This window comes from Alteromonas sp. 1_MG-2023, assembly GCF_030547075.1.
Classification (GTDB): domain Bacteria; phylum Pseudomonadota; class Gammaproteobacteria; order Enterobacterales; family Alteromonadaceae; genus Alteromonas.
Genome location: NZ_JAUOQH010000012.1, coordinates 57,672 through 115,342 on the forward strand (window position 1 = coordinate 57,672; position 57,671 = coordinate 115,342).

Sequence of the window (57,671 nt, forward strand, 5' to 3'; positions counted from 1 at the left end):
CCGGGCGTGGTAAAGCATTGGCGGGAACACGCAATACGACTATATCGGTTGCTGAAGTGAGCGTAGCGGTTCAACAAGCACTCATTCTTGAAGAAAAACAGAAAGACAGTGCAGATCTGCTTGATATCGTTCCCGAACCTACCCTAGTACATGAACTTTTAAGTCAAACAAACCCTAACTTTATACAACACAGCGCGTATGAGGCGTTATCAACATCTCTGAACGTTGAGCATTTACTTAATACTGCTTTTCTTTCACTGTCTACGGGAGAGACCCGCAAAGTACTCTTGTTACTTGCATGGGTGAGCAATGCCGACGTTATTCTAATCGATGAGCCTTTTGAAGGCCTAGATAAAGAAGCACGGGCACGTTTCAACACCTTCTTAAGCCAACAAACTCAGTCTACCTTAGTGATTACCGCAAACACCGTGCGTGACGTGCCGAAAGTGGCCTGTAAATTAGTCTTGGTTGATGCACTACAGATTGTGTCGTCTAGCGACGCTAGCATGGCACCTGAAGCGCTAGTTACTCGTTTATCGTCGTGGTTTAGCTTAAGTACGGCTGCGCCCACGTTGCCACCTAGCACTGAAACGTCTAAGATCTTTCCCAAAGACGAGCCGCTTATTGCCCTTCGAGATGGGTGTGTTAAGTACGATGACAATACGGTATTCAAAGAATTAGATTTTATGGTTTACCCTGGCCAGCATTGGCAAATATCGGGGCCCAATGGCTCGGGCAAAACCTGCCTACTTACTATGATTACTGGCGATAACCCTCACTGCTATACCAATGATTTGACCTTGTTTGGAATAAAGCGAGGCACTGGGGAAAGTATATGGGATATCAAGCAACACATTGGCATTATGTCGAACGCACTGCACATGCAGTATCGGGTAAATTGCAGCGCTCACCATGTGGTGACCTCGGGTTTTTACGATAGCATCGGCCTTTATACCACGCCTACTAATGCTGAAAATGCGATTGCCGATGCATGGCTTGATGTTATTGGCTTTTCCGATAACAAACACACACCTTTTAATAACTTTTCTTTTGGTGAACAGCGCTTGTTACTTATAGTGCGCGCCATGGTGAAGCACCCTGCGGTATTAATACTTGATGAACCCTGCAATGGGTTAGATGATATTAATCGCACCAATGTGCTGGCACTGATAAAGCTTTTAGCTGGCTCTACTCATACTACCCTGCTTTATGTTACTCACATAGCAGATGAGGCAATTGAGGGCATTGATAACTTGCTTGATATGCGAGATTACCAAGGCTAATTTGCTTTTGTTGATATGGCTTTTGTTAAAATAGATTCCGTGAATTCGGCTTCCAAGTATAAGAACTCCTTGAGACGGCTTCCGTAAAGCGGCTTACGTGTAAACAGCTTGCCCGTTTATAATAAAACCCAGCTTTCAGCTGGGTTTATTCTTTATTTCTTTTGACGTGCTGCTAGTTTTTCTAACTGTTCGTCACTGGCAGGTAGTTGGTGGTTTGCTTTCCACTCAGAATACGGCATTTTGTACACCACTTCCCGAGCAGCATCATAATCGATGTCTTCACCCTGCTCTGCTGCAGCCGATGAATACCATTTAGCAAGACAGTTACGACAAAAATCAGCCAAAATCATCAGGTCGATATTTTGTGCATCTTTGTTCGCGTCTAAATGATCAACCAAACGACGAAACACAGCGGCTTCAATTTCAGTTTGCGTTTGCTTTTCCATGATGCTCCTTTCTTTAGAAACAAAAAAGGGAGCTAGGCTCCCTTTCTAATTTTTTATATCTGTCTTAAATCTGCGTATTGCTGCGAAACTTAAGTTAAAACCTAAGCTACAGCAAGGTAGCAAATAAAACCTTACTCTGCGTCGTCAGACTTAGGAGCAGGCTTTTCAAGTAACTCTTTAATACTTAGACGTACGCGGTTTTGACGGTCAATTTCCATCACTTTCACGTCAATCATCGCACCTTCAGTAAGGTAGTCAGTTACTTTGTTAACACGCTCGTGAGCGATTTGAGAAATATGTACTAGGCCTTCTTTGCCAGGTAATACTTCAACAAACGCACCGAAATCTACAATACGGGTAATCTTACCGTGGTAAGTTTTGCCCACTTCGATTTCAGCAGTAACTTGCTCAATCTTGCTGATAGCAATATCGGCTTTAGCACGCTCAGTTGCGAAGATTTTGATAGTACCATCGTCTTCGATTTCGATGTTGGTATCAGATTCTTCAGTAATTGAACGAATCATTGCGCCGCCTTTACCGATAACGTCGCGGATCTTATCCTGATCAACTTTAACAGTGTAAATGCGTGGAGCGAATTCGCTAAGCTCTTCGCGGTGACCGCCAATTGCTTCGTCCATTACGTTAAGAATATGCAAACGTGCTTCTTTTGCCTGTTTAAGGGCAATTTGCATGATTTCTTTAGTGATACCTTCAATTTTGATATCCATCTGCAATGCAGTGATACCGCCAGTAGTACCAGCAACTTTAAAGTCCATGTCGCCAAGGTGATCTTCGTCACCAAGGATGTCTGAAAGTACAACGAAGTTTTCGTCGCTTTTCACTAGACCCATTGCAATACCAGCAACTGAAGCTTTAATTGGTACACCTGCATCCATAAGCGCAAGTGAAGTACCACATACAGAAGCCATTGAAGATGAACCGTTTGATTCTGTAATTTCAGAAACAATACGTACTACGTACGGGAATTCTTCTTCGCTTGGCATTACAGCTTGAATACCACGCTTCGCCAAACGACCGTGACCAATTTCACGACGCTTTGGAGAACCAATCATACCGGTTTCACCAACACAGTATGGAGGGAAGTTATAATGAAGCATGAAGCGGCTGTCACGACGGCCTTGAAGCTCGTCAATCATCTGCGCGTCACGTTCTGTACCTAAAGTAGCAGCAACGATTGCTTGAGTTTCACCACGTGTGAAAACAGCAGAACCGTGAGTACGTGGTAAAATGCCCGTTGCAACGTCTAGTGCACGAATCATCTTAGGATCACGACCGTCGATGCGAGGCTCGCCAGCAAGGATGCGTGAACGAACTACGTCAGACTCAAGATCGTGAAGAAGGTTTGATACTTCTTTCTTATCTTGGGTTTCGTCTTCAGCAAGAATGGCATCACGTGCTTTTTGTGTAGCAGCAGTTACTGCATCTTTACGTACTAATTTGTCAGAAATTTGGTAAGCAGCAACCATTTCAGCTTCAGCTAATGCTTTCACTTTATCTTTAAGGGTTGTGTTTTCTGCTTCTGGTTTCCAGTCCCACTTGTCGATACTAACGTTCGATGCGAACTCGTTAACCGCAGTCACTACAGTTTGTAATTGTTCGTGACCGAACATAACTGCACCAAGCATAACGTCTTCAGAAAGCACGTCAGCTTCTGATTCAACCATCAATACCGCGCCTTCAGTACCAGCAACAACTAGATCTAGTTCGCTTTCTGCTTGCTCTTCAACACGGGTATTTAGAATATATTCACCGTTGGTATAACCAACGCGTGCAGCACCAATTGGGCCATTAAATGGAATACCAGAAATGGCTAATGCAGCTGAAGTACCAATTAATGAGATGATATCGGTAGGAATATCTGGGTTAGCAGACATTACAGTGATAACAACCTGTACTTCGTTTTTAAAGCCATCTGGGAATAACGGACGGATAGGACGGTCAATCAAACGTGCAGTAAGGGTTTCGCCTTCTGAAGGACGACCTTCACGTTTAAAGAAACCACCAGGGATTTTACCCGCAGCGTATGTTTTTTCTTGATAGTTTACTGTTAATGGGAAGAAGTCTTGATCTGCTTTCGCTTCTTTCTTACCAACAACAGTAACTAATACAGCGGTGTCATCCATACTTGCCATGACGGCTGCTGTGGCCTGACGAGCGATAACGCCCGTTTCTAGTGTTACAGTATGCTGACCATACTGAAATGATTTAGTAATAGGAGTCACTATTTGTCCTTTAATTTCAATCTTATTTATCGCTTATAATCGCGGTGCATAGTATAGCGATGAACTTACGCTAATACCATTAACAAATTTTCAAATCGTAGAATTCGTTGCGGTTTGCGGCTATTTCGCACACATCACGTATCCACTGTGATTAACCCACTACTCAATGTAGTTCACATTAACGATTTAAGCGCATAAATACTCACCGCAATATAAATATCATCACAACAAGATAAAATTTGTATGAATACGCTCAAATTGTATGTATTTTCATCATAATGACATAAAACCTCGTATGCTATAACTAAACCTACACGGTGCGCTAAGGGGAATGTAATGCTAGTACTTAGACTAAATAAAGCTGGCATGCCACAGGAATGGATCCATGTTGAGCAAGCTGCAAAACTCTATTGTCAGGAAAAGGTATTATTCGAATTAGGCAGTGGTGCTATTACGCTTAAAGGTGGCTGGGATCATGATGGCCACCAAAGTCAGTTAACCTTATCAAGTATTATTGCTTGCGATGGCAAAGTAACGGATTTAAGCGGCAAGATAGCGTTAACCAATCGGTATCTGTTTAGGCGTGATAATTATTTGTGCCTCTACTGCGGCCAACGCTTCTCACCAAGCCTGTTAACCCGTGACCATATTATTCCACGCTCACGGGGTGGCAAAGATAGCTGGACTAACGTGGCGACATCTTGTCAGCGCTGCAACCATGCAAAAGCAGCTAAAACCCCAGAAGAAGCCGGAATGCCTTTGCTTGCTGTCCCCTTCAGGCCAAACGTTTATGAAAGATTCTATTTGGTTAACCGTCGGATATTGGCCGATCAAATGGAATTTTTAAAAGGCCACTTTACCGATAAGCGAGATTGGCACTTAAACGGTTTCCCCTAGCGATTGAGAGCTTGACGAAGTATTCGGCGGACAGGCACTGTTTTCCAATGCCTCAAACCATAGGCTTAGCCAATCTGAACACATTTTATGTTCAAGTTCGTGTGCTTCTGCCGTGGGGCAAAACAAACTGACTTTTACGACGACTTTAGCGAGTTCATTAGTTTTAATTTCAACCTCAGGGTCTATTTGAATAAAGTCTTGTTCTAAGTGACGTTCAATAAGACCTTTGTATCGCTCTGCTACATCACGAAAATATTCACAGTGAGCATGGGCACTGGCCCTAAAAGCCGGTAATAAGCTATAAGCATTAACCGTAGGCTCATTGACAATATTAAATGAATGCAGTTTATAACGACGTAAGAAGTTCAAGTTACGTACCGTTTGCGTGACTAACTGACTGTTGGGTACGTAAACGTGCTTACCAGTATAGTTAAAGGTTTCAGAGTCAACCTCTAACAAGGCAGTTTTTGCCCAATCCATTTCCACCACTTCACCAATAACATTATTCATTTGGATCCAATCCCCTACCCTGAACGGCCGTGCGCCTAGGTAGTAAATGAAGCCCATAAAACATTGAATAAATTCGCGGGTAGCTAACACAATGGCTACCATGAAAGCGGCAATTGAAATAGCAAGGTTTTGAATTTCAGACGACCACACCATCATCAGGAGCACTATGATAAACGCATTACCTAACTGCTCTAATATATTGATTTGGTTACGTCTATCTTCCCCTTTGCGGGAACTGCGGCGCTTAATTAATCGAAGGACTCCTTTTTTGAAGAAGTGCAGTAACACCACTAAAAAAAGCGAAGCTAATAGTTTGTACTCCAAAACAAATTCAACAAAGTTGTGCCACATTTGTATTGGATCAATCACTATTTCCATTTAGGAGCTCCGCTTAAGCATTGGGTAGAACATAAAAAAAGCGCTGAAAATTCAGCGCCTTTATTATGAAGCATGCTATCGATGGGCACAATGCCGACCAGTGGGAATATTCACACTTAGCCTGCTGGCAATGCGCCCTATTTGAGCACTAATTACTCACGAATTTGGCCAACACCGTTTACCAAGTATTTTTCAGAAGTAAGCGACTCTAATCCCATTGGGCCATACGCATGAAGCTTAGTGGTCGCGATGCCAATTTCTGCCCCTAAACCAAGTTGGCTACCATCTGAGAATCGTGAAGATGCATTTACCATCACGACACTAGCATCTACTGCGCGCTGGAACTTCTTCGCGCTATCTTCGTTTTCTGTACAGATAACTTCGGTATGGTTACTACCAAAATCGGCGATATGAGAAATAGCACCGGCAAAGTCATCTACTACTCGAATAGCAATTTCTAAACCTAAATACTCTTCGCCGTAGGCATCTTCGCTAATAACATCAGCGCCGTTAAAGTACTGAGCACCCTTCTCATTCACATGCACTGTCACTTTCTGTTGCTCGAACGCTTCAGCAACGCGAGGTAAGAAGTCGCCAGCGATTGCCTGATGCACTACCAAGCCTTCTAACGCATTACATACGCCAGTACGTTGGGTTTTACCATTAAGCAGGATAGCCAATGCTTTATCCAGATCAGCGTCTTTATCTACATATAAATGACACACACCTTTAAAATGCTGAATAACGGGCACTTTAGAGTGTTCAGTTACGTAGTTAATTAGCCCTTCACCGCCACGTGGAATAATAACGTCAATATAGTCACGTTGTTCCATAAGCTCTTGCATAAGGGCACGGTCTGGGTTTGGCACTACCGTAACGAGTGCTCTTGGCAAATTGTGCTTTTCAAGCACGTCTTGCATCAGTCCGGCGATGGCTAAACTGGTGTCTAGGGCTTCTTTACCGCCACGCAAAATAACACCGTTACCTGATTTGAAACATAGTGCGCCGGCATCAGCTGTTACGTTAGGGCGTGCTTCATAAATCATGCACACTACGCCTAATGGAATCCGCATCTTTTTAATTTCAATGCCATTCGGACGAGTGCCAATTACACGTTCACGGCCAACAGGATCGTCAAGGCTAATAATAACCTCAATGCCTTCAGCCATAGACTCTATGCGGGCATCGTCTAAAACTAGACGGTCAATCATGGCGTCATCTAAGTTATTTTCCTTAGCGCGCGCCACTTCTTTTTCGTTAACCGCTTTAATGGTGTCTTTATTACCACGAATTGCCGCAGCCATGTCTTTTAGCACAGCGTTTTTTTCTGCTTCATCCAATATGGCAAGTGTCTGGGCTGCTTGTTTCGCTTGTTTTGCTAATTCTGTAATAATACTCATTCTTCCTCCAAATTTGCTACATGCTGATCAGAAATGATAGGGCCAGTCTTGTCTTCAAATTCACTGGCGAAGTCATCGTTTTCCTGATTCGCGATAAAATTCAGTAAACAGCTACTATAGTTAGATTTTGCTTTAACGAGCTTAGTTCCGTCGGCCTTTCTTACCAAAATGGTATCGCCTACTGAGAACTCTCCCTTCACATCAACTATTTCGCTGCTAGTCAGTTGTTCACTGTCGTTCTCTAATGAAGAGTCAAAATCTCCATCAACTATCACTTCACCTTGCGCGTTCGAGGTATGGCGCATCCAGTGTACGTTTTCTAACATTGGTTTGTCGTAAGGACTAAAGTGAGTGCCAGGATTTTTACCGGCAAGCAACATATTAAATGACAGCTCGGTAAAGCCGTTAATAATATATGTATCTATACCATGCGAAACTGCTTTTTCCGCCGCTTCAATTTTTGTGCGCATACCACCGGTGCCTACACCGCCTTCTGCTGCGCCGCCAGCCATGGCATAGATGCTGGCGTCTATGGTATCTACTTTTTTCAGCAACTCAGCATCATCGTGATCATGAGGGTTTTTATTATATAAACCATCAATATCTGAGCAAATGATAAGTGCGTCGGCATCAGCTGCTGCTGCCACCATAGCGGATAAATTATCGTTATCACCTACTTTTAGTTTGTCAGTGGTAACCGTATCGTTTTCGTTAACGATAGGCAGCACATTATGCTCAAGCAAACTAAAAATAGTTTCACGTATACTAACGTAACGCTCTCTGTCGCGCAGGTCAGCATGGGTTAACAACATTTGCGCTGATGGGAAGTCGAATAACCTGTCCCACGTAGCAATCATTTCTGTTTGCCCTGCCGCTGCCATTGCCTTTTTCACTGCAATGTTTGATTTTTCATGGTCAGGGAATAGGTGTGCCCCTGCTGCAACAGAACCTGAAGACACCAACACTACCTGTGTACCATTCGCCCGACAACGCACAATGAACTGGGCAATACTAAGCAAGTAGTGGCTGCTGCACCCCTGCTTATTCGGCGAGATTAGTGCACTGCCTACTTTAATGACCACGCGTTTCCAATTGGGATGACTCATAATATTTCATTCACCTTAAGATTGTTGATCTGCTAATTGTTGGTTAGTTGCTCTGAATAAACGTAACGTTTCATCAGATGGCGCAACACCTGCGCGCGATACCAACCAAAGGGTCGCGGTACTTACCGCAAAACCAGGAATAATTTCATAAATAACACTGCTTAACGTTTTACCGTCAGCCAAAACGGGCGCATATATCCAAAACAAAACGGTTACAGCACCACTAATAATGCCGGCCAATGCCGCATTATGTGTTAAATCTTTTTTGTACAAGCTAAACAGCACTAATGGGCCAAATGCGGCACCAAAGCCTGCCCACGCGTTGCTTACCAAGGACAAGATAGAATTTGACGAGTCCATAGATAATAACAGTGCCACCACAGCAACACCCGCTACGCCAAACCTTCCGATGGTAACCGTCTCTTTTTCGCTAATATCTTTTTTCGCCACAACGCGGTAAATATCTTCGGTTAACGAACTCGCCGACACTAATAATTGAGACGAGATAGTGCTCATGATGGCCGCTAAAATTGCCGCCATTAGAAAGCCACTAATAAGAGGATGAAATAGCAACTGAGAAAAGACGATAAAAATAGTCTCAGCGTCATCTACCCTCAAATTGAATTGATTTGAATACGCTATTCCAACAAAACCGGTTGCTAATGCACCAAGTATAGTTACTAGCATCCAAGACATGCCAATATTTCGCGCTGTACTCACTGATTTAACATCGCGAATAGCCATAAATCGCACTATGATGTGAGGTTGTCCGAAGTAACCAAGCCCCCACCCTAAGCTCGAAAGTAAGCCTACTAGTGTCAAAGCGCTCCACGATTCGCTAAAGTTCGGTACTGATTCATACGCGGCCGCCGTCATTTGGTTTACACTTTCAAATTCACTGAAAGCTACAATGGGCACCAGCACTAGGGCAATAAACATGATGCAGCCCTGTACGAAGTCCGTCAGGCTAACTGCCAAAAAACCACCCAAGAGGGTATATGACACTACTACACCCAGTGTAATAAAGAGGCCTAATTGATAATCAACCGAAAACGCGCTTTCGAAAAGCTTTCCGCCAGCCACTAAGCCAGCCGAGGTATATAAAGTGAAAAATAGTACGATGATGACTGCTGAAACAATACGTACGTTCGCTTTTGGGCTATTAAAGCGCTTAGCGAAGAATTCAGGTACCGTGAGTGAATCATTTGCTACTTCGGTATAAACACGAAGTTTTGGGGCAACCAGTATGTAGTTGGCTAATGCTCCTGCTACCAGGCCTATCGCGATATAAACCGCTTCAAACCCAGTTAAGAACATTGCACCAGGCAATCCCATTAACATCCAACCCGACATATCAGACGCACCAGCTGAAAGTGCTGTTACTTGAGGGCTAACCTTTCTACCACCTAAAATATAACCCGAAATATCACTGGTTGATTGACGATAAGCAAAGAGGCCTATCCCTAACATTGCTAAAAAATATATCGCCAGTGATATATAACTTTCAATTGGCATAATGTGAGATTGCTCTCCTATGTTAGTTAAAATTACATTGTTCTGTGTAGGTAGCTTGTGACGCGTGTTTATACCAACCAATTACTAAACTCTAGTTTTCCATCTAAAGTTCGCACCTATGTTTAACCGCTAAAACCTACACCTGTTCTTACATCTAATTTTGCATTTAGCTTTCTTCAGTTAATAAAAAGCCCTGACTAAGGTGCTTAACCAAATTCAGAGGCAAGTAAATCCAAAAGCTATTCAAACAGAGTAATTAAATAGAACAATAATGATTTGAGTTCTAATTATATATGTATCAGCGTTGTTATTTCAAGCTTAAATAGTAGCCAATTTACTAAGAGCTCAATTCGCAACTCAAATCCCCCCCTGCTAGTTCCACAGACATTAGCGACAAAGGAGAAACACACAAACCATTGTTTTAAATGAAATTAAACACAGAACGCAAGTTTCATTAAATGCACTTACTCGTACGCTTATTAGTGTAATTATCACACTATTAATATCAATAGAAGCATTTATTATTAAAAGTTAATCTAGATATCACTCAGATGAAATAATCGCCAACAAAAGCTTTTCAGTGCTCAAATCTCGCTCAGTTGGATCGCACAATTCATTTTGTTCTTGCTGTAGCTGCATAAGCAACTTCTCGAACTGCGTTTTGTCGTCAAACACAGAATACAGTTTCGGGTGAATGTAATATTGCCTGCAAACTGTTGGGGTATTTCCAAGCATTTTGGATACATGAGCGCTTAGAGAATTAGGCCACTTTCTATTCCGGCCTTCCCGTAGATATCTATCAACATCAGGGAAACTCTGTAGTGCAAATCGACTTGCAGCCCAAGTTCGAAAATCTTTACAGCTGAAATCTTCTCCCAAGTGTTCATGAATAAAGGCATTAACGTCTTCACTATGAATATCGCACCATGATCCATTGTCTAATTGGTACCTAAACAAACTGTATCCTTGCAGTTCAGTACATTCACAAACCAAAGATGCTAACAGAGGGTCGTCTATAGTGATCGTTCGATGTTTACTGTGTTTACCTGAATATGCTAACAATACTTTTTCTATAGACGCTTCTTGCACATGCTTGCGGCGCAGTGTGGTTAGCCCATAAGTGTTATTCTCTTTACTATATTGAGAATTCCCAATCCGCACGCCGGTGTAATCTAAAAGTAAACATACCAGCGCTGAAGCGCGTTCAAGTGTCCATTTCTCACCGTTCACTAATGTTCTACAATAACCTCGAAATTCAGGCATTTTTTCGCCAAATAGGGCCAAACGCCTAAATTTATCTGCCTGCTGCTGTTTATGCCATTCCGGATGATAAAGATATTGTTTTCGCCCTTTAGCATCTAAGCCTATAGCTTGAATATTTGCCTTGGGCTCTTTACTAATAACTACATTTTTCCAGTTTGGAGGAATAGCCAGTGCTTTGATACGGTTTAAGACCCGTTCTCCCTCTACCTTTCGACCATTTTTATACCGGTAATACGCACCCTTGCCACAACGAATTCGAGAAATGCTCAGGTGTTGATGAGGATTTTTATGCAGCTGTTGCCTATCTGGCTGTGGCTGCAACTGTGACTCTCTATCTTTAACGACTTGCCCTATAGTCACGCTGACTCCCTATTCAAATCATGTAATATCGTTAACTAACATCAAGGCTGTTAAAAGATGAACCGCGCTGGTGTCCATACTTAGTTAATTTCAAATCAATGGTGCAATGACGTAATGAAGCAATGCAAGTAATGTGCTTACTATGTAAGAAAGGATAGGCTCACACACTAAGGAGGTAGAAAAGCTCGTCTAGGGAAGAATTACTATTTAATTACATAAGGTTACCTAACTATTTAGTGATATTTCACTATTCAATAGAGCTTACATTCATAATTAGATATATATAGCTGAGCATTGCTGTTTACGACACTGAGACAATTTTTCATACCGTGAGTAAATATGAAGCATAGGCGTTTTACTATTTATCTTGATAGACCCAATAAAAACTAAGTAAATTACAGATTGCTGGCCCAAAAAACAAAAATAAGCCTTATTTATCAATAAATTAATCATTCCCAACCCCATAAAAGAGACATAGACTAAAGGCTAAGAGTACGACGGAACGCATTTTGAATGGTTATAAGTATATTTTTGTAAATTCGTTCCAACGTTATGAATTTACCCGCCTTCGGTTTTAACACGCTGAAGCGTTACCACTTTTGGTATAAGTCAAACGGGTTAATCGGAGAAGTTATGCAATCTGCTAATCACGAAAATCTTCGCGCATCTCTAGCGCCAACCGACCAAATACAGGTAGCTGCAATATTTGAAGATAAATTGTCGGCAAAGCAAACTATTCAACAGTTAGCAAATTCAACCAATGTGAGTACCGACCAAGTTTCATTTATTGACGCCAGTGACACACAAATTAGCCAAAAGCTTGAGCAAGAGAGTAAGCATATTGGAAAGAATCTTTGGCACTCTCATTTAATGCTAGGTGGTATCGGCTTATTAGTAGGTATACTTGCTGCATTTTTACTTGTCTCTTTTGGCCCTGAGCTTACACAGCAGAATCCGCTCTTCACCTACATTGCGCTTATAAGCCCAGGTATTTTCACTGGATTGTTTGTTGCAGGATTAGTGGGGTTACGCCCTGATCGCTCAGAGATTGTTCAGGCTGTTAGGCATGCGATTAGAAGAAATCATGTCGCCGTTGTTATCAATCTTAAAAAGAGCCAATCGGCTTCCGACATATCTTCATTTTTACACTCTAGAAGCAAAACAGTAGTAGAAGCAGTTCGCTAGCGGTTGATTGAATCCAAGTATATACAAATAAACTAGACATCATTAAAGGCCCCTTTACCTAAGATAGGTAAAGGGGCCTTATTGTTATATTAATGCGATAGTGCAGGCTAAAGTTAGCCTTCCCATTATTATCGTTGCTCTTAATTAGGCTGCTCGTTATTGTCACTGTCGGCTATTAGCCCCGCTACTACAAAACATAGCGGAAATACAAACGCCCACACTATGGCTAAAATGATAAAGGTAATAGTGGATGAATAGCCAAATGTTACCGCACCAAAAGCCTCTCCGCCGAAATAACTTACTGGAGCAAAAATAGCCCCCCCTATTGCTGCCAACCAAGGCCGGTTAGCAAAAGCGCTTAAGCTATGCTGGATTGAACCGCCAAGGGCAGCCCACAAAAACATGAGCCAAATAGGGATGACCAAATGCGTTGCGCTCCCCCTTAGCCATGCGCCAGTTTCAAAGCCAAATACACCGGTAATCATTAACAAAGAGTCTACTAGCGTACCAAGCAATAACACTGAAACCATTATTTTAAAATCAGATTTTCTTATAGGAGAGAAAACAATCCAAGCGCCAAGTAAGCACATTACAACACACAGTGTAATAAAGGTGCTTTGGTATAAAACCACTAACCACCATATTCCTTGAAACCAAAAAAAGTTAAGAAGTTTACTTAAGAAACTGTTAGGCATTAATTCGCTCTTTTTTGTTATTGAGGGATGTCATCGGCGTTATTACGCTGGCGTCAAACAGCAAGTTTACATATTAAATTAATTTTACCTACATAGTTGCCAATTAGTAATAAACAAAAATGGCAGATGCTCTGTATAAATAAGTGAATCTTTGAACAAAGGAAATGTAAACAGTATGAAGATGGTTAAATATTATGTACTCGGCGCAATTTTAGCATTAGTGCTTACGTGGTTTAGCCCAACAATATGGCTCTCGGTTATTTTTGCATGGATCAGCTTTTCGCTTATTGCAGTCAGCAGTGCTTATTTGCTGAATTACCCTGCATTGTTTAGAAAGCGCGAAGATGGCTCTATCCCCATTTACATTCGTTGGATATTTGTTCCCTTCTTACTGGGCAGTTGGCTTTATAATGAATATGCAAGACGCACTGATAAGGTACCTCCCCTTCAAAAAATTGATGACCAATTATATCTTGGCTGCCGTATGTCTTCACAGCATGTTGATTTGTTAAACGAGAATAGTATTAACGCTATTTTAGATGTAACGGCTGAATTCGATGGTTTAGATTGGACCGCGTATCAAGCAGATTTCAGCTATCTCAATATACCTGTGCTAGATCATACCAGCCCAACTAAAGAGCAACTCACTCTGGCGATAAACTGGATCGATCAGCAACTTGCCGACGGTAAAAATATCATCGTACATTGTGCGCTAGGCAGAGGACGTTCGGTGTTAGTACTAGCGGCTTACCTGCTTGCCCGAGACCCTTCCCTTTCAATACTAGATACTATGGACAAGATTCAGTCGGTGCGAACTACCGCAAGGCTTAACAAACATCAATTGGCTGCGCTGGAAAAGATAAAAAATGGTGGAAGTCTGTTATTAACGAAAAACCTTACACTTATTGCAAACCCTGTTGCGGGAGGCGGTAAATGGAAAGTTGAAAAGACAGACATTCTCTCTAGGCTAAATGAAAAATTTAAGGTCACCGTAAAAGAAACCACGAAAGACACTAACGCAGAGGCATTGGCAGAAGAAGCACTAAAAGATGGCGCGCAGATTATCGTCGCCTGTGGTGGCGATGGCACCATTACTGAGGTTGCTAATGCGCTTACCGATAAAAACGTTACCTTAGGGGTTATTCCACTTGGTACTGCTAATGCGCTTTGCCAGGTGCTTCATGGTTATGCCAGCAAAATTGTGCCCATTAGTACAGCTTGCGATATTATTATTGACGGCAAAACTGCAGATATAGATACCGCTGAGTGTAACGGCCGAATGATGCTGTTGGTTGCTGCAGTGGGCTTCGAAGAACATATGATTTCGGCTGCCGGACGAGGTGAAAAAGACACCGGAGGGCAATTTGCGTATTTAAAAGGCCTTTGGGAAGCCATTGGTAAAAATGACAACCTACACTTCACCGTCACCTGTGATGATGAAGAAGCTCAACAGCTTGAAACACCTAGCTTAGTTATTGCTAACGCGGCGCCAATCACAACGGCCCTTGCCCAAGGCGGAAATCTTCCCGATGTAACGGATGGAAAACTAGATATTACCTGGTTGATGCCTCAAGCATCTCCAGATCGTCAATTGTTCTCATTAGCTGAGCTTGTTTTCGGACCTGAAGATTACAAAACCACGTCAGAAAGCATCAGGCACAAACAAACAAAGGCGATTACACTCAGTTTTGACAAAGAAGTTTCTTATGCTGTGGATGGAGAAATTTTCAGTGCAAGTGAAATCCGTGTAACTACTCAACCCGCTAGCCTTAGAGTGCTCACCGGAATCAACCAGGAACAAAGAAACAAAAGCACTGAAACTGGCGGCACAGCCAAGTTAGCCTAATCTTGCTTTAGCTTCTTCTAGGTAAAGATTACCTCTGCCCCTATGTAAGAAATGCATTATTTAAGCGGCGACTTATATGTTTTATCAGTAAGAAACCGCTAATAACTGAATTTACAATGACTTACTGAACTGAATATAGTGGAACGCTTCTCGCATTATCTATAGTGCTTTTATGCCACATATTCAGTACAACTAGTTGAGGGATTACCGATGAAAATATTTGAAGCACTACGCCAAGATCATGAGAAACAACGATTGTTACTTAAAATTCTAGCTGAGACCAGTGGAGACACTGCTGCTCGCCGTGAATACTACCAAGAACTCAAAGATCAGCTTGAAAGTCATGCAGTGGCTGAAGAGCGTCATTTTTATTCTCCCCTGCTTAAGAAAGATGAAGCGGTAGATTTGACCCGTCATGGTATTGCCGAGCATCACGAAATTGATGAGTTGATTGAGAAGCTCGATGACACAAAAATGGACTCACCTGGATGGCTTCGTCACTTGAAATCACTGCAAGAAAAAGTAGAGCACCATTTGGCCGATGAAGAGCAAGAGTTCTTTCAGGTAGCGGGTCGATTGCTCAATGATTCACAAAAGAACAAATTGGCTGAATCTTATCAAGACGAAATGGCCAAAGAACTGACGGCGCCGCACTAGGAACCTTTAGTTGCATGATAGCTAATCGGCATTACGATTAGCTACCTGCTACTCAGAATTCCAGACATAAAAAAGGCCAGTCGTTAAATGACTGGCCTTTTTTTGGTAGTTTTTTTGCTAAATACTGTGCTAATTATTCTACTAATAATTAGCTATTCAAACTAACGTTTGGCAATAATGTACACCGCATGGATTACACCAGGAAAATAGCCAAACAACGTTAGAAGGATGTTTATCCAAAACTGAGCGCCGATACCAACTTGCAAAAACACACCTAGAGGAGGTAGTAATATTGAAAGTATAATGCGAATAATATCCATAATAATATCCTTGTTTTTGAAGTAATTTCACAGTTTACCCACTCTCACTGCAATATCTTATGCTTTCGAGCGAGCTTTGTTTATATAATGCATATTTACTGCCAACAATAAGGAAATTATGCTTTCACGTCTATTCGCCTAAAGGCGAATTTTCTAACCACTCTTCTAATGCATCTTTTGCTAACGGTCTGCTAATAAAATAGCCTTGAGCAATATCGCAGCCCCATTCTTTTAAAATATTAAGCGACATCTCATCTTCTACCCCTTCAGCAACCACTTTAAGATCAAACGCTGTGGCTAACCCTAATACGGTATGCACAATCTGCTTGTCGTTTTCGTCAGTCGCTAACGACAAAATGAAGCTTTTATCAATTTTAATAGTGTCTACTGGTAGGTTCTTCAAATACGCTAATGATGAGTAACCCGTACCAAAATCATCTATAGCAAAGTGAAATCCCCTACTCGTCAATGAATTTAAGTTTTCAATGGCAAGGGTGGCATCGGCAACTAAATCACTTTCCGTTATTTCTAACTCCAGTGCACTTGGTGACAACGCCGCGTTAGTTAGCATAGAAACTAACTTATCGAGCAATGGCTTATTTTGAATATCTTGGGTCGATAAATTCATCGCTACAGTGAAGCTATATCCTTTCTGCCTAAAATAGGACAAATCAGAAATGGTTTGCTGCATTACCCAAGTCGTCACCTGTTCGATTAATGCCGCTTGCTCAGCAATGGTAATAAATTCATCAGGTGGTACAAAGCCAAGCTTCTCATTGTTCCATCGTATCAAGGCTTCCATACTGCACACTTTCATCGTGGTAAGATCAATTTTTGGTTGATACACCATAGAAAGCTCGCTTTGATTGCTTACTAACGCACGTTTAAGCTCTGTAGTAATGGTTAAACGCCTAACGTACTTAGCTTCTAACTCAGGGCGGTAATGCACGCACCAAGTATTTGAATGAATAGCTTCGTCGGTAACGATATTCACTTTACGAAACAGTTCTTCAGAGTTGGTGGCGTCTTGCGGGCAAGAAATCACTGCCAGTGCCACTTTCACCGGAATTGAAATGAGGTTGCTCTCAACGGGCTGCTCTAATATAAATTTAAGAGTTTCTATCTGATCATCGTCTAAAGGCGTATCAGTAATGTAGAGAATTTCGCCGCCAGCTAAACGCGCTGATGTTCCCGGCCAGCGCAATAAGCGCGTAGCAAGTGCCTTTAGGGTATTGTCACCATTAGAATAGCCATAAAGATCGTTCGTGGTTCTAAAACCAATAATGGTAATAGCAACCACTTGTAAATTGACGTTGCCAGACATCTTTTCAGAAAAGAAGCCTTCAACATAATTGCGGTTAAACAACCCCGTAAGTACGTCATGCTGAGCTTGATAGCGAATATGCTTTTCGCGATGCTGAATACTTTCCTGCATGCTATCAACAGCTGTTGCTAATTCGCTAATTTCACGCAACCGGGAAGGTTGATTCAACGTAGCACCATATTGTCCCCCAGCAACACGATTAACCGCCTTTACCAAGTTGGAAACAGATTGGCTTACGTTTCGCGCTAACAGCATTGAAAACCCTAAGGCGATTAGTACTGCAAAAACGGTTAGTACTAGAATACTTAATTGAATATCAGTAAAGGCATTAAAGGCATCTGATACATCTACCGCAATGGTAATACGAACGGGAAGTTCTGACATAGATGCCAGGCTAACTTCGCGGCTAATATAAGTATCGGTTTGTTTAAAAGTAACATCCACCCAAGATGGCGTAGGGTCGCTTGATAATACCGATGCAACTTGCTCATTCGAAAGCGTTGACGTTAAAAGGCTATTATCCGTTAATTTGGTAATAATGATTTCTGCATCAACTAAGTTTTTGAGTTCTTGCAGTAGCGCCTCATCAAACTCAACCCCAATTACCATGTAGTAACGTAAGGTAGGAATTTCTACTTTATAGAGGTTAAGTTGTATTAATGCGTCATCGATAAGAAAAAAGCCACTTTCAAAACCTCTTGCCACTAGTGCAGTGCTTGCATCTAAAGTGTCACCAGGTTCAAACAAGGGGCTGTGAGACGCCACAATAGTGTGGTCTAAGTTCACTAGTGCAATAACATCAGAATTGATACGCGAAGCGTAGCTGTCTAATGCGGTTTGAATAGAAGGTAAGTCGGAGGTACCTACCGCTTGACGAAAATCGTAAGAGCGTAACAGTACATTTGATACACTTTTGATAATGGCTTGGCGATCTTCAATCAGCCTATGCAATACTTTTTCAGTTACAGCTATATCTTGGCTAATGTTTTGTTTTACTAGGTTATTAGCCGACTTCCACACCCCTGCAACGATGAGAAGTGAAGCGATGAATATGCCGCCAAGAAGCGTTCTAAAAAGACTTTGTCGGAGTGATATTTGCAACCTACCGCTCCCAGCGTACCGTTTTATGCATAGTATCTACATGTACCTTTAATAATGAAATATTAGCATAGCCCAATTATGGGAATACTAATAGTTGTTCACCTGTCGTAACAATTTAATTTTACGAAATATTACAAACATAAAAAAACCGGCTATAAGCCGGTTTTAATAATTGGTGCGGAAAGCGGGACTTGAACCCGCACGAGCTATGCTCACCACCCCCTCAAGATGGCGTGTCTACCAATTCCACCACTTCCGCAAAAATCTTAGTTAGGTACGTCTGAATCGTCAGCCTTAGGCACATCATCTTCAGAAGCTTCAGCTTGAGGAGCCTCAGCGTTAGAAGCATCACCCATTGGAATATCATTCGTGGTTGCTGCGTCTTCTGCAGGCGTATCCATTACAGGAACGTCCATATCAGCAGGCGCTTGAACTGGTGTTTCAACCGCAGCAGGAACTTCAAGGTTATCCCACTCGTCATCAGCACTTTCGCGGTTTGCTGTCATCGCACCTAATGTAAGGCTGATAAAAAAGAACAAACCTGCAAGGATAGCAGTAGTTCTAGTCATGAAGTTACCAGAACCACCTGAACCGAAAACGGTGTTTGAGCCGCCGCTACCAAAAGATGCGCCCATATCCGCACCTTTACCCTGTTGAATAAGAACAAAACCAATCAACATCAATGCAACAATTAAATATGCTACTAGTAGCACTTGATAAACCATAATTACCTCGTCAGTTTGCCGCTTGGCAAATTGAAATAAAATCTTCTGTTTTTAAGCTGGCACCACCAATTAGGCCACCATCTACGTCTTGTTGCGCAAACAATGTTTTAGCATTATCTGCCTTAACACTGCCGCCATATAAAATTCGTAAACCCTGTGCAAGCGTTGCATCTATATTTGCGAAGTAACCACGAATGAATTCATGTACATCTTGCGCTTGTTCAGGTGAAGCTGTCTTACCAGTTCCTATAGCCCATACAGGCTCATAAGCAACAACTGATTTAGAAAGCTCTTCAACGGTTAGGCCGTCTACTAATGCATCAAGTTGCTCACCAATGAAAGACTCAACTTGACCACTTTCTCTAATATCTAGCGACTCACCTACACAAATAATTGGCGTTAAACCACTAGCGATTGATTTTTTCGCTTTTTGTGCCACTACGCTATTGCTTTCACCGTGATCATCTCTTCTTTCTGAATGCCCTACTATGGCGTATTTACAACCAAGTTCAGCAAGCATGTCAGCAGATAAATCACCGGTGTGAGCGCCATTATCAAGATGACTAACATCTTGACCGCCTAGTGCGAAAGCTTCAGCACAAAATGCTGAAAGATATAAAGCAGGCGGACAAATAACAACATCAACATTCCCGATGACATCAATAGTTAATGCATCGTTGAACGTAGTGACCAGAGAACGATTACCGTTCATTTTCCAATTGCCCGCTACCAGCGGCTTTCTTTTATTGTTATTCACAATGCAGACCTTAGCCCTGTCTTAAAGCGGGCGTGATATTAACGATTTCAGTAAAAATATACAAGTATAAAACGCAAAATTAGCAGTTCTACCAACTAATTGGCGACTTTACGAACAGTTTCAGCAATATGCTCTGCCCACTTGGAAGAATGCCCTTCATTATCAGACTCTACCATAACCCGAATAAGGGGCTCTGTGCCGCTTTTACGTAGTAAAACACGGCCTTTCTTGCCCAATGCGGCTTCCGCTTCTTGTTTAGCATTCTGCACATCAGCATGAGCCAGATAATCTTGACTAGCATCTTGATAACGTACATTTACAAGGCATTGTGGGTACATATCAAAGCCATTGCTCAAGTCGTGTAAATCTAAATCTGACCGTAACATAGCAGCAATAACTTGCAAGCCAGCAATAATACCATCACCCGTTGAAGACGTAGCTAAATTCAGAATATGCCCAGAGTTTTCACCGCCAATCGCCCAGCCTTTTTGCTGAAGCATTTCCATTACATAGCGATCCCCTACTTTGCTTCTAGCAAAAGGAACACCAAGCTTACTAAAGGCAATTTCTAAACCAAGGTTACTCATCAATGTGCCAACTACACCGCCCTGCATACGGCCATTTTTAAGTGCATCGCGGGCAATCATATACACGATTTGGTCGCCATCTATTACGTTACCTAAATGATCAACCATCATGATACGGTCGCCGTCACCATCTAAGGCAAAGCCAAGGTGCGCGTTCGTTTCTTTTACTTTCTCAACGATGGCGTCCATCGATGTAGCACCAACGCCTTCATTGATATTTAAACCATTTGGCGCGGTACCAATTTCAACTACCGTAGCACCAAGCTCACGCAATACATTCGGCGCAATATGGTAAGTAGCACCGTGTGCACAATCTACTACTATCTTTAAACCGGTAAGAGATAAATCAGAAGGGAAGCTACCTTTACAAAATTCAATATAGCGGCCAGCAGCATCGTTGATTCTGGTTGCTTTTCCTAGCTTGTCAGAAGCAACACACGTCATTGGCTTATCAAGCATGTCTTCTATAGCCAGTTCAATATCATCGTCTAACTTATAACCGTCTGCTGAGAAAAATTTAATCCCATTGTCGTAATAAGGATTATGAGAAGCACTAATGACAATACCGGCTTCTGAACGAAATGTTTTCGTTAGGTAAGCAATAGCAGGTGTAGGCATAGGACCAAGCAAGCCACTATCAATACCTGCAGCCGATAAGCCTGCTTCTAAAGAAGACTCTAGCATGTAGCCAGATATACGGGTGTCTTTGCCAATAAGCACTTTATTCGTGCCGTGTCCGGCAAGCACTTTCCCTGCTGCCCAACCAAGCTTAATGACAAATTCGGGATTAATATTACTTTCGCCCACTTTACCGCGTATGCCATCAGTGCCGAAATATTTACGCTGCCCCATGAAGGTTCCTTATTCTATTGTTGTTAGCATATTAACAATGTTAACTGCGTCCGCCGTTTCCTGTACATCGTGAACGCGGATGATATGCGCACCTTGCTGTGCTGCAATTGTAGCGAGGGTAATACTTCCCGCCAAGCGTTCATCCACATTTCTATTTAACAAATTACCAATCATTGATTTACGAGACATACCCACTAGCACCGGATAGCCCAGCGCCATTATGCTTGGGAGGTGTTTAACCAGTGCATAGTTATGTTCTAGGGTTTTGCCAAAACCGTAACCGGGATCGAACAAAATTCGCTCTTTTTTAATGCCAGCCTCAATACACTGAGATGCCCTTGCCAATAAAAACTGTTTAACGTCAGCCACAACATCTTTGTAATGGGGCTGTTGTTGCATATCTTTAGGCTGCCCTTGCATGTGCATTAAACACACAGGCACATTCGCATTAGCCGCTGCCATTAGCGCACCGGGTTCTTGCAAGGCTCTTACATCATTAATTAGCCCTGCCCCAGCGTTAACTGCTTGCGTCATTACTTCAGCTTTACTGGTATCTACTGAAATAATGCAATCGGTATTAGCACGCAATGCTTCAATTACCGGAATAACACGGTCTAGCTCTTCATCAAGGGAAACTGTTGCTGCGCCTGGTCGAGTCGACTCACCGCCCACATCAATTAACGTGGCACCTTGAGATAGCATCATTTCAGCATGTTTTACCGCGTTCTCGAGAAGCGCATGTTTACCGCCGTCAGAAAAAGAGTCGGGGGTGACATTTAAGATGCCCATAACCTGGGGGCGGGATAAGTCTAATTTATGGGAGGAGAACTGCATTTACTTACTCTTAAAATCAATCAGCCAGCACGGCCTGGTATCGGTCATTTGAAATTATTACTGCACAAATAAAAAACGCCAGAAATACTGGCGTTTTATAAACTTTTTGAGCAACGTTTAGCTTGGTAAGTCACCTGGTTTACCAACAGACGGCTTATCAACACCATCGTTAGTAATTTCGCCTTCGCGAGTAGGCTTACCGCCACTAGGCTTGTCACCATCAGAAGGACGACGATCATCCCAATCTGAAGGAGGACGAACGTCGCGACGTTCCATCAAATCATCAACTTGCTTCGCGTCGATAGTCTCGTACTTCATTAACGCATCTTTCATGGCTTCCAGAATATCCGCGTTATCTTTTAGGATCTTTTCAGCTCGTGCGTAGTTGCGATTGATGATGTCTTTAACTTCTTCATCAATTGCTAAAGCAGTTTGGTTTGACATTCTGATTGAACCAGATGAAGAACGACCTAAGAACACCTCGCCTTCTTCTTCTGCGTATAGCAATGGTCCCATCTTGCTCGACAAGCCCCATTGCGTCACCATTTTTCTGGCAATATCAGATGCGCGCTCAATATCGTTTGAAGCGCCCGTAGTTACGCCTGCTTCGCCAAGGGTCATCTCTTCAGCAATACGACCACCATACAAACTAGAAATCATACTTTCTAAATGCTGTTTACTGTGGCTGTACTTATCTTGTTCTGGAAGATACATAGTTACACCAAGCGCACGGCCACGAGGAATAATAGAAACCTTGTAAACAGGATCGTGTTCAGGAACCAAGCGACCAACAATTGCATGCCCTGCTTCATGGTAAGCCGTGTTGGTCTTTTCTTCCTCAGTCATCACCATAGACTTACGCTCAGAGCCCATCATGATTTTATCTTTCGCTTTCTCGAACTCTTCCATCGCTACTAGACGTTTATTACCACGTGCAGCGAATAAAGCAGCTTCGTTAACTAAGTTAGCTAAGTCGGCACCGGAGAAACCTGGTGTACCACGGGCAATAACACTTGCTTCAACGTTATCGGCCACAGGCACTTTGCGCATATGCACTTTAAGAATCTGTTCACGACCACGGATGTCAGGTAAACCAACAACCACTTGACGGTCAAAACGACCTGGGCGTAACAATGCAGGGTCTAATACGTCTGGACGGTTAGTCGCGGCAATAACAATAATGCCTTCGTGACCTTCAAACCCATCCATTTCAACGAGCATCTGGTTAAGTGTTTGTTCACGTTCATCATGACCACCACCTAACCCTGCGCCACGTTGGCGACCTACCGCATCAATTTCATCAATGAAAATGATACAAGGCGCTGCTTTTTTCGCTTGTTCAAACATGTCACGAACACGCGATGCACCAACACCCACAAACATTTCTACGAAATCTGAACCTGAAATGGTAAAGAAAGGTACTTTTGCTTCACCAGCAATGGCTTTAGCAAGCAACGTTTTACCCGTTCCAGGAGGACCTACCATCAGTACGCCTTTAGGAATTTTACCGCCTAATTTTTGGAACTTAGATGGGTCTCGTAAGAAGTCTACCAATTCAGACACATCTTCTTTTGCTTCGTCACAACCTGCAACATCAGCAAATGTGGTTTTAATCTGGTCTTCACCTAATAGGCGAGCTTTGCTTTTGCCGAAAGACATTGCGCCGCGACCACCGCCACCTTGCATTTGACGCATGAAGAATATCCATACACCAATAAGCAGAAGCATTGGGAACCAAGAAATGAAAATAGATGTGAGAAATGATTGTTCTTCTGGCGGCTCACCGTAAACGCGCACATCGTTTTTAACTAAGTCAGAAACTAACTTGTCGTCAAAATACGGTACGTACGTTTGGAATGTTTCGCCTGAACGTCGGGTACCACGAATTTCGCCGCTATTATTAATGCGAACTTCACGGATGTTACCCTGCTCAGCTTCTCTTAAAAAAGTTGTGTAATCGGTCTGTGTTTTTGACGATTCACCAGGTGAAAAGCTCTGAAAAACAGACATCAACACAACGGCGATAACCAACCATAAGATTAAATTTTTTGCCATATCGCTCAATGCTACTAACCTCTAAAAATCCGAAAGAATATACTTGTGAAAGATAAAACCACGAGAGCTTCACTTACACACATAAACTTTCGCAACGAAAATCGCTTACTCAAAGCGTACTACACTTTATACCCAAGAGCCACCAAATACACCTCACGAGACCGTGATCGTGATGAATCGGGCTTACGTGTTTTTATGGTTGTGAACGAGTCACGTAATGCGCGTAGAAAGGTATCAAAGCCTTCCCCTTGGAAAACCTTAATCATAAAACCTCCACCTGGTTTCAATACTTGATGACACATATCCAGTGCCAATTCACACAAGTACATCGACCCGGCTTGATCTACTGCTGCATTTCCAGACAGGTTCGGTGCCATATCAGACAACACTATATCTACGGTGTTCCCGCCAATTCTGTTCAATAACGCATTTAAAACAGCTTCATCTCTGAAGTCACCCTGCAAAAAATCAACGCCAACGATAGAATCCATCGGTAAAATATCGCATGCGATAACCTGCCCGTTGTCTCCTACCAGTTCAGAAGCGAGTTGTGACCAGCCTCCTGGCGCAGCCCCAAGGTCCACTACCGTGTTACCCGGACTGATAAGTTTGTCTTTTTGCTGAATTTCTTCCAATTTGAAGAAGGCGCGCGATCGCTTACCCTGCTTCTGCGCTTTTTGCACATAATGGTCGTTAAAATGTTCTGTTAACCAGCGTTTACTGCTGGCAGAGTGCTTCTTTTTTGTCATTCCAATACATTGTCATTAGGATTGTAGAGAAGATGGCGTTAGAATACGTTAATTCAAGCTTAAATTTATAGATTAATTGTAAGAAAATTGACTACATGAAACTTTCAAATAAACAGAAACAATTTTTAAAAGGCCTAGCGCACCCGCTAAAGCCTATCGTACAGCTAGGTTCAAACGGCCTTACTGAAGGTGTTGTTGCGGAAATCGACAACGCATTAAATTTCCATGAACTGATTAAAGTTAAAGTTCCAACTGATGATCGTGAAGAAAAATCACTCATCATGGATGCGATTGTTCGCGAAACTAAATCAGAAAAGCTACAAGTAATTGGACATACGCTAATTCTTTACCGTCCAAGTGAAGAGCGTAAAATTCAGTTGCCAAAATAAGTCATACCGTGGCGCCGGTGTTTGCCGGCACCATAGTTTTCGTACCGCATTACCGTTAATATTATGTTAATAGACATGATAATGTCGTTGTGGACATAAATTAACAAAAGATAATACGGAACCTACGCGGAAACCCTATGACAGAAACAAAGCCTATCCCCGACTCGCTTCATACTCCCTATTTACAACAAAAGCCTCTTGAAAACCGCACCGCCTTAGTCACGGGTGGATGCTCTGGTCTTGGTCATGCTACTGCCATTGCGCTTCGTGCAGCTGGTGCCAATGTATGTTTACTCGATCTTAATGAAGCAATGGGTAAACAACGTGTTGAAGAACTCGGTGCAGAACATACACTTTTTGTAAAAGTCGATGTAAGAAGTGAAGACGATATCAACAATGCTATTAATACCTGTGTTACTCGCTTTTCTGCTATTGATATCTGCGTTAACTGCGCTGGCATTGCACCTGCTAAGCGTTTGCTGGACCGCGACGGCAACCCAGCCCCCTTAGGTGACTTTCAAAATACTATCGATATTAATTTAGTGGGAAGTTTTAATGTGGCGCGCCTTGTGGCAGCAGCCATGGCGAAACAAGCCCCATTGAATGAGGAAGGCGAGCGTGGCGTTATTATTAATACCGCCTCTGTGGCTGGCTATGAAGGGCAAATAGGACAAACCGCTTATGCAGCCAGTAAAGGTGGCATTATTGCGCTTACGCTGCCTATGGCAAGAGACCTTGCTCCGCTAGGCATTCGGGTAAACACAATCGCCCCTGGGGTGATGGGAACTCCCATGCTGCTTTCCATGCCAGAAAAAGTACAAGACGCCCTTTCTGCTAACGTTCAGTTTCCAAAACGCTTAGGCTTACCGGAAGAGTTCGGTAAATTGGTGCTGCATATTGCCGAAAATAATTATTTAAATGGCGAGACCATTCGTTTAGATGGCGGTTTGAGAATGCCGCCAAAATAATTGGCTATATTGGCTGCAACAAAAGAGAGCATCACAATGATGCTCTCTCTTACGAAAAGCCCTTTTTACGAATAGCTCTTATTCGCCGTCGCCACCGTTAACCATAAGTGCAATGTTGTATAAACGATTCACTGCATGATAGTTAATGGTGTTTTTGGGGTAACGACCTCTGCTACTTAATGTACCGGCGTCTTGCCCCATTAATATGGCTAATGCATCATCGACGGTTTCTACCGTATGAATGTGGAACAAACCTTTCTTCACCGCATCAATGACCGTAGCATCTAATACTAAGTTAATCGCATTCGATTTAGGAATAACCACACCTTGGGTTCCGGTTAGACCGCGGTGCTGACATAAATCGAAGAAGCCTTCAATTTTTTCATTTACGCCACCCACTGCTTGCACTTCACCGTATTGGTTTATAGACCCAGTAATGGCGAGGGTTTGTACACATGGTATTTCGGTTAACGCAGAGATTAACGCCACTAATTCGCCTAATGACGCACTGTCACCATCGATGTGCCCGTAGGATTGCTCCAAGGCAATATTGGCCGATAAAGTTAGCGGGAAATGTTGTGCGTATTTATAACCCAAATACCCTGTTAACAGCATCACGCCTTTGGAGTGAATGGGTTGCCCTAGCTCTACTTCACGTTCAATATCAACTACGCCGCTAGCGCCAGCAAATACCGTAGAGGTAATGCGCGCGGGTGTACCAAAGGCGGTATCGCCAATATCAAGTACGGTAAGCCCGTTCACTTTACCAATGGCTTTGCCGTCGGTAGCAATAAGCACATGCCCTTCTTTGATATCATTAAGTAAGGTTTGGCTTACTCGCCCTGTCCTGCGTTTTTTGGCACTAAGCGCGGTACGTAAATGATCAAGCTCTAAGGTTTCATCGCCTGACTTTACGCAAAAATAATGGGCTTCGTTCACCAACTCAATCACTTCAGCAAAATGTGCCGAGAGCTTTTCTTGGTGTTCAGCCATGCGCAATGAATATTCTACTAACCGGCACATGGCATTAGCGGTAATACCGGTTAAATTAAGCGCCAGTATGTGTTTTCGCACCTTGCCCACAAAATCGAACAAAGCTTGTCGGGTTACCTGAATTTCTAAATCAAAATCGACCAGTACACGAAATAGCTCATCGAATTCATCATCGTAATCTTGCAAGGTGTAATACAAGTCTCGCGAACCCAGAAGCACTATCTTCACGTTCAAATCGATAGGTTGTGGGTTTAATGTAATGGCGTTCACCATGCCTACGTCTTGCTGGGGTAAATCCATTTTCAAGCGACCTGATTTGGCCGCCAGCTTTAGGGTATCCCATACATAGGGTTGTTCTATTAACTGATCTACATCTAGCAACAAATAACCGCCATTGGCACGATGCAATGCACCGGGGCGAATCATTCTGTAATTGGTATAAACACTGCCATGAATATTGGTGTATTCAATTTTTCCGAACAGGTTTTGATAAGTTGGATTTGGCTCATAGATAACAGGCGCCGAGTCATCTAGACGATTCGCGACCAGCACATTCGGCAAAAATTGCTCTTCTAAGAACAAGCGTTTATCAAACTCATCACTTTTATCGTCTTTTTGCTCTTCCGCCAAAATAAGCAAAATAGCATTCACTAACGCCGTTTTTAGCTGCTTTAAGTATTTTAAAATGCCTAAATCTGAAGCGTATTTGTGCTCTAGCACTTTTAATAGCGGCTTAATGCCCTGCTCGGCAGTTTGCTTATCTAGCTCACGCAAGCGTTCTGAATTTTCACGCTTCCACGAAGGCAAACTCAATAAACTTTCGCTTAGCCTATTTTCTAGCTCGTCTATTAAGTTATAAAAGAATTGGCGCTTTTCATCGCTAGCGGTAGCAAATTCAGCGTCGCTAATAGGTTTACCATCAACAATAGGTGAAAACGTAATGGTGCCGCCATCTTCGCTCATTGCCACTTCATTGGCTTTTGCGAAGCGTTCTACCGCATCAATGGCGCTATCGTATTTTTGGTCGAATTCGCGGGAAATACTGGTTCTGCGGCGCTGGTAACCTGGGTTATCAAAGGCTACCGGAAAGGTATCTAGCACATCGTCAATTAGGCTTGTAATATCTTTTTGAAACGCTTTGCCGCCGCCTGGCGGAAAACGAAGTGCTACTGGCTCACGCTCTTCATCAAAATTATTGATATAACACCAATCATCGGGCGCGGGCAGCACAGCCACTTGTCGTTCAATGTAATCCTTTACCAGCGTAAAGCGCCCTGTTGCGGGTTCACCCATCACATACAGGTTGTAACCTTTTGCATTAATACCAAGACCGAAGGTTAGCGCCTCACGTGCACGCTCCTGCCCTATGAAGGTGGCATGTAATGCTTCATCATCTTTTAAAGCAGCGTTCACCGCTTTTCGATTGATGGTTGGGGTTAAATCTACTGGATTTAGGGCCATATTGGTGCTTTCGCTTGGCATAGTGTTCTATTTATTGTGCTTTAGGGTAAGTGAAACTCTATTTAAGTAGCGTGTCAAACCCTTATGCTGTAAAGCACTGAATCGAGCTGCCAACCGGTGAATTAACGAACAACTGCAGATAACTATTGTTGAAATAAGGCATCAGTAGAGCGAAACCTTTGCCAATACGAACACTTTTTCAACAAGTAGTGGTAAAAAAGTCGTGCTAACCTAGCACTAGCTATTGAGGCTAAGTGTAGCGCTGGGTTATTCTATGCGGCTACATGCAAGTTAAACCTGTAATATTGTGATTCAGTCTAACGGCGACACACCCTACGATTTTTCTAGGTAGCAGGTTTCATGAACGTTTTAACTTTAATAATGCGGAAGCCTAAGTTTCATGGCCGAAAATCAGTACAACCCGAAAGATATAGAACAACGTGTTCAGCAATACTGGGAAGAAAATAATTCATTTCAAGCAAATGAAGATGTAGAAAAAGAAAAGTTCTACTGTCTCTCTATGTTCCCTTACCCAAGTGGTCGCTTGCATATGGGTCACGTGCGTAACTACACCATTGGTGATGTTATTAGCCGTTATCAGCGCATGCAGGGTAAAAACGTTCTCCAACCTATGGGTTGGGATGCTTTCGGTCTTCCAGCAGAAAACGCCGCGATTAATAATAATACTGCGCCTGCGAATTGGACCTACTCCAATATTGATTACATGAAAACACAGCTTCGCTCTTTGGGTTTCGGTTACGACTGGGATCGCGAAGTAACAACCTGCAAGCCAGATTACTATCGCTGGGAACAATGGTTCTTCACTCGTCTTTATGAAAAAGGCTTGGTTTATAAGAAGAACTCAACAGTGAACTGGGATCCGGTAGACCAAACCGTATTGGCTAACGAACAAGTTATTGATGGTCGCGGTTGGCGCTCAGGTGCATTAGTGGAACAAAAAGAAATTCCACAGTGGTTCATCAAAATTACCGACTATGCCGAAGAGTTATTAACCGACTTAGAACAGCTTGAAGAATGGCCTGATCAAGTACGTGCCATGCAGGCAAACTGGATTGGTCGCTCTGAAGGGGTAGACATTACCTTTAACTTAGGTAAAAACGGTAGCGATATAAACGAATTGACCGTTTATACCACGCGTCCAGATACATTCTATGGTGTTACTTATGTGGCAGTAGCTGCACAGCACCCATTAGCTGAATTTGCAGCGAAGACAAACGCTGAACTTGCTACCTTTATTGACGAGTGCAAAAACACCAAAGTAGCCGAAGCAGAATTGGCGACTATGGAGAAAAAAGGCTGCGATACGGGCATTCAAGCAGTACATCCTTTAACGGGTGAATTACTTCCTGTTTGGGTGGCTAACTTCGTATTGATGGATTACGGTTCAGGCGCAGTAATGGCAGTACCTGGTCACGATCAGCGCGATTGGGAATTTGCGACTAAATATGGCTTAACTATTAAGCAAGTTATCGCGCCTAATGCAGATGCAAAAGAAGAATGTGATTTAACAGCCTCTGCATATACCGAAAAAGGCACGTTAATCAATTCTGAAAAATTCGATGGTCTAGCGTTTGACGATGCGTTTAATGACATCGCCACCGCACTTGAAGAAAAAGGCTTTGGTAAGCGCAAAGTAAACTACCGTTTGCGCGATTGGGGTGTAAGCCGTCAGCGTTACTGGGGTTCTCCTATTCCAATGCTTAATTTGGAAAATGGCGAATCGGTTCCTGTACCAGAAAGCGAATTGCCCGTTGTACTTCCTGAAGATGTAGAAATGAACGGTGTTACGTCGCCGATTAAAGCAGATCCTGAGTGGGCAAAAACCACTTACAACGGTGAACCAGCCCTTCGTGAAACTGATACCTTCGATACCTTTATGGAATCGTCGTGGTACTACGCTCGCTATGCAAGCGCCACAAATCACGATGCCATGCTAGATCCAACTTCATCAAACTACTGGCTACCTGTTGATCAGTATATCGGTGGTATTGAGCATGCCATCTTGCATTTATTGTACTCTCGCTTCTTCCACAAACTATTGCGTGATGAAGGCTTAGTAAATTCTGATGAGCCGTTTAAGCGTTTGTTATGCCAAGGCATGGTACTAGCAGATTCTTACTACCGTGAAGACAGTGCGGGCAAAAAGACTTGGTACTCACCTACTGAAGTGTCTACCGAGAAAGACGAAAAAGGCCGTATTGTAAAAGCATGGCTAACCGCCGATGGTGAAGCCGTTATTCATGGCGGCATGACTAAAATGTCGAAGTCGAAGAACAACGGTATAGACCCACAAGAAGTTATCGACCTATACGGTGCAGATACCGTGCGTCTGTTTACTATGTTCGCTGCGCCTCCTGAGCAAACGTTAGAGTGGGTGGATTCCGGTGTAGAAGGTGCTAATCGCTTCTTGCGTCGTATTTGGAAGTTAGTGACCGAGCACGTTGAAAAAGGCGTACCCGTTGCCCTTGACGCAAAAGCGCTAAATAAAAATCAGCAGGCGTTACGTCGTGAAGTGCACAAGACTATTGAAAAAGTGTCTGATGATTTAGGTCGTCGTCAAACGTTCAATACCGCTATCGCTGCCATCATGGAATTATTGAACCATCTTCAAAAAGCGCCACAAGAAGATGCCCAAGATATTGCCATTATGCGCGAAGCCGCAGAGTCATTAGTGCTGCTACTTAACCCTATTACCCCGCACATTTCTCATGAATTGTGGAAAGTATTGGGTCAGACAAGCGATATCGACCATGCCCCTTGGCCTGAAGCCGACAAAGCGGCCTTGGTTGAAGACGAAAAGCTTATCATCGTGCAAGTTAACGGTAAGGTTCGCGCTAAAATGACCGTGGCTGCTGATGCCAGCAAAGACGCCATTGAAGAAGCGGCCAAAGCACAAGATAACGTGCAGCCGTTCATTGAAGGTAAGACAATACGTAAAGTGATTGTAGTACCAGGAAAACTTGTCAACATAGTGGCTAACTAATATGCGCCGTTTACTTCGTTACACTGTGGTCTTGAGTGCCCTTGTTGCAATCAGCGGTTGTGGATTTCATTTAAGAAGTGCCCCTAGCCTTCCTGAAAATGTGAATACTGTGCTTATTAGCAGTGCGCGAGCTCACGCTCCCCTTGCTAGAGCACTTCATAGCCGTCTTACTGTGTACGGATTAAATGGCGTTTACCTGCAAGATAATACGTCGTCGACTGACGGCGTATCGCTTTACCTTCTGCCTGAAAAGTTAGAGCGTAGATTGCTTTCAGTTTATGCCTCTGGGCAGGTTGCAGAATACGAATTAATTTATACCGTACGTTATCGAGTTCAATTCCCTGACGAGGAGGCCATTATGGCTACCTTTGATGTAATGCGTGATTATCAAGATGACCCCGATCAAGTATTGGCGAAATCGAGAGAGCTAGAATTAGTGCTAGATGAAATGCGTGCTGAGGCTGCGGATATGGTTATTCGTAGGCTTTCGAGCCAAGCCGCCGCGGTTCAATAAGTCAGTTAACGTTAAATAAGCAACGCTAATCTGAGCTCAGCATAAAAACCGGCAAAAAAACGCTAAAACCAACAAACAGGCCAATACATAAAGCATGCAACTTTATCCAAACCAATTTTCCAGTGAAATAAGTAAAGGCTTAACATCCTGTTACTTGGTATTTGGTGATGAGCCTCAGCAAAAATTCGAGGTGATAGAGCAAATACGCACTACTGCGAAAGCCAATGGTTTTGATGAACGCACCGTGCTTGTGGCCGACACCGGCTTTTCATGGAGCCAGTTACTTGAAGCAACACAAAGTATGTCGTTGTTTTCAAACCAGCAATTTATTGAATTAGAACTTCCCACAGGTAAACCCGGCACCGAAGGTAGCAAAATGCTGCAAGAAGTCGCTAAAGGGTTAACCCAAGATACTCTCCTTCTAGTGCATGGTCCTAAAATTGGCAAAGACGTTCAGCGTGGCAAGTGGTTTAAAGTACTCGATGAAATGGGCGTTTCTGTTCTGTGCTATCCCTTAGAAGGCAGACAGCTTAGTGCGTGGATCAGCAATCAGATTAAGCAACATCAGTTAACTATTAACGCAGCTGGTATGAAAATGATTGCCGATTTTTGCGAAGGTAATCTACTGGCAGCAAAACAAGAAATTGATAAGCTTGCCCTACTTTACCCACAGCAGACTGTGTCTGAAGCGCAAATTGAGCGGGCGATGGTCGATCAATCTCGCTACAACGTTTTTCAGTTAGTGGACGTGATGCTAAGCGGCGACGCCAATCGCTGCGTGAAAATGCTTTACCGCCTAGAAAGTGAAGGTTTAGAGCCAAATATTATTATTTGGGCGCTCATTCGCGAGTGGGATGTATTATGGAAATTGAAAAGTGCTGCCGCTAATGGTGAAGCAATTCAATGGCAAAAGTTCGGTATTTGGCGTAATAGACAGGGGTTTTATCAAACCGCTTTAAACCGCTTAACTCTAGAACAGTTACTCCAAATTCAAGACGCGCTAACCCAAGCCGATTTAGCCTTTAAACAAAACGTTATTTCACGGCCCTTCGTAAAGCTTTGCCATTTATGCATGATGTTTATGGCAATGGGTATTTTTCACCTTCCTTTGATGGAAGCTTAAGTTCTTGGCTATTTGCGCTATTTTAGGGGGCACCTTTAACCCGCCCCATTTAGGCCATGTTAATCCTGCGCTTCATTTATTGCCTAAATTAAATATCGATGCCTTAGGTTTAATGCCTTGTAAGCTTGCGCCGCATAAAGCAGTGGCCGTTAGTGAACAGCATCGCGTAAACATGGTTAAGCTTTGTTGTGAGTTAGACAATCGCTTGTATCCAGAGCTTATTGAGCTCTCACTTCCTTCGCCTTCGTACACAGTAAAAACCCTTAGAGCATTAAAAGAAAGAGACAATAAGACAATCTGTTTTTTCATTGGCGCCGATTCCCTGTATAATCTTAAGTCTTGGTTTGAGTGGGAGCGTTTGCTTGATTTCTGTCACCTAGTGGTAATGCGTCGCGACAGCGATACTTTTACACCACCCGATGACTTAGTTGAGTGGTTAAAAGCCAACAAAACAGAGGACGTTCTGCAACTACATGCTCAGCCTAATGGCTTAGTATTTCTTGCAGATACCCCATTACACCCTGTTTCATCAACGCAATTGCGCAGCGCCGTTCAAACGAACGCATCATCGACATTGCAAGAAACACATTTGAACGAAACAGCATTGCATGACGCAAAGTTTCAAGCCACGAAATTAATAGCAAAGTGGCTGCCCACGGCAGTCGCAGACTATATTCATACACATCGGTTATACCAAGAATTATCAAATAAGTGAGGAAACACTTGGAGAGTCAACAACTCAAGCAGTTCGTAAAAGATAAAGTAGACGACATGAAAGGCCGCGATATTATAGAACTGGATGTTCGTGGCAAATCAACCATTACTGACACCATGATTATTTGCTCTGGTAACTCAAAGCGCCATGTTGTTGCTATTGCTGAAAATGTAATAGTAGAAGCTAAAAGCGCAGACGAAGCACCAACAAGCGTTGAAGGCAAAGAAACTGGCGAATGGGTATTAGTAGATTTTGGCGACGTTATTTTGCACGTGATGCAAGATGAAACCCGCGATTTCTATCAGTTAGAGAAGCTGTGGTCATAACAAAGCCAACCGCAGACTTATTATAAAGACTGCGGTCAACTTTGTTGGTAGTTTGAAGTTCTAAAGGATTTACCCACTGTGCGTATACAAATTGTCGCCGTAGGTACAAAGATGCCCGCCTGGGTCACCACTGGGGTAGATGAATTCCTTCGCCGTTTTCCCGCCGATTTGCCGGTAAGTTTCACCGAAATTCCCGCGGGAAAACGGGGTAAAAATGCCGATATTAAACGCATTTTGGAAAAAGAAGGCGAACAAATGCTGGCTGCTATTCCTAAAGGCAACCGCATAGTTACACTCGAAGTCACTGGTAAACCGTGGGATACACCTACATTAGCCAAGCAATTAGACAGCTGGAAAATGGACGGCCGTGATGTCAGTCTTCTTATTGGCGGCCCTGAAGGGTTAGCCCCTGATTGCATTGCGGTGTCTGAACAAAAATGGTCACTATCTGCGCTTACCCTTCCTCACCCACTCGTAAGAATTATACTTTCTGAAAGTTTATACCGCGCTTGGTCTGTTACTCAGAACCACCCGTATCATCGCGAGTGAGAGACTAGCCCAATATGCATCGCAAACGCCAAGCAATTAGAGATCACTCGGCTGAAGCAAACTTGTTTGCCAGACGAGCGTCTATCGCCTTTATCATTGTAGTGATGATGCTAGGTGTGGTGCTCAACAATTTGTATTCCTTGCAAGTTAAACAGCACGAAGTTTATCAAACCCGTTCAAACGGCAATCGTATTAAGGTGTTACCTGTAGCCCCTAACCGTGGGTTAATCTACGACAGAAACGGTATACTATTGGCCGAAAACCGCCCCGTATTCAGTTTAGAAATCACGCCAGAGCAAACCGATGATATAGACGCCACTTTAGACGGTTTAACCCAATTAATGGGCATCACCCCTGAAGAACGTGAAAGTTTTAACAGCAGTTTAAAAGGTCAGCGGCGTTTTAAGCCTATTGCACTTCGTACCAAATTATCCGAAGAAGATGTGGCACTATTTTCTGCCAGTAAGCACTTATATCCTGGGGTTCAAATTGAAGCTCGATTGGCTCGGCATTATCCGTACAAAGATGCGCTTACTCATGTATTAGGTTATGTGGCACGCATCAACAAGAAAGACCTTCAAAAGCTGGTTGAAGCGGGGCAAGAAGATAACTATGCCGCCACCCACGATATCGGTAAGTTGGGCGTAGAAAAATACCACGAAGAATTGTTGCACGGCACTGTAGGCTATCAGCAGGTTGAAGTGAATAACCAAGGCCGGATAATTCGCGTGTTAAACGTCGACCCACCTGTGCCTGGTAAAGACATTGTTCTAAACATCGACCTTTCGCTACAAATTGCTACACAGCAAGCGTTGGAAGGTCAGCGCGGAGCGGTTATTGTCAGTGACGTAAAAACCGGCGGTGTATTGGCGTTATTCTCAAACCCCAGTTACGACCCTAACCTGTTTGTGCACGGTATCAGCAGAAAGAACTATTCAGCCTTGTTGAATTCGCCCGACCGACCACTAATTAACCGCGCTACTCAAGGTCAGTATCCGCCCGCTTCAACCATTAAACCGCTTCTTGGTCTTGTAGGGCTCGAAGAAGGGGTAATTACTGAAGACTATACTATTCAAGACAATGGTCGTTATCAATTACCGAATGTATCTCACACGTGGCGAGATTGGCGCAAATGGGGGCATGGGAAAGTCGATATTGCTAAAGCAATTGAAGTATCTTGTGATATCTATTATTACGATTTAGCTTACAAGTTGGGCATCGATAAAATCAGTGAAGCCATGTACGAATTTGGTTTTGGTGATTTTACTGGCATAGATTTATATGAAGAATCAGACGCAAATATGCCTAGCAGAGGCTGGAAGCGCGCGCGATTCAATCAGCCTTGGTATATTGGCGACACCATTCCTGTAGGTATTGGCCAGGGTTTTTGGTCTACCACCCCTATTCAACTATCGCATTCAGTGACCACGTTAGTTAATCGGGGCGAACGTATTATTCCGCAAATTATTCGCGGGTATATGCATGCCGATAGCACGGTAGAAGTTATTCCGCTAAAAACGCTACGGCCTATTGAAATTAATAATCAGCATAACGTTGATGTGGTACTTAACGCGATGCACGATGTAGTGCACGGTAAAGAGGGCGGCGCACGCCATACCTTTGCCGATGCACCTTATCAATCTGCAGGTAAAACCGGTACCGCACAGTTATTCTCTGTAGGCCAAGATGAAAAATACGATGCTGAAAAAATAGATGAGCGTTTACGCGACAATGCTATGTATGTAGGCTTTGCTCCGTTCGAAAACCCAGAAATTTCAGTTACCGTCGTACTTGAAAACGCCGGCGGTGGTAGTAAAAATGCTGCACCTGTTGCCAAAAAAGTCATGGATTTCTATTTTCGTGACCGGGTTTTCGACACCGAAATTAGCAAGGTTGACGAATAATGAAAAAAAACACGCTCAACCCAAATAAAACCAGTTTCTTACAGCGTATCCATATTGATGGCTGGCTGTTTTTAAGCCTTTTAGTGCTGATGTCTGTAGGGCTAGTTACGCTTTATTCCGCTTCTGGGCAAGACACTGGGCAAGTAGAACGTCAAGTTACCCGATTAGCGCTAAGTGTGGCTGTTATGTTTGGTATTGCACAGATTCCACCGGGTGCATTTCGGCGCTTGTCGACCTATGCATACATTGCCGGTCTATTGATGCTTATCGCCGTATTGTTATTTGGTGATATGGGTAAAGGGGCGCAGCGTTGGCTCGACTTAAAAGTCATCCGCTTTCAACCTTCTGAGTTAATGAAGCTGGCTGTGCCTATGATGGTGGCTTGGTATATTAGCAAGTTTACGCTACCGCCTCGCACCATCAATATTGTGGTCGGCTTTTTAATGGTGGCTATACCTACGGTGCTTATTGCCAAACAACCCGATTTAGGTACCTCACTGCTTATTGCCAGTTCAGGTATTTTTGCTATTTTTCTTGCAGGAATGAGTTGGCGTCTTATCGGTTTTGTCGCCATGTTACTAGGCGGATTTGCGCCTATCATGTGGTTTTTCTTAATGGCGGAATACCAAAAACAACGGGTGTTAACCTTTTTAAACCCCGAGAGCGATCCTCTCGGCTCGGGCTACCATATTATTCAGTCGAAAATTGCTATCGGCTCAGGTGGCGTAGACGGAAAAGGTTGGTTGCAAGGCACACAATCACAACTAGAATTTCTACCCGAGCGTCATACCGACTTTATCTTCTCGGTTTTCAGTGAAGAATTCGGCTTAACTGGAGTTATTGTACTTCTGATAATTTACCTTTGCGTTATTTTACGAGGGCTGATTATTGCCAGTCGTGCACAAGACGCATACTCCAAGCTATTAGCAGGTAGTATCACCTTAACCTTCTTTGTTTATGTGTTCGTAAACATGGGAATGGTATCTGGATTGCTTCCTGTTGTAGGCGTACCACTACCTTTAGTGAGTTATGGCGGCACTTCTATGGTGACATTGATGGCAGGGTTTGGCATGCTAATGTCTATTGCCACTCAAAAACGATTTATGTCTCGATAACATGCGCACACTACTGCTGATATTGATTGCTTCATTTATTCTTGCTGCTTGTCAGTCTGCCCCTAGCGGTCGCTACACTCAGCATCAAGACACGGCCCCAAATCATGTGGCAAAAGTGCCCGAAACGTTAGATGCCGTGCCACGCTATGAAGCCTACCGTATGTTTAACAGTCGCCCTTATAAGGTACTTGGCAAACACTATACGCCGCTAACATCAGGCAAAGGGTTTGAAGAAGTCGGTTACGCCAGTTGGTACGGTCAAAAATTTCATGGCCACTTAACCTCTAACGGTGAAACTTACAATATGTTTGCCATGTCGGCAGCACACAAAACCTTACCGCTACCCTCCTATGTGCGAGTCACTAATTTAGATAACAACAAGCAAGCGATTGTGCGAGTAAATGACCGTGGCCCTTTTCACGATAACCGCATCATTGATTTATCGTATGCCGCTGCGGTAAAACTTGATTATCATAATAAAGGCACCGCCAAGGTAAAAATAGAAGTTATTCATTTTGACGCAGACAACAACGTTACCGTTGGGGTTAGCCCAACTATTACCTATGATGAATATATCGGTATTCCCCCTCTTCCATCACCCACGTCAGAACTCGCTACTTCCGAACCACTGAGCGACAACTTAAAGCAATCATCCATTACACTTGATGGCTACTTCATTCAGGTGGCAGCGTTGTCGAATCAGGAAAAAGCCGAGTCTATTTCTAATGTGCTTTCTGCCCTTTATCAGGTACCCACGCATATGCCAGTGGTCGGGAATATGTACAAACTTCAACTTGGCCCCATTGAAGATGAAGCAGTTGCCCATGAATTGTTAGAGCAACTAAAACAAAATGGCTACCCGCAAGCGTACAAGGTAAAACAAACCTTATAGTCTCTCATTCAAAAAAAGCGTCAGCTCAAAAAACCGCCAACACTATGGCGACAATGTGGCTAAACACGTTTCAAATCTGTCATTTATGGCGCTTTTTTGTTGTTTCGTAGTCTAATCGCTATTAACAGCTAAACTTTTTAGTTTAACCCTAGTCGAAGTATCCGCCTTACGTTAGAATTCTAAATCAAATAGTAGTATTAACTGTGTGGCGTGCCTGCTGTTCAGTTTTAAACGGATAATAAACGGTCAAAGAAAATAAAATCATGCTCAGAATAATTCAACGCGCTAAACCGTCCTTTCTCTCCTTCGCTTTTATGCTTTTCAGTGCACTAGCACTGCCAGCGAATGCAGCAGTGGTTACTCCACCAGCTCCATCGGTAGCGGCGGAAGGCTTTCTTTTAACCGACTTTGAAACCGGACACGTTATTGCGTCGAAAAACGCAGACATGCAATTAGCGCCAGCCAGCTTAACTAAAATCATGACGATTTATGTTATTGGCAAGGAACTTCAAGCAGGCAACATCAGCCTTTCTGACGAAGTGACTATATCTGAAAATGCATGGGCCAAGAAATTCCCAGACTCATCGAAGATGTTTATCGAAGTAGGTACACAAGTATCAGTAAGAGACTTATTACGCGGTATCGTAGTGCAATCAGGTAATGATGCTTGTGTTGCTATGGCCGAGCACGTAGCGGGTTCTCAAGCGGCATTTGCCAGCATGATGAATGCACATGCGCAAGCACTAGGCATGACAGGTTCACACTTTGTAAATGCACATGGTCTACATGACCCCGATCATTACACAACACCTCGCGATATGTCGTTAGTATCTCGTGCGCTTATTGCCGAAACACCAGAGATGTACAAGATATACAGCGAAAAAGAATTTACCTTTAACGGTATTAAGCAATATAACCGTAATAGCCTTTTATGGGACAAGAGCTTAAACGTTGATGGCATCAAAACGGGCCATACGTCTGATGCTGGATACAGCCTTATTACTTCAGCTTCACAAGGCGACATGCGCCTAATCTCTGTCGTTATGGGTACAGACAGTGAAAGAGCCCGTAAAGTAGAAAACAAAAAGCTGCTTAAATATGGCTTCCGTTTTTATGAAACGCTAACGCCGTACAAAGCGGGTGATAGTTTTGTCGCACACCGTATTTATATGGGCGATAGAGAAACCGTAGACCTTGGAATTAACCAATCTACCCCCATTACCATACCACGCGGCCAAGCGGCTAACTTGGAAGCCAATTTTGAACTAGATAAAAAACTAGAAGCACCATTGGCTAAAGGCCAAGTTGTGGGCACCTTATTCCTTCAAATAGAAGGTGAAGATGTAGCTAGTTACCCACTTGTTACTTTGCAAGAAGTGAAAGAAGGCAGTTGGTACAACCGCATCAAAGACTACATTATGCTGCAACTAGGTTTCGACGAAGCGTAACATTACGCAACGCTACACTAGTTCAAGGGCGGCCTGATTGGTATAATCGGGCCGTTTTTGTATTTAATGACTGTATAAAAAGGATATCGCATGGATACCCGTTTCGATGAACTTCTAGATTTTCCGACACATCAAACATTTAAAGTAATGGGCGTTGCTCATGAAGATTTACCTAACCACGTTGTGGAATGCTTGCAGCAACATGCTCCGGGCGATTATGCACCGGCTGTTAAACCTAGCAGTAAAGGAAATTACCATTCAGTGTCGATAAGTGTTCGGGTAACCAGTAAAGAACATATGGAAACCATCTACACCGAACTTGCTAAGTTAGAACTAGTAAGAGTAGTACTATAAGTGAGTACACTAACCGACTCGGTCATTATTCGGCAACTTGGTAGGCAAAGTTATGAGCCTACATGGACTGCCATGAAAAACTTCACGGATGAACGTGATGACACTACAGAAGATGAAATTTGGCTGGTTGAGCACGACCCTGTATTCACTCAGGGACAAGCAGGAAAAGCTGAACATATCTTAATGCCCGGTGATATTCCCGTGGTACAAGTAGACAGAGGCGGTCAGGTAACCTATCACGGTCCTGGGCAACAGGTTATCTATCTGCTTATTAATATTCGAAGACGTAAGCTTGGTGTTCGTCATTTAGTGACGGCCATGGAAGACGCTGTAGTCGGATTGATGGCTAAATATGGTGTTACCGCCTACCCTAAACCTGATGCACCTGGGGTTTATGTAGACGAGAAAAAAGTTTGCTCACTGGGGCTTAGAATTCGTCACGGTTGTTCGTTTCATGGATTGGCATTAAATGTTAATATGGACTTGTCTCCGTTTCAGCGCATCAACCCATGCGGTTATGCAGGTATGGAAATGATTGATACCGCCAGTCTGAATGGCCCAGATTCGATAAGTGTTGCCGGTGAAGTTCTTACCGACTTACTACTTCAAGCGCTTTCCATTACGGAAAAACGACATAAAGAAGGTTTTGATGAGTAACGCACGACCTGTAGCTGGAGTTAAACTCCGCGACGACGAAAAAGTAAAACACATTCCTGTCACCATTATTCCTACTGAAAAGGAAGAAATGCTGCGCAAGCCTTCTTGGATCAAAATCAAGCTGCCACGCAGCACGGATAAAATTGATCACATCAAGAAGACATTAAGAAAAAATAAACTGCATTCTGTGTGCGAAGAAGCCAGCTGCCCTAACTTAGCTGAGTGTTTCAACCACGGTACGGCAACCTTTATGATTCTGGGTGATATATGCACCCGTCGTTGTCCGTTCTGTGATGTTGCCCACGGCAAGCCGTTACCGCCAAGTGCTGAAGAGCCAGAAAAGCTAGCGAAAACCATTGCTGAAATGAATTTACGCTACGTGGTTATTACCTCGGTTGACCGTGATGACCTGCGTGATGGTGGTGCACAGCATTTCGTTGATTGTATCAACGCTATTCGCGAGCACAGCCCTACTACTACTATTGAAGTGTTAGTGCCGGATTTCCGTGGACGTATGGATCGCGCATTAGAAATTTTCAAAAATGGTGTTCCTGATGTGTTTAACCACAACTTAGAAACCATTCCGCGCTTATACCGCGAGTGCCGCCCTGGTGCTAACTACCAGTGGTCTCTAGACTTACTTAAGAAGTTCAAAGCTCAGCATCCTGATATTAAAACCAAATCAGGCTTGATGATGGGCATGGGCGAAGAAAACGTGGAAATTGAAGGCGTACTTCGTGATCTACGTGCTCACGATGTGGACATGTTGACCCTTGGCCAATATTTGCAGCCAAGTCGCCATCACTTCCCTGTTAAACGTTACGTTCACCCTGATGAATTTGATGCACTAGGCGCTTATGCCAAAGACATTGGCTTCACCCATGCAGCCAGTGGCCCTATGGTTCGCTCTAGTTACCATGCCGACCAACAGGCAGCGGGTAAAGAAGTAAAATAAATACAAAAAAGCGGCTTTCACAGCCGCTTTTTTATTTGCCTTTATTTTTACTTAGCCAGTTATCAACTTACTCGCCTTGGCTTTTAGATTTCACTTCGTCTATCCACATCGACATTTTGTCACTCAAAATAGGCATTGGCATTGCGCCATCCGTCAGTATTTGACTGTGGAAAGCTTTAATATCGAAAGCATCACCCAGCGCTTCAGTCGCTTGGTTACGCAAATGTCTTATATGACGCTCTCCCACTTTATACGCCAACGCTTGACCAGGAATAGAAATGTAGCGCTCTACCTCTGCCGTGGCGTCTGACTCGGCCATAGAGGAGTTTTCAAGCATATACGCAATGGCTTTTTCGCGGCTCCAGCCTTTGGCATGCATACCGGTATCTACCACAAGACGCATAGCACGAAGCTGTTCATCGTTTAAGCGCCCGTACCACATGTAAGGGTCGGTAAACATACCTAACTCTTTACCTAAGCTTTCAGCATACAAAGCCCAGCCTTCACTAAAGACAGTGTAGCCGCTGAATTTTCTGAATAATGGCAAGCTTTCAACTTCTTGCTGAATAGCAATTTGAAAATGGTGACCAGGGGCCGCTTCATGAATGCTCAAGGTTTCTAAACTAAATTTAGGCTGAGCCTTTAAGTCACGGGTATTAATATAGAAAATACCCGGTCTGCTGCCATCCGGCGCCGGAGACATATAGCTTGCCGCTGCCGATGATGCTTCACGATACGGCTCTACCGCTTTTACAATATAATCGGCTTTAGGGAATACGCTGAAAAGTTTAGGTAAACGAGCGTCTATATCCGTTTTAACATCGGTATAGGCTTTTATGAGAGCTTCTTCAGATTCAAAGTAGAATTTATCGTCAGTACGAAGGTGATCGAAGAACGCCGCTAAGTCCCCTTCAAATCCGACGGTTTCTTTTACCATCTTCATTTCACCAAGAATACGCGATACTTCAGATAACCCAAACTCATGCACTTCATCAGCACTAAGTGGCAAGGTAGTGTTGTCTTTAATTTTGTATTCGTACCACGCCTTACCGTTAGGTAAATCTGAGTATCCCACGGTATCGCGGGTATGAGGCAGGTATTCTTCAACCACAAAGTCGTGAAGCTTTTGGTACGACGGCACTATTACTTCAGTAATTAGACCTTCGTACGTAGCGGCTAAGCGCGCTTTTTCATCGTCGCTAATTGCTTCATTGGTTTCTAATTGCTTCACAGGCCCATAAAAAACGCTGTCTGAGGCTTTTGTCACTAAATGCGCGCTTAGTTGAGGCACCATTTTTTTAGTGATGGCTTTAGGCAGTACTACCCCTTCCTCAATACCTTTTTTCATATAAAGGATTACGCTATCGATAAACGCGACATACCCTTTAGTACGAGAAATGAAATTTTCATAATCTTTTACCGTAGCGAAAGGCTGTGCCGACTGACCCGAGCCCAACATAGGGAAAAAAGTATGAACACCATACATTTGGTTGATAGGCATGTACTGACTACCAAACTGGAAACCGGCAATAGCATGTTCTCTATCGCTTTTAAAAATATGGTAGCTTATCCAGTCTTGGCCAGAAAGCTTATCAACATCTATAGCGTTAATAGCATTTAAGTAAGCCTGCTCGTTAGCTTTTGATTCAGCCAGCCATTTCTCACTCATAGGTTCATTGAATCTGTCGTTGTAATCACTTACACCATAAAACGTTGCCATTACCGGGTTTTGTTCCATTGACGCGTTGAAATACTTAAGGGTTAACGCGGCAAGTTTTTCTGCCTCTGTTTCAAGCTTTAGATCCACACCCATGACATCTTTCGTTTCACTAGCCACCGACTGCGCTTGCGCGCTAACCGACGTATCATCTTGTTGCTGTGCCACAGCAGATGTAACAGCGAAGGCGCTGACAATGGCAGCGCTGAGTAAACTTATCTTCATCAATTTCATTTTTAAAAGAACCTGTCGAGTATTTATTATTAATATGCAGACCAATATTGCCTGTTTACCCCTATTGTGTACAAGGTTTTTGCGCTAACAGGATGACATTACGTTACGGGCTGTTAGAATGCCGTCTTTCTGCCTAAACCCACAAAAGAAGTGAGGTTACGCAATGCGTAAACATATTTACATTGCCTACACAGGCGGCACCATTGGAATGAAACCATCCGATCATGGTTATGTTCCAGCGGCAGGCTTCCTTGGCGATACTTTGAATGACATGCCGGAGTTTCATCGCAGTGAAATGCCGTTATTCACACTGCATGAATACGACAACTTGATAGATTCATCAGATATGGATCCTTCTGACTGGCAGCGCATTGCCGATGATATTGCAGAAAACTATGATAAATACGACGGTTTTATCATCTTGCATGGCACAGATACCATGGCGTATACCGCTTCGGCATTGAGTTTTATGCTGGAAGATTTAACCAAGCCTGTGATTGTTACGGGGTCGCAAATTCCTCTTGCAGAGCTGCGTTCTGACGGCCAAGTTAACCTGTTGAATGCACTGTATGTAGCAGCAAACTTTCCTATTGCAGAAGTGGGTTTGTTTTTTAATAACCGCTTATTACGGGGAAATCGCAGCCGTAAGGTAGATGCTGATGGGTTTAGTGCGTTTGATTCGCCCAACTTTCCTCCCCTTCTTGAAGCCGGTATTAACATACGCGTAAAAGCGGGTGAACTTGCTAATGAGTCGGATAAACCCCTTAAGGTTTCGAGTGTAAAAGCCCAACCTATTGGTATGGTGAGCTTGTACCCTGGAATTTCATCCGAAGTGCTTAAAAATACCCTGCAGCAGCCAGTAAATGCGCTCATTTTATTAAGCTATGGCGTGGGTAACGCACCGCAAAGCCCTGCCCTTATTGCGCAATTAGAATATGCACGTGACAGACAGATACCTGTACTCAACTGCACCCAGTGCATGCGCGGGCGAGTGAACATGGGCGGATATGCTACAGGGCATGGCTTACAAGAAGTGGGCGTGTTATCAGGCAGCGATATGACACCAGAAGCCGCATTGGCAAAGTTACACTACTTATTAAGTAAGAATCTGCCATTTGAAACCATAAAAGCCAAGCTTACCCAGAACCTTTGCGGCGAGCTTAGCGAATAGGAACTCACATAATGACCACATCTTATAGTGGTGCGCTTAGAAGAATGCGCACTCATGCTGACGACAACAATACGGTTAACTACCAGCTTCCTATTGGAGAGCATAACGTCGACATTAACCCTGTCATCGGACAAAAGTTATCCCTTAATTTTACCGGCGACATTAACTGCGTTCATTGCAATAGAAAGACGAAAAAGAGCTTTAGCCAAGGCTATTGTTACCCTTGTTTAATCTCGTTGGCCCAATGTGACAGCTGTATTATTAAACCTGAAAAATGCCACTACCACGAAGGCACTTGCCGAGAACCACAATGGGGTGAAGAACACTGTTTTAGCGAGCACTTTGTGTACTTGGCTAACACCGGAAACGTAAAAGTTGGAATAACTCGCCATGTTACCGACGGTGTATCGACTCGCTGGATGGACCAAGGTGCTACTCAAGCCACGGTCATGTTACGCGTAACTAACAGGTTAACCAGTGGCTTAGTAGAAATGCTTTGTAAACAGCATATTGGCGATAAAACCAATTGGCGTACTATGTTAAAAAGTGCACCAGACCAGGTTGACTTACTTGAAGTAAAAGCCGAAATACTGTCGGAGATTGCTGATGGTTTAGCCGAAATTCAGCAGCAGAAAGGGATACAAGCGGTGTCTGAAGCTGACGGTGAAGTTCACAACATTCACTACCCTGTTGATACCTATCCTGAAAAAATAAAATCGATAAATTTAGACAAAACACCGGAATTTGAAGGTGTACTTACCGGCATTAAAGGCCAATATTGGATGCTAGATGGCGACCGTGTTATCAACATTCGTAAATACGCCGGATACAATGTAAATCTGCATGTTGGATAATGCGTCGTGTACGGTTAAGTGTCATGTACGGTAGAGTGTAAGGTAAAGTGTAGTGAGAAATGCGGGATAGCATCTTAAAGAAAGCGTTCCCGCTCATTCTGTGCAGATAAGGTCGCGTTTACTTTATCTACACAGTTTAACTTGCTGCATAATTACGCAGTATTAAGCCAGGGGTGAACGCTAAAGTTTTAACTAAGGTTTTAGCCATAGCCGTTATTTCTAGCCCTTTCAGCTAGCCATTTCAGCTAGCCATTTCAGCTAGCCCTTTAAGCTAGATCTTAAAATCAGCGCTTAAGAGTCGCATTTAAAATTAGCGCCAGTATTCGAAGTAGTCAGAAGTGTCACGCTCGGGCTTCGGTGCAGGTTCAAAAGCCGGCGTACCTAAATATAAAAATCCGACAATCTCGTCATCATCGCTTAAATTAAAACCACGTTTTACCGTATCGCATTGGGCATAACTTCCGGTTCTCCACATACCGTTAAAACCCTGCGCCACTGCTGCCATTTGCATAGCCATTACACCACAGGAGGCTGATGCAATTTGCTCTACACGGGGTACTTTTTCATGCTCAACATGTTTAGCTATTGCCACAATTATCATAGGTGCACGATGAGGCAGTTGCACTGCTCGTTCAATTTCTTTTTCAGACTTATCGTTCTCGATAGCAGACTGCTCATACAAGATGCCTAGTTTATCTAAGCCTTTACCTTCACAAACGATAAAACGCCAAGGCGTTAAGCACGCATGATCGGGGGCACGAAGTGCGGCTTGCATAATGTTTTCAAGGGCGTCGCCTGAAGGCGCTGGGGCATTGAGTCTAGGCTGAGAACTTCTGTTTAACAACAGCGTAAGTGCATCCATTTCAGTATCCTATTATCGAACAAAGCGTTATAGGGAGATCCTACGTTCAATAATAAAAAAAGACCAGCATAGCTGGCCTATTTCGATTTAAAAATTTATAGGTAGTATTCGTCTGGGGACGAGTTTGTAAGCTAGGCCGAGTACTAGGCAATCCCCTTTACTATTAGTCTTGTTTAGCACCAAAGAAATGATCAATGCTGACATAACGGCCACCACCGTAGAAAAATAGCACCAACAACATCGCAAAATAGGTCGCGCCAAATTCAATACCATTGTTCAGCACCACAAAACTGCCACTTGATGTTAGCCAGTCGTAATTACCATGCGCTTTCAATAAAGATTTAGCGGCACTGAGTTTCTCTGGTGCAGCCATGACGCTTTCATTAAACGCAATGGTGCCATCGGCTAACCATGACGATGCATCAGCAATTGCCAACCATCCTTTGTCTATATGAACGGTAAATATCGCCACTAACATGGTTACCATTAGTGGAATGGCCACTAAGCGAGTGAGCAAGCCTAATAACAAGAGAATACCGCCAACTAATTCTGCGGCTGTGGCTAAAAAGGCAAGCACTAAAGGAAAGGGCAACCCCAGTCCGTAGTCTTCATTACCAAACCAGTCTACTATGGAAGAAAAGCTACTTGCTTTGTTCCAGCCTGCTTGAATCATCACGGGTGCTAAATATAACCGTAAAAGCAGCAGAGGTATGCCATCGGCCACACTTAGTTTTTTAAATAGGTTCGCGTATACTTGCTTTATCATAAACAATAGCCTTGTAAAAGGGACTTCAGTTTGTTGTCTTTGTATAGGAACGTGAACAAGTGAATAAACTTTCACTTAAAAGTAGAAAACAAACCCGAGGGAAGCAAATACGGGATAAGCAGACAGTCTCACCGCTTACGCGTCTGTTTGCACGTGGTCATAAAAAAGTAGGTTATAAAAAGACCACTGGCGACTTAATGATGCAGCTAAGCGCGAATGATCATAAGCACATCGCTGAAGTTATTGCGCAATGGCTCACAGATGACGAGAATGCTCACAAGTGAACAACTTTGCGGTACAATCACAAACAATTACAATTAAGTTAGCGCAATCAATCCGATTCGGTAACATAATAAAGTTAAACAAACAGAAGGTAATGTAATTTATGGCTGCCAAAGGAAACTGGACGAAATCCTTATTTATTGGCCTGTGGACGGTTTTAAACTTCACCCGTAAGCTTTTTTTCAATGTTATATTTTTGGTAATTTTCGTTGGTTTGATCATTGCGATTACGTCTCAGGACGACGACCAACTTACGGTGAAAGCCGATAGCGCGCTTCTACTTACCTTAAATGGACAGCTTGTTATTGAAAAAGAAAGTGTCGATCCATTTGAACAGTTTCTGCAAGATGCCATGGGATCAGAGCCCGATAATCCTGAAGTGCTAGTGCGTGACATAGTAAAAGTTATCGAGAACGCCAAGCAAGACCGACGGATTAAAGCCCTAGTATTAGACCTTCAAGGGCTAACAGGCGGCGGCTTAGATAAACTTCGCACGGTAGCAAATGCAATCGACGAATTTAAAACGTCTGAAAAGCCTGTGTATGCCATTGGTGATTACTATACCAAAGAGCAGTACTATCTTGCGGCTCATGCTAATCACGTTTATTTAAATCCAATGGGCTCGTTACTGCTAGATGGCTACGGTCGTTATGGCATGTACTTCAAAGACTTATTGGAAAAGCTCAAAGTTACTACTCATATTTTCCGCGTAGGAACGTACAAGTCGGCTGTCGAGCCACTTATCCGTAACGACATGTCAGAAGCGGCCAAAGAAGCTGAGCGCAAGTGGTTAGATGCATATTGGCAGCAATATAAAGAAGACGTTGCCGCGGCACGAGGCATTCCACTTTCTAACTTTGACGAAACCTTAGCAGGCTTATTAGCCAAGTTTGAACAAGCTGGCGGCGATTTCGCGAACTACGCACTACAAAATAACTGGGTAGATGCCCTTAAAACCCGTGAAGAAGTTCGTGTAGAACTAACTGGTTTAGTGGGTGAGAACGACGAAAACCATGGCGTTAATGTCACTAACTTTAATACTTACTTAAAAGTGGTTAATCCGCCCCTACCCTCTATCAACAATGACATCGACAAAATCGCCATTGTGGTTGCTAAGGGTACTATCTTAAACGGCAATCAAAAAGCTGGCACCATTGGTGGCGACAGTACCGCACGTTTACTTCGTAAAGCTCGTTTAGATGAAAATGTGAAAGCGGTAGTACTGCAAATAGACTCGCCAGGAGGCAGTTCGTTAGCCTCAGAGATTATTCGCCAAGAAGTGCTTGAGCTTAAAAACGTAGGTAAGCCTGTCGTAGTTTCCATGGGTACTTATGCTGCATCTGGCGGTTATTGGATTGCAGCTGATGCAGATCGTATATTCGCAAGCCCAAGTACTATTACTGGTTCTATCGGCGTATTTGGTATGTTCATGACCTATGAAAACTCGCTTGATTACTTAGGTGTTCACAGCGACGGCGTAGGCTCTAATGAATTAGCGGGCTTCTCTGCTATTCGTCCGCTAGCACCTGAATTTGGCAAAATATTGCAGCGTAACGTAGAAACGAGTTATGGCAATTTCTTATCTTTGGTTTCTAATGCCAGAGACATGCCGGTAGAAGAAGTTGATAGCGTAGCGCAAGGCCGAGTGTGGATTGGTACAGATGCTCTTGAGCTTGGCCTGGTGGATGAACTAGGTACGCTAGAAGATGCTGTTACCTCTGCGGCAGAGTTTGCAGCGCTAGAAGACTACGATACCTTTTATGTTCAACGTACACTTTCAGCACAAGAGATATTTTGGAAAGAGTTCTTTGGTCAAGCCTTCACCTTTGTTGGGAAGTGGCAGTTTGCTAATTCAGACTCTGCACTAATCAATGAATTTAAACGTGTACTGGGTGAGTTCGATATTTTCAGTGAACTCAACGACCCTATGGGTACTTACATTCTTTGCTTGCAGTGCCAAGTAGAATAAACCTAATTATAGGCAAGGTAACACCATAGCAAGTCACGATTTAACCTCTCTACAGCGTCAGCACATTGCTGATGCTGTAGAACGCTGCTATCAACGCGCCGATATTTACTTTAAGCGTACATTCCCCCGCCCTGCGCTTACCTATAGACGCTCTGGTAAAAACGCCGGCACCGCTTTCTTACAACAAAATCGCATTAATTTGCACCCCGAATTATTCAAGCAGAATGAAAACGAATTCATAGAAGATGTTATTCCTCATGAAATAAGTCATTTACTTACTTGGCAACTGTTCAAAAAGGTAAAGCCCCATGGTGTGGAATGGCAAGCTATTATGATTGATGTGTTTGGTCGACCGGCTAATGCCACCCACAGTTTCGATATTGCTGGGGTTATTGGAAAGCAATTTAGCTATACCTGCGAATGCAGTACCCATCAGCTTACGATAAGACGACATAATAAAATTTTGAAAGGGGCGCAGTACAAGTGCCGTAAATGTAATAGCGTACTTGTAGAAGAGAAGGTAGAAGAAAAGATAGTTAATTAGTGAGTTAACTTGCAAGCTCACGCTAGCGTGCATGAGCGCTGCTGTGGCTAACTAAAACCTAGCGGAACCACTGTTTAGTAAATACGTTGTCTAAATCGTTAAACGCGGTTTTAAGTAGTGCGGCTAGTTCTTTATATTTCGGTTTTGATTTAACAGAAGACACATTACAGCCTTCAGATCGCATTTTGCTATGAATATCTTGATACCAGCTATTTAACTGAGGCGGTAAATATTGGTTTGAGCGATGCCCTAGCCATAGCAAACCTTGAAGAGGGATACTTAAGAAAAACGCACCAATAGTGATGGTTTGGGGAATATAGTCAGTACCCATATTCTGAAGCAGAAGCGCACAAGAGAGTATTGCAGCAGGCGGCATGGTCTTTATCGCAAAGCGAGTGGCCGCAACAACCCGACATTCAGGGAAGTATGCATACAACTCTTTTTTGATTGGCCAGGTTTTCATGTAGTGCTGACCATCTTTTAGCATTGCTATCACAGACTGTGACATAAACCACCTCGTTTCGCTTCAGTGAGCAGTGCACTCTCTTTGTCGTTAAAGTTTGCGTTCAAGCACTAAATTCAAACGGCAATGCCAAATACTAAACCACAAACTCAAACAATAAACTCTAAACAACAAGTACCGAATATTAATCTAACGTGAATTGTAATACGATTTTCGCCTAATTCAACGCTCGTTCGTCTTAAGAACCGTGCTTTTTATAACAAATAAATCAAAAACTGCCTAAATTGCATAATTAATTATAGCCTAGTACATCAGATAGGTGACTTTTCATCATCATGAAGGCATCATAATGCCCTTGTTTACATGCTATTTTTTCGAAGCTCTCGTAAATTTCGTTGATATTGGGCAATTAGCAGTTGAAAAAACAGTGCGCCGTCCTTACCTAGCTACCTATAGCGACAGTTGGCAGCTTCGTTTCAAAAATCATAGCAGAATTTAGCCCTGATAAGCGGGCATTAGTTGGAGATACAAATGGCAGATAACAGACATGTTCGCCTACTTATTTTAGGATCGGGCCCAGCAGGCTATTCAGCAGCGGTATACGCAGCTAGAGCAAATCTAGAACCTGTATTGTTAACGGGGATCCAACAAGGCGGACAGCTTACTACGACGACAGAAGTAGAAAACTGGCCAGGCGATCCTGAAGGACTAACCGGTCCTGACCTTATGGTTCGTATGCAAAAGCATGCAGAGAAGTTCGATACTGAAATTATCTTCGACCATATTAACAAAACAGATTTAACCAAGCGCCCTTTCACCCTTTATGGTGACAATGGTACCTATACTTGTGATGCATTAATTATTGCCACTGGTGCTTCTGCTAAATATCTTGGTATGGAATCTGAAGAAGCATTCATGGGTAAAGGGGTTTCGGCCTGTGCTACCTGTGACGGTTTTTTCTATCGTAACCAAAAAGTTGCGGTAGTTGGCGGTGGTAATACCGCGGTTGAAGAAGCCTTGTATTTATCTAATATTGCGTCTGAAGTACACGTGATTCACCGTCGTGATTCTTTCCGTAGTGAAAAGATTCTAGAGCAACGTCTTCGTGATAAAGCCGAAAACGGTAACGTGGTTTTACACCTTGACCGTACCCTTGATGAAGTCATGGGCGATGAAATGGGCGTAACCAAAATCCGCATCAAAGAAACTGACGGTGAAGCAACTGAAGAACTTGATGTAATGGGTTTATTCATTGCTATTGGTCACAAGCCTAACACTGACATTTTCGCAGAACAGCTTGAAATGAAAGACGGTTACATTGTGGTAAACAGTGGCCTACACGGAAACGCTACACAAACAAGCGTTGAAGGTGTATTTGCTGCCGGAGATGTGAGCGATCATATCTATCGTCAAGCCATCACGTCTGCAGGAACCGGCTGTATGGCTGCGTTGGATGCTGAAAAATACCTTGATGGCTTTATGCCTGAGCAAGGCTAGGCCTTGTTCGATTTCAAGCTCTGTGATGTATTACAGAGCTTGAAGTCTTTCCTCTTATGATAGCGCTGCCCTACTTAGACATTGATACACCCTTCCCTCCTGTATCTGAAGCACTTGACGATCCAAATGGCCTATTAGCCTTTGGTGCAGATCTTAGTGCCCAGCGCCTTTTCTCAGCGTACTCTAGCGGTATATTTCCTTGGTTCAGTGATGACGAACCCTTATTGTGGTGGTCACCTAACCCGCGCTCTATTATTGAATTGGATGATTTCGTGTGCGCAAAGAGCTTACGAAAACTCGCTCGACAAAAGCGCTATAAGGTTACCCTTAATAATGCTTTCGATTCAGTAATTAATGCCTGTGCGAATATTCCTCGTAAGAACCCAAATTCACAAGCCCCCAGTCAAGACACCTGGATAACCGAAGACATGCAAAAAGCCTATAGCTATTTGCATCAGCTTGGTTTAGCCCATTCTGTTGAAGTGTGGGACGGTGATGCACTCGTAGGCGGCCTGTACGGCGTAGGTGTGGGGAAAGTGTATTGCGGTGAGTCTATGTTTCACAAACAAAGCAATACCTCTAAATTGGCCATGTTAGCGTTAGTTGAGCACATGAAACGAAGCAAGATGGCATTCATTGATTGTCAGCTGCCTACCGACCATCTTAGCTCGCTGGGCGCAAAAACGATTTTCCGTAACGAATTTATTGAAAAACTGCAGACTAACAACCACACTTTAACCGATGAAGGCTCTTTGACTGATGAATACAAGCATCAGTGGCACCCGCAGGTTATTACACCGTGAGATTTGGAATTACGCAGTCTTTTGATTGCAGCTATTTGCCCAACCAGCAAGAACAATTATTAGTTTACGCTGAATCAGACAAACAGTTAGCATGGCGTTATGGTCAACTTATACAAGTTGGTTTCAGACGCAGTGGCGAACAAATTTATCGCCCTCATTGCCCTGATTGCCATGCCTGTGAGTCGGTAAGAATTCCGGCTTATTTATTTACACCGTCGAAAAGCCAAAAACGGCTTCTTAGTCGCAATAAACATTTTGTAGTGAAAAGTGCAGACAGTGCTAACGAGGCGTATTATCCACTGTACGAGAAATATATCTGCGCTAGGCATACCGATGGCAGCATGTATCCGCCATCGCGAGAGCAATTTGATAATTTCATTTTGTGTGAATGGAAACGGCCTCTTTTCATCGAGGCTTACGACGGCGATAAGTTAATTGCCGTTGCGGTTACCGATACCATCGACAATGGTATTGAGCATCAAGCGCTATCGGCACTATATACTTTTTACGATCCAGATTATCAGGTGTCGTCACTGGGGACCTGGATGATAATGATGCAAATCGAACAAGCAAAACTTCAAAATCGTGATTTTCTATACTTAGGATATTACGTCGAAGCATGCCAAAAAATGTCTTATAAGCACAAATTTTTCCCTTATGAGCAATTTTCAGGCAACAAATGGCACTGTTTTGATAAAAAACATGCTTAATCGCTTTACACGCAAGGCAAGATTGGTTAATGTCTGCGCGGCAAAAAATTTGAATTACTGAGGTAACTGCTTTACATGGCAAAAGAAGATTGTATTGAAATGGAAGGTACGGTTCAAGACACCCTACCGAATACTATGTTCCGTGTTGAACTAGAAAATGGTCACGTAGTGACAGCACACATTTCTGGTAAGATGCGTAAAAACTATATCCGAATTCTTACTGGCGATAAGGTCACTGTTGAGATGACTCCTTATGACCTAACAAAAGGTCGTATCATTTATCGCGCCAGATAATGAGCCATTAAGCGGTCAACGCATTCCAAAAAAAAGCCCAATGTAAATCATTGGGCTTTTTTGTATATGTGTGATTGTACTTGCCGGCAAATAGAATGAACGATGCTTTTGTATAAGTACCTGTCAGTATGAGTGCTTTCAGTTTAAGTACTGTAAGCTCGAGTGCTGTAAGTTCGAAGACGGCAAGCGCAACAAATTAACAGTAAAAAAAATGCTACACCCTAAAAGGGTGTAGCATTTTTCGTCACTAAGCGTCTAGTTAAGACACGTTAAGCAAGTCTAACTAGACTCTGTTTCTTCTTTAACCGCATCAACGCCGGTATATTCAAACTCCAACTTATCGTCGTTCAAATCTACTTTGACGTCTCCGCCTTTCGTTAATTCACCAAACAGTAGTTCGTTTGCTAGTTCTTTCTTAACTTCTTCTTTAATTAAACGAGACATAGGACGTGCGCCCATGGACTTGTCGTAGCCCTTCTCGGCTAAATACGCTCTTGCCGCAGGGGTAACCTCTAAAGAGACACCTTTAACGTCTAGCTGCGCCTGAAGCTCGATAATGAACTTATCAACAACCTGCAAGATAACCTCAGCATCAAGGTGATTAAACCAGATAATGCCGTCTAGACGGTTTCTGAATTCAGGGGTAAACACCTTATTGATTTCAGATAGCGCGTCATGGCTATGATCTTGCTGTTTAAAGCCAATAGACTTACGCACCGTTTCCTGCACGCCCGCATTGGTCGTCATTACCAATACCACGTTTCTGAAGTCTACTTTACGGCCATTGTTGTCGGTAAGCGTACCGTGATCCATTACCTGCAACAGAATGTTATAGATATCACTGTGCGCTTTCTCAATTTCATCTAGCAGTACCACAGAGTATGGGTTTTTAATCACAGCATCGGTTAACAAACCACCTTGCTCAAAACCCACATAGCCAGGAGGTGCACCAATTAAACGGCTCACTGCGTGGCGCTCCATGTACTCAGACATATCGAAACGAACCAACTCAACGCCCATGATTTTGGCGAGTTGCTGAGTAACTTCTGTTTTACCTACACCGGTAGGGCCAGCAAACAAGAAACTACCAATTGGCTTTTCTTCTGCACCTAAACCAGAACGCGACAGTAAAATAGCGTCATTAAGCGTCTCTATGGCTTTGTCTTGGCCAAACACCATCATTTTGAGGTTGCGGCCAAGGTTCTTAAGTACTTCTTTGTCAGACGCTGATACGGACTTCTCAGGAATACGCGCCATTTTCGCAATAATTTGCTCAATGTCACCTACCCCAATCGTTTTCTTACGTTTCGATTGTGGTAACAAGCGTTGGCTTGCACCCGCTTCGTCCATTACATCAATGGCCTTATCAGGCAAATGACGTTCGTTGATATACTTAGCAGATAGTTCAGCGGCAGCCTGAATGGCTTTTTGCGTATAACGGACATTGTGATGATCTTCATATCGGCTTTTAAGGCCTAATAGAATTTTCGTTGTGTCGCTAACGCTAGGCTCAGTCACATCTACTTTTTGGAAACGACGTGCTAAGGCTCTGTCTTTCTCAAAAATACCTTGGTATTCCTGGTACGTAGTAGAACCAATACAACGAAGTTCACCGCTTGAAAGCTTAGGCTTAAGCAAGTTAGACGCATCCATCACACCGCCAGACGCTGCACCAGCACCAATGATGGTATGAATTTCATCGATAAATAAAATGGCGTCTTCGTCTTTCGCCAGTTCTTTAAGAATTGCTTTTAAGCGTTTCTCAAAATCACCGCGATATTTAGTTCCGGCCAACAAACCGCCTAAATCTAACGAATAAACCGTGCTGTTACTGATAACTTCAGGCACATCTTCGTTTACTATGCGGTACGCTAAACCTTCAGCAATCGCCGTTTTACCTACACCTGCTTCACCCACAAGTAATGGGTTATTCTTTCTTCGGCGACATAAAATCTGAATAGTGCGCTCAACTTCTTTATCGCGCCCAATCAATGGGTCTACCTTGCCTTCTTTGGCATGACGGTTGAGATCGGTCGCGTATTTGCTTAACGCCGATCCACTTTCTTCGCCGCCTTCACCCTCTTCACTCGCCTCTGAGTTAATAGGCGCATCGTCTTCGGCTTTACTCACACCGTGACTAATAAAGTTAACAATGTCTAAGCGGGTAACATCAGACTTTTTAAGAATGAATACAGCTTGAGATTCTTGCTCACTAAATATGGCGACCAACACATTGGCCCCAGTGACTTCTTCTTTGCCAGAAGACTGGACATGGAATACAGCACGTTGGAGAACACGCTGAAAACCTAAAGTGGGCTGTGTCTCTCGTTCATTCATTTGCTCGTCTAAAATCAACGGGGTGGTGTCTTTAACGAAAGAAATCAGTTCACTTTTAATTGCTTCAATATCCGCACCGCAGGCATGCAGTGCTTCACGGGCTGCTGAGTTATCAAGTAGCGCCAGCAATAAATGCTCGACCGTCATAAACTCGTGGCGGTGTTCTCTGGCAAATACAAACGCATCATTCAACGTTTGTTCTAATTCTTTATTTAACATATCGCTCGCCCTCTACAAATTGACTTACGCCTGTTCCATAGTACACATAAGCGGATGACTATGCTTACGTGCATACTGATTAACTTGCATCACCTTCGTTTCTGCTATCTCAGCAGTAAAAATGCCACAAACTGCCTTACCTTGGTAGTGTACTGTTAGCATAAGTTGATGAGCTTTTTCAGCATCCATATTAAAAAATTGCATGAGCACTTCAATTACAAAGTCCATTGGCGTGTAATCGTCGTTGTTCAACAACACTTTATACATTGGCGGCGGCTGCGGTTTTTGGCGCTGCGCGTCTTTTAGTTTTTCCCTTTCGATGCTAATGGCGTTGTCTCTACTCATAATATTAATAATAGTGCTTTGTTCGCAGATGTCTCATTAACTTTAGATAAAATTAATTCGCATTTACTCTTGACATAATATGGTTAAAAAATCTACATTTTAAAGGTGACGTTGTTATTTTAAAGCAAGTCACGCTGCCTTCAATTATA

The 57,671-nt window shown here is 43.2% G+C and carries 52 protein-coding genes and 1 tRNA gene (1 of these 53 only partly in view); 29 read left to right on the plus strand and 24 right to left on the minus strand.

The window, feature by feature from the left end; translation table 11 throughout:
* Positions 1–1,283, plus strand: the 3' portion of a protein-coding gene (locus tag Q4561_RS13515) for an ATP-binding cassette domain-containing protein (protein WP_303461174.1). Its footprint begins 148 nt before the window's first position; the window shows 1,283 of its 1,431 coding nt (coding positions 149–1,431); its start codon lies beyond the left edge, outside the window; its stop codon occupies positions 1,281–1,283.
* 152 nt (positions 1,284–1,435) lie between these two features.
* Here the strand turns inward: Q4561_RS13515 and Q4561_RS13520 are convergent, their stop codons facing one another.
* Together Q4561_RS13520 and pnp are read right to left on the minus strand one after the other, a co-directional pair.
* Positions 1,436–1,729 carry a DUF1244 domain-containing protein gene (locus tag Q4561_RS13520; protein WP_303461175.1) on the minus strand — a complete coding sequence of 98 codons (294 nt, stop codon included), beginning with the start codon at positions 1,727–1,729 and terminating at the stop codon, positions 1,436–1,438.
* A 131-nt stretch (positions 1,730–1,860) separates the two neighbouring features.
* A complete protein-coding gene (gene pnp / locus Q4561_RS13525; RefSeq protein WP_303461177.1) occupies positions 1,861–3,972 on the minus strand; it encodes a polyribonucleotide nucleotidyltransferase in 2,112 nt (703 codons plus the stop codon).
* Between the two features lie 336 nt (positions 3,973–4,308).
* Here pnp and Q4561_RS13530 point away from each other — a divergent pair, with 336 nt between their 5' ends.
* Complete coding sequence (locus Q4561_RS13530) at positions 4,309–4,869, plus strand: HNH endonuclease (RefSeq protein WP_303461179.1); 561 nt, start codon at positions 4,309–4,311, stop codon at positions 4,867–4,869.
* On the opposite strand, the gene Q4561_RS13535 is transcribed toward Q4561_RS13530, so the two are convergent.
* The 5 genes from Q4561_RS13535 to Q4561_RS13555 form a co-directional block, all read right to left on the minus strand.
* Positions 4,852–5,757, minus strand: a complete 906-nt coding sequence (locus Q4561_RS13535; protein ID WP_303461181.1) for a mechanosensitive ion channel family protein — start codon at positions 5,755–5,757, stop codon at positions 4,852–4,854. The genes Q4561_RS13530 and Q4561_RS13535 overlap by 18 nt on opposite strands.
* Before the next feature lie 152 nt (positions 5,758–5,909).
* Positions 5,910–7,157 (minus strand): glutamate-5-semialdehyde dehydrogenase, encoded by a 1,248-nt coding sequence (locus Q4561_RS13540; RefSeq protein ID WP_303461183.1) that lies wholly within the window; start codon positions 7,155–7,157, stop codon positions 5,910–5,912.
* Positions 7,154–8,263: a glutamate 5-kinase gene (gene proB / locus Q4561_RS13545; protein ID WP_303461185.1), complete on the minus strand. Its 1,110-nt coding sequence runs from the start codon at positions 8,261–8,263 to the stop codon at positions 7,154–7,156. Before proB ends, Q4561_RS13540 begins: the two co-directional genes overlap by 4 nt.
* A 15-nt stretch (positions 8,264–8,278) precedes the next feature.
* The gene (gene putP / locus Q4561_RS13550) at positions 8,279–9,778 is read right to left on the minus strand and encodes a sodium/proline symporter PutP (protein WP_303461186.1); all 1,500 of its coding nucleotides are present in this window, start codon (positions 9,776–9,778) and stop codon (positions 8,279–8,281) included.
* A gap of 543 nt (positions 9,779–10,321) precedes the next feature.
* On the minus strand, positions 10,322–11,401 hold the full coding sequence (locus Q4561_RS13555; RefSeq protein ID WP_303461188.1) for a DNA topoisomerase IB: 1,080 nt from the start codon (positions 11,399–11,401) through the stop codon (positions 10,322–10,324).
* A 633-nt stretch (positions 11,402–12,034) separates the two neighbouring features.
* Between Q4561_RS13555 and Q4561_RS13560 the strand changes: the two genes are divergently transcribed.
* The gene (locus tag Q4561_RS13560) at positions 12,035–12,586 is read left to right on the plus strand and encodes a hypothetical protein (protein WP_303461190.1); all 552 of its coding nucleotides are present in this window, start codon (positions 12,035–12,037) and stop codon (positions 12,584–12,586) included.
* A 140-nt stretch (positions 12,587–12,726) separates the two neighbouring features.
* Here the strand turns inward: Q4561_RS13560 and Q4561_RS13565 are convergent, their stop codons facing one another.
* A complete protein-coding gene (locus tag Q4561_RS13565) occupies positions 12,727–13,281 on the minus strand; it encodes a DUF2878 domain-containing protein (RefSeq protein WP_303461191.1) in 555 nt (184 codons plus the stop codon).
* 175 nt (positions 13,282–13,456) lie between these two features.
* Between Q4561_RS13565 and Q4561_RS13570 the strand changes: the two genes are divergently transcribed.
* Positions 13,457–15,127, plus strand: a complete 1,671-nt coding sequence (locus tag Q4561_RS13570; protein WP_303461193.1) for a diacylglycerol kinase family protein — start codon at positions 13,457–13,459, stop codon at positions 15,125–15,127.
* 210 nt (positions 15,128–15,337) lie between these two features.
* A complete protein-coding gene (locus Q4561_RS13575) occupies positions 15,338–15,784 on the plus strand; it encodes a hemerythrin domain-containing protein (RefSeq protein WP_303461194.1) in 447 nt (148 codons plus the stop codon).
* Between the two features lie 161 nt (positions 15,785–15,945).
* Here the strand turns inward: Q4561_RS13575 and Q4561_RS13580 are convergent, their stop codons facing one another.
* The 9 genes from Q4561_RS13580 to rlmE all read right to left on the minus strand — a co-directional run bounded on the left by Q4561_RS13580 (position 15,946) and on the right by rlmE (position 25,088).
* Positions 15,946–16,104, minus strand: coding sequence for a YqaE/Pmp3 family membrane protein (locus tag Q4561_RS13580; protein WP_013784353.1), 159 nt, complete (start codon positions 16,102–16,104; stop codon positions 15,946–15,948).
* A 130-nt stretch (positions 16,105–16,234) separates the two neighbouring features.
* The gene (locus Q4561_RS13585; RefSeq protein ID WP_303461196.1) at positions 16,235–18,529 is read right to left on the minus strand and encodes a bifunctional diguanylate cyclase/phosphodiesterase; all 2,295 of its coding nucleotides are present in this window, start codon (positions 18,527–18,529) and stop codon (positions 16,235–16,237) included.
* A 173-nt stretch (positions 18,530–18,702) separates the two neighbouring features.
* A tRNA-Leu gene (locus tag Q4561_RS13590) sits at positions 18,703–18,788 on the minus strand.
* 7 nt (positions 18,789–18,795) lie between these two features.
* Positions 18,796–19,254, minus strand: a complete 459-nt coding sequence (secG, locus tag Q4561_RS13595) for a preprotein translocase subunit SecG (RefSeq protein ID WP_303461198.1) — start codon at positions 19,252–19,254, stop codon at positions 18,796–18,798.
* 10 nt (positions 19,255–19,264) lie between these two features.
* Positions 19,265–20,011 carry a triose-phosphate isomerase gene (gene tpiA / locus Q4561_RS13600; RefSeq protein ID WP_303461199.1) on the minus strand — a complete coding sequence of 249 codons (747 nt, stop codon included), beginning with the start codon at positions 20,009–20,011 and terminating at the stop codon, positions 19,265–19,267.
* A gap of 95 nt (positions 20,012–20,106) precedes the next feature.
* Entirely contained in the window at positions 20,107–21,450 is a 1,344-nt protein-coding gene (gene glmM, locus Q4561_RS13605) for a phosphoglucosamine mutase (protein ID WP_303461201.1), read from the minus strand.
* A gap of 9 nt (positions 21,451–21,459) precedes the next feature.
* Entirely contained in the window at positions 21,460–22,284 is an 825-nt protein-coding gene (folP, locus tag Q4561_RS13610; RefSeq protein ID WP_303461204.1) for a dihydropteroate synthase, read from the minus strand.
* 117 nt (positions 22,285–22,401) lie between these two features.
* Positions 22,402–24,348, minus strand: a complete 1,947-nt coding sequence (gene ftsH, locus Q4561_RS13615) for an ATP-dependent zinc metalloprotease FtsH (RefSeq protein WP_303461205.1) — start codon at positions 24,346–24,348, stop codon at positions 22,402–22,404.
* 110 nt (positions 24,349–24,458) lie between these two features.
* On the minus strand, positions 24,459–25,088 hold the full coding sequence (gene rlmE / locus Q4561_RS13620) for a 23S rRNA (uridine(2552)-2'-O)-methyltransferase RlmE (protein ID WP_211070783.1): 630 nt from the start codon (positions 25,086–25,088) through the stop codon (positions 24,459–24,461).
* Positions 25,089–25,183: 95 nt separating this feature from the next.
* On the opposite strand from rlmE, the gene yhbY reads away from it, so the two are divergent.
* Both yhbY and Q4561_RS13630 read left to right on the plus strand, forming a co-directional pair.
* Positions 25,184–25,477, plus strand: a complete 294-nt coding sequence (gene yhbY / locus Q4561_RS13625; protein WP_013784361.1) for a ribosome assembly RNA-binding protein YhbY — start codon at positions 25,184–25,186, stop codon at positions 25,475–25,477.
* A gap of 137 nt (positions 25,478–25,614) precedes the next feature.
* The gene (locus Q4561_RS13630; RefSeq protein ID WP_303461209.1) at positions 25,615–26,445 is read left to right on the plus strand and encodes a 3-hydroxyacyl-CoA dehydrogenase; all 831 of its coding nucleotides are present in this window, start codon (positions 25,615–25,617) and stop codon (positions 26,443–26,445) included.
* Positions 26,446–26,523: 78 nt separating this feature from the next.
* Here the strand turns inward: Q4561_RS13630 and Q4561_RS13635 are convergent, their stop codons facing one another.
* Complete coding sequence (locus Q4561_RS13635) at positions 26,524–28,920, minus strand: Lon protease family protein (RefSeq protein WP_303461211.1); 2,397 nt, start codon at positions 28,918–28,920, stop codon at positions 26,524–26,526.
* A 379-nt stretch (positions 28,921–29,299) separates the two neighbouring features.
* Here Q4561_RS13635 and leuS point away from each other — a divergent pair, with 379 nt between their 5' ends.
* The 13 genes from leuS to lipA all read left to right on the plus strand — a co-directional run bounded on the left by leuS (position 29,300) and on the right by lipA (position 42,455).
* Positions 29,300–31,903 carry a leucine--tRNA ligase gene (leuS, locus tag Q4561_RS13640; protein WP_303461212.1) on the plus strand — a complete coding sequence of 868 codons (2,604 nt, stop codon included), beginning with the start codon at positions 29,300–29,302 and terminating at the stop codon, positions 31,901–31,903.
* Between the two features lies 1 nt (position 31,904).
* A complete protein-coding gene (gene lptE, locus Q4561_RS13645; protein ID WP_303461214.1) occupies positions 31,905–32,417 on the plus strand; it encodes an LPS assembly lipoprotein LptE in 513 nt (170 codons plus the stop codon).
* 94 nt (positions 32,418–32,511) lie between these two features.
* Positions 32,512–33,540 carry a DNA polymerase III subunit delta gene (holA, locus tag Q4561_RS13650; RefSeq protein ID WP_303461216.1) on the plus strand — a complete coding sequence of 343 codons (1,029 nt, stop codon included), beginning with the start codon at positions 32,512–32,514 and terminating at the stop codon, positions 33,538–33,540.
* A gap of 4 nt (positions 33,541–33,544) precedes the next feature.
* Complete coding sequence (gene nadD / locus Q4561_RS13655) at positions 33,545–34,255, plus strand: nicotinate (nicotinamide) nucleotide adenylyltransferase (RefSeq protein ID WP_303461218.1); 711 nt, start codon at positions 33,545–33,547, stop codon at positions 34,253–34,255.
* A gap of 8 nt (positions 34,256–34,263) precedes the next feature.
* Positions 34,264–34,581: a ribosome silencing factor gene (rsfS, locus tag Q4561_RS13660; RefSeq protein ID WP_013784368.1), complete on the plus strand. Its 318-nt coding sequence runs from the start codon at positions 34,264–34,266 to the stop codon at positions 34,579–34,581.
* Positions 34,582–34,659: 78 nt separating this feature from the next.
* Positions 34,660–35,130, plus strand: a complete 471-nt coding sequence (gene rlmH / locus Q4561_RS13665) for a 23S rRNA (pseudouridine(1915)-N(3))-methyltransferase RlmH (RefSeq protein WP_303461220.1) — start codon at positions 34,660–34,662, stop codon at positions 35,128–35,130.
* 14 nt (positions 35,131–35,144) lie between these two features.
* Positions 35,145–37,034 (plus strand): penicillin-binding protein 2, encoded by a 1,890-nt coding sequence (gene mrdA / locus Q4561_RS13670; protein WP_303461222.1) that lies wholly within the window; start codon positions 35,145–35,147, stop codon positions 37,032–37,034.
* Entirely contained in the window at positions 37,034–38,149 is a 1,116-nt protein-coding gene (gene rodA / locus Q4561_RS13675; protein WP_303461224.1) for a rod shape-determining protein RodA, read from the plus strand. The genes mrdA and rodA overlap by 1 nt, the downstream gene beginning before the upstream one ends.
* A gap of 1 nt (position 38,150) precedes the next feature.
* The gene (locus Q4561_RS13680; protein WP_303461226.1) at positions 38,151–39,041 is read left to right on the plus strand and encodes a septal ring lytic transglycosylase RlpA family protein; all 891 of its coding nucleotides are present in this window, start codon (positions 38,151–38,153) and stop codon (positions 39,039–39,041) included.
* Positions 39,042–39,355: 314 nt separating this feature from the next.
* A complete protein-coding gene (locus Q4561_RS13685) occupies positions 39,356–40,489 on the plus strand; it encodes a D-alanyl-D-alanine carboxypeptidase family protein (protein ID WP_303461309.1) in 1,134 nt (377 codons plus the stop codon).
* Positions 40,490–40,579: 90 nt separating this feature from the next.
* Positions 40,580–40,843, plus strand: coding sequence for a DUF493 family protein YbeD (gene ybeD / locus Q4561_RS13690; RefSeq protein WP_303461227.1), 264 nt, complete (start codon positions 40,580–40,582; stop codon positions 40,841–40,843).
* Positions 40,844–41,500, plus strand: coding sequence for a lipoyl(octanoyl) transferase LipB (gene lipB / locus Q4561_RS13695; RefSeq protein WP_303461229.1), 657 nt, complete (start codon positions 40,844–40,846; stop codon positions 41,498–41,500).
* Positions 41,493–42,455 carry a lipoyl synthase gene (gene lipA / locus Q4561_RS13700; RefSeq protein WP_057792240.1) on the plus strand — a complete coding sequence of 321 codons (963 nt, stop codon included), beginning with the start codon at positions 41,493–41,495 and terminating at the stop codon, positions 42,453–42,455. Before lipB ends, lipA begins: the two co-directional genes overlap by 8 nt.
* 67 nt (positions 42,456–42,522) lie before the next feature.
* Here lipA and Q4561_RS13705 read toward each other — a convergent pair whose 3' ends face one another.
* The gene (locus Q4561_RS13705; protein WP_303461231.1) at positions 42,523–44,406 is read right to left on the minus strand and encodes a DUF885 family protein; all 1,884 of its coding nucleotides are present in this window, start codon (positions 44,404–44,406) and stop codon (positions 42,523–42,525) included.
* A gap of 163 nt (positions 44,407–44,569) precedes the next feature.
* Between Q4561_RS13705 and ansA the strand changes: the two genes are divergently transcribed.
* Positions 44,570–45,577 carry an asparaginase gene (gene ansA, locus Q4561_RS13710; protein ID WP_303461233.1) on the plus strand — a complete coding sequence of 336 codons (1,008 nt, stop codon included), beginning with the start codon at positions 44,570–44,572 and terminating at the stop codon, positions 45,575–45,577.
* A gap of 11 nt (positions 45,578–45,588) precedes the next feature.
* Positions 45,589–46,431, plus strand: coding sequence for a DUF2797 domain-containing protein (locus tag Q4561_RS13715; RefSeq protein WP_303461235.1), 843 nt, complete (start codon positions 45,589–45,591; stop codon positions 46,429–46,431).
* Positions 46,432–46,741: 310 nt separating this feature from the next.
* On the opposite strand, the gene Q4561_RS13720 is transcribed toward Q4561_RS13715, so the two are convergent.
* Together Q4561_RS13720 and Q4561_RS13725 are read right to left on the minus strand one after the other, a co-directional pair.
* On the minus strand, positions 46,742–47,293 hold the full coding sequence (locus Q4561_RS13720) for an NAD(P)H nitroreductase (RefSeq protein ID WP_303461237.1): 552 nt from the start codon (positions 47,291–47,293) through the stop codon (positions 46,742–46,744).
* 163 nt (positions 47,294–47,456) lie between these two features.
* Positions 47,457–48,059, minus strand: coding sequence for a DoxX family protein (locus Q4561_RS13725; protein WP_303461238.1), 603 nt, complete (start codon positions 48,057–48,059; stop codon positions 47,457–47,459).
* A 59-nt stretch (positions 48,060–48,118) separates the two neighbouring features.
* Between Q4561_RS13725 and Q4561_RS13730 the strand changes: the two genes are divergently transcribed.
* From Q4561_RS13730 to Q4561_RS13740, 3 genes are all read left to right on the plus strand, one after another.
* Complete coding sequence (locus Q4561_RS13730; protein ID WP_303461240.1) at positions 48,119–48,343, plus strand: hypothetical protein; 225 nt, start codon at positions 48,119–48,121, stop codon at positions 48,341–48,343.
* Between the two features lie 101 nt (positions 48,344–48,444).
* A complete protein-coding gene (sppA, locus tag Q4561_RS13735) occupies positions 48,445–50,310 on the plus strand; it encodes a signal peptide peptidase SppA (RefSeq protein WP_303461242.1) in 1,866 nt (621 codons plus the stop codon).
* A gap of 64 nt (positions 50,311–50,374) precedes the next feature.
* Positions 50,375–50,854: a SprT family zinc-dependent metalloprotease gene (locus tag Q4561_RS13740; protein WP_303461310.1), complete on the plus strand. Its 480-nt coding sequence runs from the start codon at positions 50,375–50,377 to the stop codon at positions 50,852–50,854.
* Positions 50,855–50,912: 58 nt separating this feature from the next.
* On the opposite strand, the gene yfbV is transcribed toward Q4561_RS13740, so the two are convergent.
* Complete coding sequence (gene yfbV, locus Q4561_RS13745) at positions 50,913–51,362, minus strand: terminus macrodomain insulation protein YfbV (protein WP_303461244.1); 450 nt, start codon at positions 51,360–51,362, stop codon at positions 50,913–50,915.
* 486 nt (positions 51,363–51,848) lie between these two features.
* On the opposite strand from yfbV, the gene trxB reads away from it, so the two are divergent.
* The 4 genes from trxB to infA all read left to right on the plus strand — a co-directional run bounded on the left by trxB (position 51,849) and on the right by infA (position 54,621).
* A complete protein-coding gene (trxB, locus tag Q4561_RS13750; protein ID WP_303461245.1) occupies positions 51,849–52,814 on the plus strand; it encodes a thioredoxin-disulfide reductase in 966 nt (321 codons plus the stop codon).
* A 56-nt stretch (positions 52,815–52,870) separates the two neighbouring features.
* Positions 52,871–53,617, plus strand: coding sequence for a leucyl/phenylalanyl-tRNA--protein transferase (gene aat, locus Q4561_RS13755; protein ID WP_303461249.1), 747 nt, complete (start codon positions 52,871–52,873; stop codon positions 53,615–53,617).
* The gene (locus Q4561_RS13760) at positions 53,614–54,327 is read left to right on the plus strand and encodes an arginyltransferase (protein WP_303461250.1); all 714 of its coding nucleotides are present in this window, start codon (positions 53,614–53,616) and stop codon (positions 54,325–54,327) included. Before aat ends, Q4561_RS13760 begins: the two co-directional genes overlap by 4 nt.
* 75 nt (positions 54,328–54,402) lie before the next feature.
* On the plus strand, positions 54,403–54,621 hold the full coding sequence (infA, locus tag Q4561_RS13765; protein ID WP_013784390.1) for a translation initiation factor IF-1: 219 nt from the start codon (positions 54,403–54,405) through the stop codon (positions 54,619–54,621).
* Positions 54,622–54,900: 279 nt separating this feature from the next.
* Here infA and clpA read toward each other — a convergent pair whose 3' ends face one another.
* A complete protein-coding gene (gene clpA, locus Q4561_RS13770) occupies positions 54,901–57,177 on the minus strand; it encodes an ATP-dependent Clp protease ATP-binding subunit ClpA (RefSeq protein ID WP_303461251.1) in 2,277 nt (758 codons plus the stop codon).
* Positions 57,178–57,201: 24 nt separating this feature from the next.
* Entirely contained in the window at positions 57,202–57,522 is a 321-nt protein-coding gene (clpS, locus tag Q4561_RS13775; RefSeq protein WP_303461252.1) for an ATP-dependent Clp protease adapter ClpS, read from the minus strand.
* Positions 57,523–57,671 lie beyond the last annotated feature (149 nt).

What these genes read in the sequence shown, in the direction of transcription:
- folP (WP_303461204.1), bottom strand. Translation starts at nt 22,284, where the DNA reads ATGCAGTTCTCCTCCCATAAATTAGACTTATCCCGCCCCCAGGTTATG.
- infA (WP_013784390.1), top strand. Translation starts at nt 54,403, where the DNA reads ATGGCAAAAGAAGATTGTATTGAAATGGAAGGTACGGTTCAAGACACC.
- rlmE (WP_211070783.1), bottom strand. Translation starts at nt 25,088, where the DNA reads ATGACAAAAAAGAAGCACTCTGCCAGCAGTAAACGCTGGTTAACAGAA.
- lipA (WP_057792240.1), top strand. Translation starts at nt 41,493, where the DNA reads ATGAGTAACGCACGACCTGTAGCTGGAGTTAAACTCCGCGACGACGAA.
- Q4561_RS13580 (WP_013784353.1), bottom strand. Translation starts at nt 16,104, where the DNA reads ATGGATATTATTCGCATTATACTTTCAATATTACTACCTCCTCTAGGT.
- trxB (WP_303461245.1), top strand. Translation starts at nt 51,849, where the DNA reads ATGGCAGATAACAGACATGTTCGCCTACTTATTTTAGGATCGGGCCCA.
- Q4561_RS13635 (WP_303461211.1), bottom strand. Translation starts at nt 28,920, where the DNA reads ATGCCAAGCGAAAGCACCAATATGGCCCTAAATCCAGTAGATTTAACC.
- Q4561_RS13560 (WP_303461190.1), top strand. Translation starts at nt 12,035, where the DNA reads ATGCAATCTGCTAATCACGAAAATCTTCGCGCATCTCTAGCGCCAACC.
- Q4561_RS13705 (WP_303461231.1), bottom strand. Translation starts at nt 44,406, where the DNA reads ATGAAATTGATGAAGATAAGTTTACTCAGCGCTGCCATTGTCAGCGCC.
- proB (WP_303461185.1), bottom strand. Translation starts at nt 8,263, where the DNA reads ATGAGTCATCCCAATTGGAAACGCGTGGTCATTAAAGTAGGCAGTGCA.
- secG (WP_303461198.1), bottom strand. Translation starts at nt 19,254, where the DNA reads ATGGTTTATCAAGTGCTACTAGTAGCATATTTAATTGTTGCATTGATG.
- Q4561_RS13530 (WP_303461179.1), top strand. Translation starts at nt 4,309, where the DNA reads ATGCTAGTACTTAGACTAAATAAAGCTGGCATGCCACAGGAATGGATC.
- Q4561_RS13685 (WP_303461309.1), top strand. Translation starts at nt 39,356, where the DNA reads ATGCTTTTCAGTGCACTAGCACTGCCAGCGAATGCAGCAGTGGTTACT.
- sppA (WP_303461242.1), top strand. Translation starts at nt 48,445, where the DNA reads ATGGCTGCCAAAGGAAACTGGACGAAATCCTTATTTATTGGCCTGTGG.
- Q4561_RS13680 (WP_303461226.1), top strand. Translation starts at nt 38,151, where the DNA reads ATGCGCACACTACTGCTGATATTGATTGCTTCATTTATTCTTGCTGCT.
- Q4561_RS13535 (WP_303461181.1), bottom strand. Translation starts at nt 5,757, where the DNA reads ATGGAAATAGTGATTGATCCAATACAAATGTGGCACAACTTTGTTGAA.
- yfbV (WP_303461244.1), bottom strand. Translation starts at nt 51,362, where the DNA reads ATGTCACAGTCTGTGATAGCAATGCTAAAAGATGGTCAGCACTACATG.
- Q4561_RS13565 (WP_303461191.1), bottom strand. Translation starts at nt 13,281, where the DNA reads ATGCCTAACAGTTTCTTAAGTAAACTTCTTAACTTTTTTTGGTTTCAA.
- glmM (WP_303461201.1), bottom strand. Translation starts at nt 21,450, where the DNA reads ATGGGGCAGCGTAAATATTTCGGCACTGATGGCATACGCGGTAAAGTG.
- yhbY (WP_013784361.1), top strand. Translation starts at nt 25,184, where the DNA reads ATGAAACTTTCAAATAAACAGAAACAATTTTTAAAAGGCCTAGCGCAC.
- aat (WP_303461249.1), top strand. Translation starts at nt 52,871, where the DNA reads ATGATAGCGCTGCCCTACTTAGACATTGATACACCCTTCCCTCCTGTA.
- Q4561_RS13575 (WP_303461194.1), top strand. Translation starts at nt 15,338, where the DNA reads ATGAAAATATTTGAAGCACTACGCCAAGATCATGAGAAACAACGATTG.
- mrdA (WP_303461222.1), top strand. Translation starts at nt 35,145, where the DNA reads ATGCATCGCAAACGCCAAGCAATTAGAGATCACTCGGCTGAAGCAAAC.
- rodA (WP_303461224.1), top strand. Translation starts at nt 37,034, where the DNA reads ATGAAAAAAAACACGCTCAACCCAAATAAAACCAGTTTCTTACAGCGT.
- Q4561_RS13720 (WP_303461237.1), bottom strand. Translation starts at nt 47,293, where the DNA reads ATGGATGCACTTACGCTGTTGTTAAACAGAAGTTCTCAGCCTAGACTC.
- putP (WP_303461186.1), bottom strand. Translation starts at nt 9,778, where the DNA reads ATGCCAATTGAAAGTTATATATCACTGGCGATATATTTTTTAGCAATG.
- Q4561_RS13540 (WP_303461183.1), bottom strand. Translation starts at nt 7,157, where the DNA reads ATGAGTATTATTACAGAATTAGCAAAACAAGCGAAACAAGCAGCCCAG.
- Q4561_RS13570 (WP_303461193.1), top strand. Translation starts at nt 13,457, where the DNA reads ATGAAGATGGTTAAATATTATGTACTCGGCGCAATTTTAGCATTAGTG.
- leuS (WP_303461212.1), top strand. Translation starts at nt 29,300, where the DNA reads ATGGCCGAAAATCAGTACAACCCGAAAGATATAGAACAACGTGTTCAG.
- clpA (WP_303461251.1), bottom strand. Translation starts at nt 57,177, where the DNA reads ATGTTAAATAAAGAATTAGAACAAACGTTGAATGATGCGTTTGTATTT.
- holA (WP_303461216.1), top strand. Translation starts at nt 32,512, where the DNA reads ATGCAACTTTATCCAAACCAATTTTCCAGTGAAATAAGTAAAGGCTTA.
- Q4561_RS13630 (WP_303461209.1), top strand. Translation starts at nt 25,615, where the DNA reads ATGACAGAAACAAAGCCTATCCCCGACTCGCTTCATACTCCCTATTTA.
- Q4561_RS13725 (WP_303461238.1), bottom strand. Translation starts at nt 48,059, where the DNA reads ATGATAAAGCAAGTATACGCGAACCTATTTAAAAAACTAAGTGTGGCC.
- ansA (WP_303461233.1), top strand. Translation starts at nt 44,570, where the DNA reads ATGCGTAAACATATTTACATTGCCTACACAGGCGGCACCATTGGAATG.
- lptE (WP_303461214.1), top strand. Translation starts at nt 31,905, where the DNA reads ATGCGCCGTTTACTTCGTTACACTGTGGTCTTGAGTGCCCTTGTTGCA.
- Q4561_RS13520 (WP_303461175.1), bottom strand. Translation starts at nt 1,729, where the DNA reads ATGGAAAAGCAAACGCAAACTGAAATTGAAGCCGCTGTGTTTCGTCGT.
- clpS (WP_303461252.1), bottom strand. Translation starts at nt 57,522, where the DNA reads ATGAGTAGAGACAACGCCATTAGCATCGAAAGGGAAAAACTAAAAGAC.
- ybeD (WP_303461227.1), top strand. Translation starts at nt 40,580, where the DNA reads ATGGATACCCGTTTCGATGAACTTCTAGATTTTCCGACACATCAAACA.
- Q4561_RS13715 (WP_303461235.1), top strand. Translation starts at nt 45,589, where the DNA reads ATGACCACATCTTATAGTGGTGCGCTTAGAAGAATGCGCACTCATGCT.